This is a genomic window from Streptomyces sp. cg40 (assembly GCF_050320165.1).
Lineage (GTDB): Bacteria > Actinomycetota > Actinomycetes > Streptomycetales > Streptomycetaceae > Streptomyces > Streptomyces hokutonensis.
Window position 1 is genome coordinate 9,037,029 of sequence record NZ_CP190128.1, and the last position, 56,364, is coordinate 9,093,392.

53 protein-coding genes (2 of these 53 running past the window's edge) are annotated in these 56,364 nt (G+C 70.3%); 25 read left to right on the forward strand and 28 right to left on the reverse strand.

The window, feature by feature from the left end; genetic code table 11:
- From rocD to ACQHII_RS40780, 3 genes are all read right to left on the reverse strand, one after another.
- Positions 1–12: the start of an ornithine--oxo-acid transaminase gene (gene rocD / locus ACQHII_RS40770; protein ID WP_427923951.1), read on the reverse strand. It extends 1,215 nt beyond the left edge of the window; 12 of the gene's 1,227 nt are visible here — the first part of the coding sequence; the start codon lies at positions 10–12; the stop codon falls past the left edge of the window.
- A complete protein-coding gene (ddaH, locus tag ACQHII_RS40775) occupies positions 9–821 on the reverse strand; it encodes a dimethylargininase (protein WP_427923952.1) in 813 nt (270 codons plus the stop codon). Before ddaH ends, rocD begins: the two co-directional genes overlap by 4 nt.
- Before the next feature lie 123 nt (positions 822–944).
- Positions 945–1,448 (reverse strand): Lrp/AsnC family transcriptional regulator, encoded by a 504-nt coding sequence (locus tag ACQHII_RS40780; RefSeq protein WP_362983075.1) that lies wholly within the window; start codon positions 1,446–1,448, stop codon positions 945–947.
- Between the two features lie 77 nt (positions 1,449–1,525).
- On the opposite strand from ACQHII_RS40780, the gene ACQHII_RS40785 reads away from it, so the two are divergent.
- Genes ACQHII_RS40785 through ACQHII_RS40800 form a run of 4 tightly spaced genes read left to right on the forward strand, consistent with a single transcriptional unit; the run spans position 1,526 to position 5,592 of the window.
- On the forward strand, positions 1,526–2,275 hold the full coding sequence (locus ACQHII_RS40785; protein ID WP_019070929.1) for a LytR/AlgR family response regulator transcription factor: 750 nt from the start codon (positions 1,526–1,528) through the stop codon (positions 2,273–2,275).
- Between the two features lie 2 nt (positions 2,276–2,277).
- Positions 2,278–2,637 carry a hypothetical protein gene (locus ACQHII_RS40790; RefSeq protein WP_427923953.1) on the forward strand — a complete coding sequence of 120 codons (360 nt, stop codon included), beginning with the start codon at positions 2,278–2,280 and terminating at the stop codon, positions 2,635–2,637.
- Entirely contained in the window at positions 2,634–4,346 is a 1,713-nt protein-coding gene (locus ACQHII_RS40795; RefSeq protein WP_427923954.1) for a cation acetate symporter, read from the forward strand. The genes ACQHII_RS40790 and ACQHII_RS40795 overlap by 4 nt, the downstream gene beginning before the upstream one ends.
- A 28-nt stretch (positions 4,347–4,374) precedes the next feature.
- The gene (locus tag ACQHII_RS40800; RefSeq protein WP_427923955.1) at positions 4,375–5,592 is read left to right on the forward strand and encodes a histidine kinase; all 1,218 of its coding nucleotides are present in this window, start codon (positions 4,375–4,377) and stop codon (positions 5,590–5,592) included.
- Positions 5,593–5,599: 7 nt separating this feature from the next.
- Here the strand turns inward: ACQHII_RS40800 and ACQHII_RS40805 are convergent, their stop codons facing one another.
- From ACQHII_RS40805 to ACQHII_RS40835, 7 genes are all read right to left on the reverse strand, one after another.
- The gene (locus ACQHII_RS40805; RefSeq protein ID WP_019070924.1) at positions 5,600–5,758 is read right to left on the reverse strand and encodes a hypothetical protein; all 159 of its coding nucleotides are present in this window, start codon (positions 5,756–5,758) and stop codon (positions 5,600–5,602) included.
- A 13-nt stretch (positions 5,759–5,771) separates the two neighbouring features.
- Positions 5,772–7,634, reverse strand: coding sequence for a protein kinase domain-containing protein (locus tag ACQHII_RS40810; RefSeq protein WP_427923956.1), 1,863 nt, complete (start codon positions 7,632–7,634; stop codon positions 5,772–5,774).
- 25 nt (positions 7,635–7,659) lie between these two features.
- On the reverse strand, positions 7,660–8,967 hold the full coding sequence (locus ACQHII_RS40815; RefSeq protein WP_427923957.1) for a DUF6777 domain-containing protein: 1,308 nt from the start codon (positions 8,965–8,967) through the stop codon (positions 7,660–7,662).
- Positions 8,968–9,085: 118 nt separating this feature from the next.
- Positions 9,086–10,036, reverse strand: coding sequence for a cytochrome c oxidase assembly protein (locus ACQHII_RS40820; RefSeq protein WP_093623922.1), 951 nt, complete (start codon positions 10,034–10,036; stop codon positions 9,086–9,088).
- Between the two features lie 104 nt (positions 10,037–10,140).
- Entirely contained in the window at positions 10,141–11,166 is a 1,026-nt protein-coding gene (locus ACQHII_RS40825) for a 6-phosphofructokinase (protein WP_427923958.1), read from the reverse strand.
- A gap of 189 nt (positions 11,167–11,355) precedes the next feature.
- The gene (locus ACQHII_RS40830; RefSeq protein ID WP_427923959.1) at positions 11,356–12,084 is read right to left on the reverse strand and encodes a type 1 glutamine amidotransferase; all 729 of its coding nucleotides are present in this window, start codon (positions 12,082–12,084) and stop codon (positions 11,356–11,358) included.
- A gap of 18 nt (positions 12,085–12,102) precedes the next feature.
- A complete protein-coding gene (locus ACQHII_RS40835; RefSeq protein WP_427923960.1) occupies positions 12,103–13,341 on the reverse strand; it encodes a MurT ligase domain-containing protein in 1,239 nt (412 codons plus the stop codon).
- 154 nt (positions 13,342–13,495) lie between these two features.
- On the opposite strand from ACQHII_RS40835, the gene def reads away from it, so the two are divergent.
- Positions 13,496–14,035 carry a peptide deformylase gene (def, locus tag ACQHII_RS40840; RefSeq protein ID WP_427923961.1) on the forward strand — a complete coding sequence of 180 codons (540 nt, stop codon included), beginning with the start codon at positions 13,496–13,498 and terminating at the stop codon, positions 14,033–14,035.
- Positions 14,036–14,110: 75 nt separating this feature from the next.
- Here def and ACQHII_RS40845 read toward each other — a convergent pair whose 3' ends face one another.
- A complete protein-coding gene (locus tag ACQHII_RS40845; RefSeq protein ID WP_401943676.1) occupies positions 14,111–14,755 on the reverse strand; it encodes a TetR family transcriptional regulator in 645 nt (214 codons plus the stop codon).
- A 170-nt stretch (positions 14,756–14,925) separates the two neighbouring features.
- Between ACQHII_RS40845 and ACQHII_RS40850 the strand changes: the two genes are divergently transcribed.
- A complete protein-coding gene (locus tag ACQHII_RS40850; RefSeq protein WP_427923962.1) occupies positions 14,926–16,155 on the forward strand; it encodes an acyl-CoA dehydrogenase family protein in 1,230 nt (409 codons plus the stop codon).
- A 61-nt stretch (positions 16,156–16,216) separates the two neighbouring features.
- On the opposite strand, the gene ACQHII_RS40855 is transcribed toward ACQHII_RS40850, so the two are convergent.
- Genes ACQHII_RS40855 through ACQHII_RS40865 form a run of 3 tightly spaced genes read right to left on the reverse strand, consistent with a single transcriptional unit; the run spans position 16,217 to position 19,032 of the window.
- Positions 16,217–16,738, reverse strand: a complete 522-nt coding sequence (locus ACQHII_RS40855) for a cupin domain-containing protein (protein ID WP_019070914.1) — start codon at positions 16,736–16,738, stop codon at positions 16,217–16,219.
- Between the two features lie 7 nt (positions 16,739–16,745).
- Positions 16,746–17,960: a cytochrome P450 gene (locus ACQHII_RS40860; protein ID WP_427923963.1), complete on the reverse strand. Its 1,215-nt coding sequence runs from the start codon at positions 17,958–17,960 to the stop codon at positions 16,746–16,748.
- A 7-nt stretch (positions 17,961–17,967) separates the two neighbouring features.
- Entirely contained in the window at positions 17,968–19,032 is a 1,065-nt protein-coding gene (locus ACQHII_RS40865; RefSeq protein ID WP_381237042.1) for a type III polyketide synthase, read from the reverse strand.
- 182 nt (positions 19,033–19,214) lie between these two features.
- Here ACQHII_RS40865 and ACQHII_RS40870 point away from each other — a divergent pair, with 182 nt between their 5' ends.
- Positions 19,215–19,799, forward strand: a complete 585-nt coding sequence (locus ACQHII_RS40870; RefSeq protein WP_427923964.1) for a transcriptional regulator — start codon at positions 19,215–19,217, stop codon at positions 19,797–19,799.
- A 72-nt stretch (positions 19,800–19,871) separates the two neighbouring features.
- Here ACQHII_RS40870 and ACQHII_RS40875 read toward each other — a convergent pair whose 3' ends face one another.
- The 5 genes from ACQHII_RS40875 to ACQHII_RS40895 all read right to left on the reverse strand — a co-directional run bounded on the left by ACQHII_RS40875 (position 19,872) and on the right by ACQHII_RS40895 (position 24,546).
- Positions 19,872–20,108: a DUF6213 family protein gene (locus tag ACQHII_RS40875; RefSeq protein ID WP_019070910.1), complete on the reverse strand. Its 237-nt coding sequence runs from the start codon at positions 20,106–20,108 to the stop codon at positions 19,872–19,874.
- Between the two features lie 25 nt (positions 20,109–20,133).
- Positions 20,134–21,519 carry an NADP-dependent succinic semialdehyde dehydrogenase gene (locus tag ACQHII_RS40880; protein WP_427923965.1) on the reverse strand — a complete coding sequence of 462 codons (1,386 nt, stop codon included), beginning with the start codon at positions 21,517–21,519 and terminating at the stop codon, positions 20,134–20,136.
- Positions 21,520–21,593: 74 nt separating this feature from the next.
- A complete protein-coding gene (locus ACQHII_RS40885; RefSeq protein ID WP_427923966.1) occupies positions 21,594–22,058 on the reverse strand; it encodes an NUDIX domain-containing protein in 465 nt (154 codons plus the stop codon).
- Positions 22,055–23,593: an ATP-dependent DNA ligase gene (locus ACQHII_RS40890; protein ID WP_427923967.1), complete on the reverse strand. Its 1,539-nt coding sequence runs from the start codon at positions 23,591–23,593 to the stop codon at positions 22,055–22,057. The genes ACQHII_RS40885 and ACQHII_RS40890 overlap by 4 nt, the downstream gene beginning before the upstream one ends.
- Positions 23,594–23,622: 29 nt before the next feature.
- Positions 23,623–24,546: an NAD(P)/FAD-dependent oxidoreductase gene (locus tag ACQHII_RS40895; protein ID WP_427923968.1), complete on the reverse strand. Its 924-nt coding sequence runs from the start codon at positions 24,544–24,546 to the stop codon at positions 23,623–23,625.
- A gap of 79 nt (positions 24,547–24,625) precedes the next feature.
- On the opposite strand from ACQHII_RS40895, the gene ACQHII_RS40900 reads away from it, so the two are divergent.
- The 6 genes from ACQHII_RS40900 to ACQHII_RS40925 all read left to right on the forward strand — a co-directional run bounded on the left by ACQHII_RS40900 (position 24,626) and on the right by ACQHII_RS40925 (position 29,931).
- Positions 24,626–25,204 carry a helix-turn-helix domain-containing protein gene (locus ACQHII_RS40900; protein WP_427923969.1) on the forward strand — a complete coding sequence of 193 codons (579 nt, stop codon included), beginning with the start codon at positions 24,626–24,628 and terminating at the stop codon, positions 25,202–25,204.
- 105 nt (positions 25,205–25,309) lie between these two features.
- The gene (locus tag ACQHII_RS40905) at positions 25,310–26,287 is read left to right on the forward strand and encodes an NADPH:quinone oxidoreductase family protein (RefSeq protein ID WP_427923970.1); all 978 of its coding nucleotides are present in this window, start codon (positions 25,310–25,312) and stop codon (positions 26,285–26,287) included.
- The gene (locus ACQHII_RS40910) at positions 26,284–27,468 is read left to right on the forward strand and encodes an acyl-CoA dehydrogenase family protein (protein WP_427923971.1); all 1,185 of its coding nucleotides are present in this window, start codon (positions 26,284–26,286) and stop codon (positions 27,466–27,468) included. Before ACQHII_RS40905 ends, ACQHII_RS40910 begins: the two co-directional genes overlap by 4 nt.
- Positions 27,465–28,538, forward strand: coding sequence for an acyl-CoA dehydrogenase family protein (locus ACQHII_RS40915; protein WP_427923972.1), 1,074 nt, complete (start codon positions 27,465–27,467; stop codon positions 28,536–28,538). The genes ACQHII_RS40910 and ACQHII_RS40915 overlap by 4 nt, the downstream gene beginning before the upstream one ends.
- Positions 28,539–28,717: 179 nt before the next feature.
- Entirely contained in the window at positions 28,718–29,581 is an 864-nt protein-coding gene (locus ACQHII_RS40920; RefSeq protein ID WP_427923973.1) for a phosphatidylinositol-specific phospholipase C/glycerophosphodiester phosphodiesterase family protein, read from the forward strand.
- A 155-nt stretch (positions 29,582–29,736) separates the two neighbouring features.
- Positions 29,737–29,931: a hypothetical protein gene (locus ACQHII_RS40925; protein ID WP_026150825.1), complete on the forward strand. Its 195-nt coding sequence runs from the start codon at positions 29,737–29,739 to the stop codon at positions 29,929–29,931.
- Between the two features lie 22 nt (positions 29,932–29,953).
- Here the strand turns inward: ACQHII_RS40925 and ACQHII_RS40930 are convergent, their stop codons facing one another.
- The 4 genes from ACQHII_RS40930 to ACQHII_RS40945 all read right to left on the reverse strand — a co-directional run bounded on the left by ACQHII_RS40930 (position 29,954) and on the right by ACQHII_RS40945 (position 35,011).
- Positions 29,954–31,105 carry a phosphodiester glycosidase family protein gene (locus tag ACQHII_RS40930; RefSeq protein ID WP_427923974.1) on the reverse strand — a complete coding sequence of 384 codons (1,152 nt, stop codon included), beginning with the start codon at positions 31,103–31,105 and terminating at the stop codon, positions 29,954–29,956.
- A 207-nt stretch (positions 31,106–31,312) separates the two neighbouring features.
- Complete coding sequence (locus ACQHII_RS40935) at positions 31,313–31,672, reverse strand: DUF779 domain-containing protein (RefSeq protein WP_019070898.1); 360 nt, start codon at positions 31,670–31,672, stop codon at positions 31,313–31,315.
- A gap of 85 nt (positions 31,673–31,757) precedes the next feature.
- Complete coding sequence (locus tag ACQHII_RS40940; protein ID WP_427923975.1) at positions 31,758–34,271, reverse strand: ABC transporter permease; 2,514 nt, start codon at positions 34,269–34,271, stop codon at positions 31,758–31,760.
- Positions 34,268–35,011 carry an ABC transporter ATP-binding protein gene (locus tag ACQHII_RS40945; RefSeq protein ID WP_427923976.1) on the reverse strand — a complete coding sequence of 248 codons (744 nt, stop codon included), beginning with the start codon at positions 35,009–35,011 and terminating at the stop codon, positions 34,268–34,270. Before ACQHII_RS40945 ends, ACQHII_RS40940 begins: the two co-directional genes overlap by 4 nt.
- Positions 35,012–35,220: 209 nt before the next feature.
- Between ACQHII_RS40945 and ACQHII_RS40950 the strand changes: the two genes are divergently transcribed.
- Together ACQHII_RS40950 and ACQHII_RS40955 are read left to right on the forward strand one after the other, a co-directional pair.
- The gene (locus ACQHII_RS40950) at positions 35,221–36,492 is read left to right on the forward strand and encodes a sensor histidine kinase (RefSeq protein ID WP_427923977.1); all 1,272 of its coding nucleotides are present in this window, start codon (positions 35,221–35,223) and stop codon (positions 36,490–36,492) included.
- Positions 36,489–37,190: a response regulator gene (locus ACQHII_RS40955; RefSeq protein WP_427923978.1), complete on the forward strand. Its 702-nt coding sequence runs from the start codon at positions 36,489–36,491 to the stop codon at positions 37,188–37,190. The genes ACQHII_RS40950 and ACQHII_RS40955 overlap by 4 nt, the downstream gene beginning before the upstream one ends.
- Before the next feature lie 6 nt (positions 37,191–37,196).
- Here the strand turns inward: ACQHII_RS40955 and ACQHII_RS40960 are convergent, their stop codons facing one another.
- From ACQHII_RS40960 to ACQHII_RS40975, 4 genes are all read right to left on the reverse strand, one after another.
- Positions 37,197–38,198 (reverse strand): MerR family transcriptional regulator, encoded by a 1,002-nt coding sequence (locus ACQHII_RS40960; protein WP_427925518.1) that lies wholly within the window; start codon positions 38,196–38,198, stop codon positions 37,197–37,199.
- Positions 38,185–38,874, reverse strand: coding sequence for a HEAT repeat domain-containing protein (locus ACQHII_RS40965; RefSeq protein ID WP_427923979.1), 690 nt, complete (start codon positions 38,872–38,874; stop codon positions 38,185–38,187). The genes ACQHII_RS40960 and ACQHII_RS40965 overlap by 14 nt, the downstream gene beginning before the upstream one ends.
- A gap of 101 nt (positions 38,875–38,975) precedes the next feature.
- Positions 38,976–40,871 (reverse strand): ATP-binding cassette domain-containing protein, encoded by a 1,896-nt coding sequence (locus ACQHII_RS40970; protein WP_427923980.1) that lies wholly within the window; start codon positions 40,869–40,871, stop codon positions 38,976–38,978.
- 50 nt (positions 40,872–40,921) lie between these two features.
- The gene (locus ACQHII_RS40975; RefSeq protein WP_427923981.1) at positions 40,922–41,803 is read right to left on the reverse strand and encodes a phosphotransferase; all 882 of its coding nucleotides are present in this window, start codon (positions 41,801–41,803) and stop codon (positions 40,922–40,924) included.
- A gap of 606 nt (positions 41,804–42,409) precedes the next feature.
- Between ACQHII_RS40975 and ACQHII_RS40980 the strand changes: the two genes are divergently transcribed.
- The 3 genes from ACQHII_RS40980 (at position 42,410) to ACQHII_RS40990 (ending at position 45,297) form a co-directional block, all read left to right on the forward strand.
- A complete protein-coding gene (locus ACQHII_RS40980; protein WP_427923982.1) occupies positions 42,410–42,580 on the forward strand; it encodes a hypothetical protein in 171 nt (56 codons plus the stop codon).
- A gap of 206 nt (positions 42,581–42,786) precedes the next feature.
- Positions 42,787–44,454 (forward strand): choline dehydrogenase, encoded by a 1,668-nt coding sequence (betA, locus tag ACQHII_RS40985; RefSeq protein WP_427923983.1) that lies wholly within the window; start codon positions 42,787–42,789, stop codon positions 44,452–44,454.
- A gap of 6 nt (positions 44,455–44,460) precedes the next feature.
- On the forward strand, positions 44,461–45,297 hold the full coding sequence (locus ACQHII_RS40990; protein ID WP_427923984.1) for a 5,10-methylenetetrahydrofolate reductase: 837 nt from the start codon (positions 44,461–44,463) through the stop codon (positions 45,295–45,297).
- Between the two features lie 28 nt (positions 45,298–45,325).
- On the opposite strand, the gene purU is transcribed toward ACQHII_RS40990, so the two are convergent.
- Positions 45,326–46,198, reverse strand: a complete 873-nt coding sequence (gene purU, locus ACQHII_RS40995; protein WP_427923985.1) for a formyltetrahydrofolate deformylase — start codon at positions 46,196–46,198, stop codon at positions 45,326–45,328.
- 220 nt (positions 46,199–46,418) lie between these two features.
- Here purU and ACQHII_RS41000 point away from each other — a divergent pair, with 220 nt between their 5' ends.
- From ACQHII_RS41000 to glyA, 7 genes are all read left to right on the forward strand, one after another.
- Positions 46,419–47,888 carry an aldehyde dehydrogenase family protein gene (locus ACQHII_RS41000; protein ID WP_427923986.1) on the forward strand — a complete coding sequence of 490 codons (1,470 nt, stop codon included), beginning with the start codon at positions 46,419–46,421 and terminating at the stop codon, positions 47,886–47,888.
- Positions 47,889–47,908: 20 nt separating this feature from the next.
- The gene (locus tag ACQHII_RS41005; protein ID WP_427923987.1) at positions 47,909–48,997 is read left to right on the forward strand and encodes a quaternary amine ABC transporter ATP-binding protein; all 1,089 of its coding nucleotides are present in this window, start codon (positions 47,909–47,911) and stop codon (positions 48,995–48,997) included.
- On the forward strand, positions 48,997–51,003 hold the full coding sequence (locus ACQHII_RS41010; RefSeq protein ID WP_427923988.1) for an ABC transporter permease: 2,007 nt from the start codon (positions 48,997–48,999) through the stop codon (positions 51,001–51,003). Before ACQHII_RS41005 ends, ACQHII_RS41010 begins: the two co-directional genes overlap by 1 nt.
- 14 nt (positions 51,004–51,017) lie before the next feature.
- Positions 51,018–51,995 (forward strand): ABC transporter substrate-binding protein, encoded by a 978-nt coding sequence (locus tag ACQHII_RS41015; protein ID WP_427923989.1) that lies wholly within the window; start codon positions 51,018–51,020, stop codon positions 51,993–51,995.
- Positions 51,996–52,242: 247 nt separating this feature from the next.
- On the forward strand, positions 52,243–52,725 hold the full coding sequence (locus tag ACQHII_RS41020) for a hypothetical protein (RefSeq protein ID WP_427923990.1): 483 nt from the start codon (positions 52,243–52,245) through the stop codon (positions 52,723–52,725).
- 384 nt (positions 52,726–53,109) lie between these two features.
- The gene (locus ACQHII_RS41025) at positions 53,110–55,548 is read left to right on the forward strand and encodes a GcvT family protein (RefSeq protein ID WP_427923991.1); all 2,439 of its coding nucleotides are present in this window, start codon (positions 53,110–53,112) and stop codon (positions 55,546–55,548) included.
- Between the two features lie 243 nt (positions 55,549–55,791).
- Positions 55,792–56,364, forward strand: partial view of a serine hydroxymethyltransferase gene (gene glyA / locus ACQHII_RS41030; RefSeq protein ID WP_427923992.1) — the 5' portion only. Its footprint extends 711 nt past the window's final position; only the first 573 of its 1,284 coding nucleotides appear in the window; it begins with the start codon at positions 55,792–55,794; its stop codon lies beyond the right edge, outside the window.

Below are 56,364 nucleotides of genomic sequence, written 5' to 3' on the forward strand. Positions count from 1 at the left end.
GGGTGCGGTCATGAGCGGATCTCCTGGGTGCAGCACTTGATGCCGCCGCCGGCTTTGTGGAACTCCGACAGGTCGACGGGGACGGGGACGTAGCCGCGTTCGGCGAGGCGAGCGGCCAGTGCCTCGGCCTGCGGCGCGATGAAGACGTGCAGACCGTCCGAGACGGAGTTGAGGCCGAACGTCATCGCGTCCTCGCGGGTCGCGAGCACCGCGTCCGGGAACAGCCGCGCGAGCACCTCGCGGCTGCCCGGCGAGAACGCCTCCGGGTAGTAGCAGACGTTGTCCTCGTCGAGGACGAACAGCGCCGTGTCGAGGTGGTAGAAGTACGGGTCCACCAGCGTCAGGCTGATCACCGGGACGCCGAAGAACTCCTGCACCTCGCGATGGGCCTCGCGGGTCGTACGGAACCCGGTGCCGGCCAGCAGATAGCGGCCGGTCGGGATCAGGTCGCCCTCGCCCTCGCTGACCGACTCGGGGCGGTGGACGTCGTAGCCCGCCGCCTTGAACCACATGTCGTAGTGCTCGGACTCGGGCCGCCGCTCGGGCGCGTGGAAGAGGGAGCCGAAGACGCGGCCGTCGACGACGACCGCCGAGTTCGCGGCGAACACCATGTCCGGGAGGCCGGGGGCCGGGGGCACGGTGTCGACGGTGTGGCCGTGCTCGCGGTAGGTGTCGATCAGTGTTCGCCACTGCTCCTGGGCGAGATCGACGTCGACCTGGGCGTCGGGATGCATCCAGGGGTTGATCGCGTACTGCACGGCGAAGTGTCTGGGTTCGCAGACGAGAAAGCGCCGCCGGCGCCGCACACGGGTCTCGGGCACAGAGGGGTTCCTCCGCTTCCTGTGATGTCGACTGGGGTTGACACCAAGGTAGAAAGAGACCAATACGCGCGACAAGCGATGAAGGCTGCGTGTCCGCGCAGGAATGCTGCGTCTTGGGCGGGATCAGCGCAGGTCTGATGCGTCGCCCGGCGCGGGGTGGGTGGCGCCCGCTTCCGGGCTTTCCGGGAGGAGGTGGGACAGCACCATCACGCTGATCGTCTTCCGGATGAACGGCTCCTGCCGGATCCGCTCCAGCACCTCCTCGAAGTGGTCCACATCGGTGGCCCGCACATGCAGCAGCGCGTCCGCGCCGCCGGTCACCGTCATCGCCGCGGTGATCTCCGGATGGTTGCGCACCACCTCCGCGAGCCGCCTGGGGGGCGCGGCGCCCTCGCAGTACACCTCCACGTACGCCTCCGTGCGCCAGCCCAGCGCGGACGGCCGCACGGTCGCCGTGAACCCGGTGATCACACCCGTCTCCCGCAGCCGGTCCACCCGCCGCTTCACGGCCGTCGCGGACAGCCCGATCGCCGCCCCGATCTCGGCGAAGCTGGTCCTGGCGTTCGCCATCAGCGCGTTGATGATCTTCCGGTCCAGCTCGTCGAACGGAGTGGTCCTGCTGTTCATGTGGGCACTGTATCCAGCGCGAACGTCCACCCCCGGCACATGTCCAGGCGTACGAATTCCTCCTACACTCCACGTTCATGCTGCGCGCCCTCGCCGTCGACGACGAACGCCCCTCGCTGGAGGAGCTGCTCTATCTGCTCAACGCCGATCCACGCATCGGCAGCGCGGAGGGCGCGGGCGACGCGACCGAGGCGCTGCGCCGCATCAACCGCGCCCTGGAGTCGGGCCCGGGCGGACCCGAGGCCATCGACGTCGTGTTCCTCGACATCCAGATGCCCGGCCTCGACGGGCTCGACCTGGCACGGCTGTTGACGGGATTCGCGCAGCCGCCGCTCGTCGTGTTCGTCACCGCGCACGAGGACTTCGCCGTACAGGCCTTCGATCTCAAGGCAGTCGACTACGTCCTCAAGCCCGTCCGCAAGGAACGGCTCGCGGAGGCCGTGCGCCGGGCCGCCGAACTCGGCGGCGCCGCACCCCGGATACCCGTGCACGAACCCGACCCCGACCACATCGCCGTCGAACTCGGCGGTGTCACCCGCTTCGTGGCCGTCGACGACATCACCCACGTCGAGGCACAGGGCGATTACGCCCGGCTCCACACCGACCGGGGCAGCCACCTCGTCCGCATACCCGTCTCCACCCTCGAAGACCGCTGGCGCTCGCGCGGCTTCGTCCGCATCCACCGCCGCCATCTCGTCGCCCTGCGACACATCGGCGAACTCCGCCTGGACGCGGGGACGGTGAGCGTCCTGGTCGGCGGCGAGGAACTCCAGGTCAGCCGCCGCCACACCCGCGAACTGCGCGACCTGCTGATGCGGAGGTCCTGACGATGCCTCAGGAATCCAGTGACCGCAGGGTGGTTGTCACCGGCCCGCCGCGCCGCACCCGGCGCGCCTCCGGCTACTCCCGCCCCCGCACCGAGATCGACGAACAGACCACCCTCGGCCACACCTACGTCCGCTCCCTCATGCGCACCCAACTCCGCGCCGCCCTCACGGTGTTCGCGGTCCTCGTCCTCCTGGTCGGCCCGCTGCCCCTGGTGTTCGCGGCCACCCCGGACTCCCGCCGCCTCGAATGGCTGGTCCTCGGCTTCTGCCTCTACGCCCCGCTCGTCCTGCTCGCCCTCTGGTACGTGCGCCGCGCCGAACGCAACGAGCGTGACTTCGTGCGCCTCGTCGAGGACCGATGAACTCCAGTTATGCGGTATCGGCGGTCGCCCTCGTCGTCGTGGCGACGGTCCTCGTCGGCGCCTTCGGCCTGCGCATCTCCCGCACCACCTCCGACTTCTACGTCGCCTCCCGCACCGTCGGCCCTCGCCTCAACGCGGCCGCCATCAGCGGCGAATACCTCTCCGCCGCGTCCTTCCTGGGCATCGCGGGCCTGGTCCTCGTGCAGGGCCCCGACATGCTCTGGTACCCGGTCGGCTACACCGCCGGATACCTGGTCCTGCTGCTCTTCGTCGCCGCCCCGCTGCGCCGCTCCGGCGCCTACACCCTCCCCGACTTCGCCGAGGCCCGGCTCGCCTCGCACGGGGTACGACGACTCGCGGGAGCCTTCGTCGTAGGGGTCGGCTGGCTGTACCTGCTGCCCCAACTCCAGGGTGCCGGGCTGACGTTGACGGTTCTCACCGGGGCGCCCGATTCGCTCGGCGGCCTGATCGTGGCGGTCGTGGTCGTCGCGACCGTCGCCGCGGGCGGCATGCGCAGCATCACCTTCGTACAGGCCTTCCAGTACTGGCTGAAGCTCACCGCGCTGCTCGTCCCCGCCCTCTTCCTGATCCTCGCCTGGCAGAGCGACGGAGCACCCCGGCACGCCTTCGAGGAACCGGCCGCCTTCCGTGAACAGCGCGTCGTCCGCGTCGACGACACCCTCGACCTCAAACTCGACCACCCCCTGACCGTCACGGTGAACGGCACGGTCGACGGCCGGCGCCATCGCGCCGAACGGCTCCAACTCCCCACCGGCACCCACCACATCGCAGCCGGCACCCGCCTCACGTTCGCCAAGGGCGCCACCGTCCCGGTCGCCGACTGCGGCACCAACGGCGGCATGTCGACCTCGCTCGCCGCGAGCCGCGAGGAACGCCCGCTGTACGCCACGTACGGCCTCATCCTCGCCACCTTCCTCGGCACGATGGGCCTGCCGCACGTCGTCGTCCGCTTCTACACCAGCCCGCACGGCGTCGCCGCCCGCCGCACCACGGTCGCCGTCCTCGGCCTGATCGGCGCGTTCTACCTCCTCCCGCCCGTCTACGGCGCCCTCGGCCGCCTCTACACCCCCGAACTCACCATCACCGGCGACGCCGACGCGGCCGTACTCCTGCTGCCCGACCGCATGATCGGCGGCGTCGGCGGCGATCTGCTCGGCGCGCTGGTCGCGGGCGGCGCCTTCGCCGCGTTCCTGTCCACCGCGTCGGGACTGACCATGGCCGTCGCGGGCGTCCTCACCCAGGACGTCCTCCCGTCGCGCGGGGTACGGCACTTCAGGCTCGGCACGGTCCTCGCCATGGTCGTCCCGCTGGTGGCGAGCGTCCTGGTCGGCGGGCTGCCCGTCGCCGACGCGGTCGGTCTCGCGTTCGCCGTATCGGCCTCCTCCTTCTGCCCGTTACTGGTCCTGGGCATCTGGTGGACCCGGCTCACCCCGCCCGGCGCGGCGGCCGGAATGCTGGTCGGCGGAGGCTCGGCGTTCGTCGCCGTGGCCGCGACCATGGCGGGCTTCCCCGGCACCGGCCCCCTGCACGCCCTGCTCGCCTGGCCCGCCCTCTGGTCGGTACCGCTGGGCTTCCTCACGATGGTGCTGGTGTCCCTGGCCACCCCGGGCCGGGTCCCCACAGGCACGGCGGCGATCCTGGCGCGCTTCCACCTGCCGGAGGAACTGCGGGCGGAGGTGAAGGCGTGAGAGCACGCCACGTCATGGGAGTGGGCGCATGAGCGGATTCCTGGCCGGCCTCTGTGTCGCCGTACTCCCGCTGCTCGCCGCCGGGTTCTGGCTCGGGCGGCGGACCGCGCGGCCCGAGAGCCTCGGTGGGCTCGGGACCCCCGTCGAGCACGCCACCTTCCAGACCCTGCACACCGCCTCGCTCGCCGCACCGCCGCTGCGCGCCGGGCTCACCGGGGAGACGGCCCGCCGTTCGGCGCGCAGGCTGCGCACGCTGCTCGGTACCGACGCGCTCTGTCTGACCGACCAGAAGGAGGTCCTTGCCTGGGACGGTGTCGGTGACCATCATCGGGCCGAGATCATGGAACGGCTCGCGGGCCCGCTGGAGACCGGCCGGGGCGAGGCGTTCCGGCTCAACTGCGATGCCCCCGACTGCCCGTTGCGCTGGGCGGTGGTCGCCCCGCTCACCGTCGACGACCGGGTCCACGGCGCGCTGGTCGCCTGCGCGCCGCGCGAGTCCGCCGTCCTCGTGCGGGCCGCCGGAGAGGTCGCGCGCTGGGTCTCCGTCCAACTGGAGTTGGCGGATCTGGACCAGTCCCGCACCCGGCTGATCGAGGCCGAGATCAAGGCACTTCGGGCCCAGATCTCCCCGCACTTCATCTTCAACTCGCTCGCCGTGATCGCCTCGTTCGTGCGCACCGACCCCGAGCGCGCCCGCGAACTGCTCCTGGAATTCGCCGACTTCACCCGCTACTCGTTCCGCAGGCACGGCGACTTCACCACCCTCGCCGACGAACTCCACGCCATCGACCACTACTTGGCGCTCGTCCGGGCCCGCTTCGGCGAACGACTCTCGGTCACGCTCCAGATCGCCCCCGAGGTACTCCCGGTCGCGCTCCCGTTCCTTTGCCTGCAACCGCTCGTCGAGAACGCCGTCAAACACGGTCTCGAAGGCAAGGCTGTGAACGCCGCGGGCAAGAGCCGCATCAGCATCACCGCGCAGGACGCGGGCGCCGAGGCACTCGTCGTCATCGAGGACGACGGCGCCGGCATGGACCCCGACCTGCTGCGCCGCATCCTGGCGGGCGAGGTCAGCCCCTCGGGCGGCATCGGCCTGTCCAACGTCGACGACCGGCTCCGCCAGGTCTACGGCGACGACTACGGCCTCGTCATCGAGACCGCCGTAGGAGCGGGCATGAAGATCACCGCCCGGTTGCCGAAGTACCAGCCGGGCGTGCACTCGGCGAGCCGCCGCAGCGAGCAGTAGTGAGCCCTCAGGTGCTGCGCGTGGCCACCATCCCCAGGGTGATGAGTCCCAGCACGACCCAGCCGAACCACAGCCAGCCGTTGCTGCCGAGCGCCACCGTGTAGGCCGTCACCACCACCAGCCCGCCGACGGTGATCACCCCCATGGTCTTCGTGGAACCGGGCATCGCGACACCCTCCTCATGGTCCGTCCCCCTCCATGGTGCCTCCGTTCTGCTTCCGCACGGCGCACACGACGAAATGAGTGCCGGACTTCCACGGTCCCTCACTGGTCCAGGAGGCCGCCTGGTAGACCGACGGATCGAAGCCGTAGTCGGCCGGCGGGACGTCCCGCGCGCACGCGGCGTCCGACCGCGTGCGCGCCTGGGCCAGCGTGACGTCCGCGCCCAACCGGGTGAACCCGACCACCACCTGATCGTGCTTGCCCGCGCAGGAGACCAGGCTCGCCGCCCGGTTCGAGGGCACGTCCAGACAGTCCCGCTTCTGCATGGTCGACGTGTCCGCGAACGCCGAACCGAGGGTGCGGTGGCTGCCGAGCGGCCCGTAGACCGGCCCGTGCGCGCCCAGCACCAGACAGGCGGTGCGGTGTCCGGCCGCGTCGAAACCGGCATCCGTCGGTACGACGGCGTAGCCCCGCACGTCCGCGAGCTTCTCCCGCATCTCCTGCGTCCGCTGCGCGCACCGGTCGGCGCCGACCTTCCGCGCCTCTCCCGCGGACGCGGTGGACACGAACGCCATCACCTGCCCGTCCGGCACCGAGTTCCGGCAGCCGGCGTCCACGGCGAGCCGCGGCGTGCTCTGGAAGAGATGCCCGCCCGGCCAGTCGGCGGTGACACAGTCGCCGTCCTTGAGCGGCGCGGAGAGCCCGACGGCCGTGCCGTACGGCGGACTCTTCCTGCCGGTGTCCTTGCCGGGCGGCTGGTGCGCCATCGCGTACCAGACACCGCCCAGGGCGAGAGCGAGCCCGAGCAGCCCCGCCAGGACGGACTGCCGGAGCCGGGAGCGAGGCCGCCGACGCCGACCGGCGGGGGAGGGCCGGGGCGCCGGGACCCCGTATCCGTACGGCGGCGGGACCTGCGTCGGCACCGCCACCGGCACCGGCGCGGGCCGGCCCTCCCAGGGGGACTCCGACCCCAGGTCGGTCTGCGTCCGGGCGTACGCATCCGCCTCGGTCTGCGGCGTCACGATCCGCGACAGCGCCGCCTCCGCCTCCGCCGCCGGAATCCGCCGCAGCGGATCCTTCTCCAGCATCGCGTGCAGCACCGGTGCCAGCGCGCCCGCGCGGGCCGGTGGCAGCGGGTCTTCCATGACCACAGCCGTGACCTCCGCGAGCGGCGACTCGCGGGCGAAGGGGCCGTGGCCCTCGACGGCGTGGTACAGCGTGCAGCCCAGCGAGAACAGGTCGGCGGCGGCCGTCGGCGGCCCGCCCGTGGCCCGCTCCGGCGCCAGATAGCCCGCCGTCCCGACGAGCACGGACGTCAGCGTGTACCGCGTCTCCCCGGCGTCCGGCTGCACCGAGATGCCGTAGTCGGTGAGCAGGACCCGGGCGTACGGCGAACCGGTACGGTCCGGCGCGAGCAGGATGTTCGCCGGTTTCACGTCCCGGTGCATCACGCCCCGCTCGTGCCCGGCGGTCAGCGCGTCGAGCACGGCGAGCCCGACGCGGGCGCACTCCGCCGGGGCGAGCGGGCCCTGCCGGCCGACCCGGTCGCGCAGGTCGACGGCGTCCGCCACGTACTCCATGACGATCCACGGCAGCCCGTCGTGCTCCAGCACGTCATGCACGGTCACCACATGGGGGTGGCCGCGCAGCCCCGCCGCGTGCCGGGCCTCGGCCTGGGCGCGGGCGACCCGGGCCTCGCGCTCGGCGTCGGCGAAGGCCGGGTTGCTGAACACGATCTCCTTGAGCGCGACTTCACAGGCCAGCCGCTGGTCATGTGCGAGCCACACATGTCCCATACCGCCACTGCCCAGCCGGTTCAGCAGGAGATAACGGCCGGCGATGACCCGGCCCACGCCCGACGTCGGCGATCCCTGAGGCATCCGGAGTCCCCCTCCCGGTCCCGCGTCATGTCTCGGTCGTGGTGGGGGTGCCGGTCACGGGGTCTCTGCCGACCGGCTCACTGGTGACCGGCACGCTGCTCGTCACGGGGGCGCTGCTGGTCGCGGGCGCCGCGCTGGTGGTGACCGGTGCGCTCGTCACGGGCGAACTGGTCACCACCGAGGGCGAAGCGGTCGTAGGAGCGCTGCTCGGCGGCGAACTGCTCGGCGGCGGCTCGCTCTTGGGCGAGGACGGAGGCGGCGACGAGGGCGGCGGGACAGGCGGCGAGGAGGTCGTGGGCGGCGCCGTCGTGGACGTGGAAGGCGGTGCCGTGGACGTCGGCGGGCCCACCGTCGGCCCGGAGGTCGTCGGCGCCGGGGGAGTGGACGTGGTTCCAGTCGCTCCACCGCTCGTCCCGCCGGACACCGTCAGCGTCACGTACTGCCCGAACCGCAGCTCGGTCCCGGCCGGCGGATCGGACGCGGTGACCCGCGCGTCGTCGGACGGCGCCGCGCTCCCGCCGTACCCGACGGCCAGCCCACGGCTCACCAGCTGCTGCCGGGCCTCCCCGAACGTCACTCCGTCCAGGTTCGGCACCGCGTGCTGCCGCCGGGTGTCGAAGGTGCTGTCGTGCTGGCCCGTCGTACCGACCGGACGCGTGATGCCGACATCGGGATCGTCGACGTCCACGAGGGCGAGCCCTTCCATCTTCTGCGGCGCCGGACGCACGGCCACCACAGAGGACGGCTCATATCCGCTCCACTTCTTGTTGCCGTCCGCGAACTTGACGGAAATCCTCCCCGCGTCGCCCTTGAACGGGCGCAGCGGATTTCCGCACGAGCACTTCGCGGCCGGTTCCCCCTGCTCGTCGACCAGAATCGCGATTCCCGCCTGGAGAAGGGAGTTGTAGGGCGTGGCCTTTCCCTTTCTGTAGTCGTGGTTCTGTACGAGAGTGTCGTGACGCAGGAGTACGGGTGTGAGCCGGTCGAGATAGCCCGGGATCTCGTCCGTGGTGATACCGAGCACCGACGACCACGCGACCGCCTTCCGGTGGTTCGCGGGATCGGTCAGGAACCTCTTGAGCTTCGCCACGTCACAGATGGTCGGCTGCCTGGTGCCCCCGTACAGGCCGGGTGTGTCCCCCTGCTGCAAGGTGCCCCGCACCGGCGTCGAGCGGACCTGGGTGTCGTGGCCCAGTCCCTGTTTCTCGTCGAAGAAAGGCGCGAGCGACGGAACTCCCATCGCGACCGCCTTTACGACGAACGTATGTGCGCCCCCGCCGCAGCCACTCACGACCAGGACGCAGACGAGCAGCACGGCGATCCTGCGGATCACCGCAATTCCGGTCCTTTGCACAACCGCGCGAAATGTCATTACCGCTCCCCCCGGTCGCGGTTCCCCCATCGCGCTTTATGCTACTGAACGAATTTTCCGTTCAGTGAGCCGCGTGCGTTCAATTGCCTCGTGTGTTCAATGAGGCCAAATAGGCGTTGTACGCCTCGAGTTCCTTGTCGCCGTCCCGGTCGGCGGCCCGGTCCTGCCGCTTGGCCTGCCGCTGCTCCGAGCCGTACCACTGGAACAGCAGGGCGATCAGCACCAGGACGGAGGGGATCTCGCTGAACGCCCAGGCGATACCGCCGGCCGCGTTCTGGTCGGAGAGCGCGTCGATGCCGAGCGAGGCGGGCGGGTGCTTGAACGTCTCGACCATCGGCTCCGACGCCATCATCAGCGCGATACCGAAGAACGCGTGGAACGGCATCCCGGCGAACAGCTCCAGCATCCGCATCAGATAGCCGGGCCGGTTCGGCCCCGGGTCCACGCCCATGATCGGCCAGAAGAACACGACGCCCACGGCGAGGAAGTGCACCATCATCGCGATGTGCCCGGTCTTCGAGCCCATCAGGAAGTCGAAGATCGGCGTGAAGTACAGCGCGTACAGGCTCGCGATGAACAGCGGGATCGTGAACGCGGGATGCGTGATGATCTTCATGTACCGGCTGTGCAGGAACATCAGCAGCAGCTCGCGCGGCCCCTTGCGGCCCCTGGCCGCGGGCGGCAGTGCCCGCAGTGCGAGCGTGACCGGGGCGCCGAGCAGCAGCAGGATCGGCGACAGCATGCTGATGATCATGTGCTGCACCATGTGCACGCTGAACATGACCATGCCGTAGTCGTTCAGCTTGGTGCACATCACCAGCCCGACGGTCAGCACACCGATGACGTACGAGATCGTCCGCCCCACGGGCCACGAGTCCCCGCGCCGCCGCAACCGCACGACCCCCCAGCCGTACAGCCCCAGCCCCAGCAGGCAGGCGGTGAGGAAGAACGGGTCGGCCGACCATTCGAGCCCGCGCCCCAACGTGAACGGCGGCAGATCCATGGTCATGCCGTGCCCGCCGTGATCCATCGGACGGCTCCTGATTCGTGGGGGTTGTGCAAGTCTGTCCGCACACAGACTAGAACTGCCCCCGGTCAGGATCATGACCGGGGGCAGTTTCGTTCAGGTACGAGCTACAGCACGCACTCGGCCTCTTCATACCGATCAGCGGGAACGGTCTTCAACGTCTCCACCGCGTCAGCCAACGGCACCATCAGAATGTCGGTCCCCCGAAGCGCGGTCATCTTCCCGAACTCCCCCCGGTGCGCGGCCTCCACCGCGTGCCACCCGAACCGGGTGGCCAGGACGCGGTCGTACGCAGTCGGCGTACCCCCACGCTGCACATGCCCGAGGATCACCGGCCGCGCCTCCTTGCCGAGGCGCTCCTCCAGTTCGAGGGACAGCTGCCGCGCGATCCCCGCGAAGCGCTCATGGCCGTAGACGTCCTTCTTGCCCTCGTCGAAGTCCATGGACCCCGCACGCGGCTTGGCGCCCTCCGCGGCCACGACGATCGCGAAGCGCTTGCCCGCCTCGAAGCGTTCGCCGACGCGTGCGGCCAACTCCTCGATGTCGAAGGGGCGTTCAGGTACGACGATGGCGTGCGCGCCGGCCGCCATGCCCGAGTGGAGCGCGATCCAGCCGGTGTGCCGGCCCATGACCTCGACGACGAGGACCCGCTGGTGGGACTCGGCGGTGGTCTTGAGCCGGTCGAGCGCCTCGGTCGCGACACCGACGGCCGTGTCGAAGCCGAAGGTGACGTCCGTGACCGCGATGTCGTTGTCGATGGTCTTGGGGACGCCGACGATCGGGAGCCCGGCGTCGTACATCAGCTTGGCGGCCTTGAGGGTGCCCTCGCCGCCTATCGGGATGATCGCGTCGAGGCCGAGCTCCTCGACATGGCCCCGGGCCCGCTCCACACCGTCCCGCAGATGGGAGGGCTGGACGCGGGAAGAACCGAGGATGGTGCCGCCGCGGGCGAGGATGCCGCTCACCGCGTCGAGGTCGAGCTTGAGGTAGTCGCACTCCAGGAGGCCCTTCCAGCCGTCCCGGAAGCCGATGACCTCGTCGCCGTGGTCCACGACGGCGCGGTGCACGACGGACCGGATGACGGCGTTCAGGCCGGGGCAGTCGCCGCCGGACGTGAGCACACCAATGCGCATAGCCCGAAAGAACCTTCTCAACGTGGGCGGGACCGGACCACGTCGTCCGGCACGATCCCCGCCACCCTAACGGCAGGAGGGGGCGGGGCCGTAGCGTGCGTCCGCCTGCTGGACGACCCCGCTCACCTGCGCGGACGAGCCGTCAGACGGGCTGGTTGCCTGCGTCCGAAGCCGAGGTGTACGCGCCGCCTACGCGGGCTGCTGAGCTGCGGCGATGCGCTCGTTGCGGAGCGCCTCGTACCAGCGGTCGTCGATCGGCGGCAGCGCGTTCACGTCGAGGGCCAGCTTCAGCAGCAGGTCCGCGATCAGCGGGTTGCGGGCGAGGACGGGCCCGTGCATGTACGTACCGAACACCGTGTCGTTGTACGCGCCCTCGGTGCCGTCGCCCGTGCCGTTGCCCTTGCCGAGGCGGACGGTGGCGAAGGGGCGGGCGGTGGGGCCGAGATGGGTGACGCCCTGGTGGTTCTCGAACCCGGTCAGCGGGGGCAGGCCCAGGCGCGCGTCGATGTCGCCGAGGACGTCACCGACGCACCGCTCGCCCTCGCCGCGCACGGTCGTCACGTCCAGCAGGCCGAGGCCGGGCTCCCGCTGCCCCAGGTCGTTGATGAACTCGTGCCCGAGGATCTGGTAGCCGGCGCACACGGAGAACACGATCGCGCCGTTCTCCACGGCCCGGTACAGGTGCCCGTCGCGGCGCAGCCGCTCCGCCGCGAGCCGCTGCGGCCGGTCCTCGCCGCCGCCGATGAGGTAGATGTCGCCGGAGGTCGGGATCGGCTGGTCGCTGCGCACGTCGAGCCGGGCCACGTCCAGACCGCGCTGCCGGGCCCTCCGCTCCACGACGAGGGCGTTGCCCTGGTCGCCGTAGGTGCTGAGCAGGTCCGGGTAGATCCACACCAGCCGCAGTTGGTTGTCGCTCATGGTCATGGTCCTCTTCGATCAGTTGCCGACGCGACGGCGCAGGTCCTGGAACGCGGTGTAGTTCGCGATGACCTCGATCCGGCCGGGCGGGGCCTGCTGCACGGCCTGGTCGAGGTTGTCGCAGACCTGGAAGTGCTGGCCCGCCACTTCCAGTCGGACCGCGAGGTCCAGCTTGCGGTCGCCGATGACGAAGATGGGGTGGCCGGTCAGCCGCGTGTAGTCGACGTCCCACAGCCAGGAGGTGTCGGTGCCGTCGGCGCCGCGCGCGTTCACCGAGAGGATCACCGGGGTCGGCGGCGGATCGATCAGGCTGAACGTCTCGAGCCAGCCCGCCGGGTTCTTCGCCAGCAGCAGCCGCAGGTCGCGCTGCATGAACTGGACGACGTCATAGCGCCCCGCGACGGCCTGCACGCGGTACATGCGCTCCAGGGCGACCTGCGGCGGCACCCCGAACACGGCGGCGACGGCGGCGGAGGACGCGGCGTTGGCCTTGTTGGCGCGCCCCGGCAGCTGGAGGTGGATCGGCCAGGCGGACCCGTGCGGGTCGAGCACATGGTCCCCGGAGAGCGCCCAGCTCGGCGTAGGACGGCGGAACCCGCACTCGCCGCAGAACCAGTCGTCGCCGGGCCGCTGCATCACGCCACCGCACGAAGGGCACGACCAGGCGTCGTCCTTCCACATCTGCCCGGCGGCGACCCAGATCACGTTCGGGGAGGAGGAAGCGGCCCACACGACCAGCGGGTCGTCGGCGTTCGCGACGATGACGGCCTTCGAACCGGCAAGCCCCTCACGCCAGTTCTCCGCGAGCATGCGGGTCTCGGCCGCGCGGTCCAGCTGGTCGCGGGAGAGGTTGAGCAGCGCGATGCACTTGGGGTCGGTGTCGCGGGCGACGCCCGCGAGGTACTTCTCGTCGACCTCGATGACCCCGAACTTGGCGTCCGAGCCGCCGGCCAGCGCCGAGGTGATACCGGCGGGCATGTTGGCGCCGAGCGCGTTGGAGACGACCGGTCCGGCGGCCCCCAGAGCTTCGGCGATGAGCCGTGTCGTCGTCGTCTTCCCGTTGGTCGCGGAGACCAGGGTCACATCCAGACTCTGCGCGAGCCTGGCGAGGAGGTCGGGGTCGAGTTTGAGTGCCACCCGGCCGCCGATCACCGATCCGCTGCCCCGCCCCGCAGCACGCGATGCCGCCGCGACCGCCTTGCCCGCCGTCACGGCCAGCTTGGCCCGCGGCGTGAGCGGGTCCGAGTTGCCTGCCATCAGTTCTCGATCCTCCTTGCGTACGCGCCGCGCCTCTGCCTCCGGCAACGTGGTGTGGACCTCAGCCTATCGAGATCCTTATCAGTGCCCGAACCGCGGCACCGCGAACGCCTCGCGGCGGGCGTGCGCCGTAGAGAACCGTACCCTTGCGCCCATGCGATACGGCTCCATCCCGGGCGCCCGCGGGCGAGTCCGTCCCCTCACCCTGCTCGGCGACCCCCTCCTGCATGCCCCGTGCGAGGAGGTGACGAACTTCGGCCCCGAACTCGCCCGCCTCGTCGAGGACTTGTTCGCGACGATGTACGCGGCCCGGGGCGTGGGCCTCGCCGCGAACCAAGTCGGCGAATCCTTGCGGGTGTTCGTCTACGACTGCCCCGACGACGAGGAGACCCGCCACCTCGGCCATGTGGTGAACCCACGCCTGGTCGAGGCGGACGGTGTGGTGATGAGGGGTCCGGAGGGCTGTCTGTCCCTGCCGGGCCTGGAGGCGGGCACGGAGCGCTACGACCATGCCGTGGTCGAGGGCTTCACGGTGACCGGCGAGCCGGTCACCGTGCACGGGACGGGTTTCTTCGCGAGGTGCCTGCAGCACGAGTGCGACCACGTGGAGGGACGGGTCTACGCGGACCGCGTGACGGGCTGGCGCCACAAACGCTTGATGCGACAGGCAGCCCGAGCTTCTTGGCACCGGTAAGTGCAGGTTTTTTCTTTTAGGGGCGCGGGGAACTGCGCGACCAGCCCCCACCGGCGGTCAGCCGAATAACGACCCCTAAAACCCTGGCCCACCAACCTTGTCCCCGGCGGCAGCCAGTCGCCCCCACAGCAGGTCCGCAAGACTCCGCACCAACTCCGCCCGAGAACAAGGCCGTTCCCCCAGCCACCAGTCCCCGGCCGCATGCATCATCCCGACAATCCCATGCCCCCACACCCGAGCCAGCTGCTGACTGTTGGGCCCGAGATCCACCCGCTCCTCGATGACCTGAGCGAGTTCCTCCCCCATCCGCCGAAGCAGCGGAACGGAGTGATTCCCCGTGTCGAACCCCTGGTCCGCGGTCTGCCCACCCTCGACGGGATGCATCAGGAACCGGTACACCTGAGGCAGCGCCTCGATCGCGGCGAGGTACGTGTCGAGCGTGGCCTCGACCCGCTCCCGCCGCTCCGCGGGCGCGTCCAGCGCGGCCCGCAGGGAGGACAGCAGCGCGTCCGTGTGCCGCTTGGCGAGCGCCGCGTACAGTCCGCCCTTGTCACCGAAGTGCCGGTACAGGATCGGCTTGGTGATGCCTGCCTCGGCCGCGATCGCGTTCATCGAGGCCTGTGGGCCGTCACGCAGCACCACTCTGTCCGCAGCCTCCAACAGCTCGCGCCGTCGGCGGTCGGCGGACCGCTGCTGATCGGTCCGCTGTGTGGTGCTCATGGTCTCTCCCCGCCCGTGCTGAATCGGTAACGCCTGCGCAAACTAACACTCAACGTGCCACACACCTCGAACGGGCTGCCGAGAGGTCATTGGGAGTTGACTTTCCTACCCGTCGGTAACAGACTCTGTCGTTACCGCAAGTAACATGCTAGTGCGCTGCTGGAGGAGTCATGGCCGAGTTCACCATGGAACTCAACGACGAACAGAAGGAGGTGCGGGACTGGCTGCACGGCTTCGCCGCCGACGTCATCCGCCCCGCCGCCGCCGAATGGGACGAGCGTGAGGAGACTCCCTGGCCGGTCATCCAGGAGGCCGCGAAGGTCGGCATCTACTCCCTGGACTTCTACGCCCAGCAGTACTTCGACCCCACCGGCCTCGGCATCCCGATGGCCATGGAGGAACTGTTCTGGGGCGACGCGGGCATAGCCCTCTCCATAGTCGGCACCGGCCTGGCCGCCGTCGGCGTCCTCGCCAACGGCACCGAGGAGCAGATCGGCACCTGGATCCCCCAGATGTACGGCGACGCCAACGACGTGAAGGTCGCCGCCTTCTGCTCCTCCGAGCCGGACGCCGGTTCCGACGTGGCCTCCATGCGCACGCGTGCCGTGTACGACGAGGCCAAGGACGAGTGGATCCTCAACGGCACCAAGACCTGGGCGACCAACGGCGGTATCGCCAACGTCCACGTCGTCGTCGCGGTCGTCGACGCGGACCTCGGCTCCAAGGGCCACGCCTCCTTCATCGTCCCGGCCGGCACGCCGGGTCTGTCGCAGGGGCAGAAGTTCAAGAAGCACGGCATCCGCGCCTCGCACACCGCCGAGGTGGTCCTGGAGAACGCCCGTGTCCCCGGTTCCTGCCTCCTCGGCGGCAAGGAGAAGCTGGACGAGCGCCTCGCCCGCGCCCGTGAGCGCGCGAAGGCCGGCGGCGGCGAGCGGGTGAAGAACGCGGCGATGGCCACGTTCGAGGCGTCCCGCCCGGCGGTCGGCGCGATGGCCGTGGGCACGGCCCGCGCCGCCTACGAGGTCGCCCTCGACTACGCGAAGACCCGCGAGCAGTTCGGCCGGCCGATCATCGACAACCAGGGCGTCGCCTTCCAGATCGCCGACATGCGTACGTCCATCGACGCGGCCCGGCTGCTGGTGTGGCGCGCGTCCTGGATGGCGGTCAACGGCAAGCAGTTCACGGCGGCCGAGGGGTCGATGTCGAAGCTGTTCGCCAGCGAGACGGCGAAGAAGGTCACCGGGCAGGCGATCCAGATCCTCGGCGGGAACGGGTACACGCGTGAGTATCCGGTCGAGCGGATGCACCGTGACGCGGCTATCTACACGATCTTCGAGGGCACGAGTGAGATCCAACGTCTGGTGATTGCGCGGACGTTGGCGGGGATGCCGATTCGTTGAGTTTTGAGTGCGGCCCGGTGGGAACTGCGCGACCAGCCCCCACCGGCCGGTAGCCGAACAACTACCGGTGCTTCAAAGGCGTCAACTGCTCGATGTCATACCGCGCCCGCAGCTCCTCGATCGCCGCATGATCCGGCGGCCCCCCACCCCCGAGGATCTCCAGCAACTCCTCGAAATACCGCTCATGATCCGGCGGCGGAGACGCCTGGAAGAACATCTTCGCGGGCGTCTCCGTGGGGTTCGCGAACGCGTGCGGACAACCGGGCGGTACGACGATCACCGTGCCCGGTGTCGCCCGTACCACCCGGGTGCCCGAACTCGACTCCCAGCGCTGCCAGTTGTCCGGGGTCCGGATGCGCGGCTCGAAGGCGAGCACGTCCAGCTCGCCTTCGAGGACGTAGAACAACTCCTCGCTGCGCGTGTGCACATGGGCCCCGACGTCGAACCCCGGCGGTACGACCACCTCGAAGGTGGACGCCGTCCGCGAGTGCGAGCCGGTCACCTTGAACGTCACGTGCTGCGCGGGTGTCTGTACGATCCGGCCGTGCCCCGGCGGCACGAGCAGCCCCTCCGTCGCCGTCATCGGCACCTCACCACGTCACGGGCAGTGCCTCGGGACCACGGATCAACGCGCCCTTCTTGAACGGCACTTGATCGGCCGGCACCGCGAGCCGCAGCCCCGGCATCCGGTCGAGCAGCGCGTCCACCAGCAGCTCGGACTCCATCCGCGCCAGCATGTTGCCGGGACAGAAGTGCGGGCCGAAGCCGAAGGAGACGTGCGGGTTCGGGCTGCGCGAGAAGTCGATCCTCTCGGGGTCGGGGAAGACGTCCGGGTCGCGGTTGGCGGCCAGGTACGACACGTACACCGGGTCGCCCGCCCGCATCCGGACCCCGCGGATCTCCACGTCCTCCATGGCGATCCGGGACAGCCCGACCGCGTTGCGGTGCGGGATGTAGCGCAGCAGCTCGTCGATGGCCTGGGGCCTCGACCCGGGCTCGGCGCGCAGCCGTTCGACGAGATCGGGGCGGGTCAGCAGCAGATAGAACATCTGCCCGCTGTTGTTGGTGACCGCCTCGCCGCCGATCTGCAGCAGCACCGCGAGCCCGACCGCCTCCTCCAGCGTCATCTCCTCCCGGCCCACGGCGGCGCCGAGCAGCGAGGCGACGTCATCGCCGTCGCTGCCCTCCCGCAGACCGATGAGATCGCCGAAGTAGGCGCCCATCTCCTGCTTGGCCTGCTCACTGACCTCGGCACCGTGCGAGGAGGACAGGATGAGCTGGGTCCAGGTGTGCATGCCGTGCCGGTCGGCCGCCGGCACGCCCATCAGCTCGCAGATCACCGCGATCGGGAACGGACTCAGCACGGTCTCGGTGAGATCGGCCGGCGGTCCGTCCTGGAGCAGTTCGTCGACCAACTCGTCGAGCAGCAGCCGCGATTGCTCCCGCACCCGCTCCACCCCGCGCGTCGTGAACGCCGGAGCGACCGAGCGCCGCAGCCGGGTGTGGTCCGGCGGGTCGAGGAAGCCGACCGCGCCACGGGCCGGGATGAAGTGCGGGGCGAGCCGGGTCACCGGCTGGTCCATCACCGCCTCGCGGCTGAAGCGGGGGTCGTTGGTGACCATCCGCACGTCGTCGTGCCGGGTGACCAGCCACGCCCAGCCCTCGCCGTTGGGCAGCTTGATCCGGTTGACCGGACCCTCCCGCATCAGCTTGGCGAGGACCGGGTCGAAGTCCACCCCGGTCAGGTCGAGGGCCGGCCACGGCCTGACCGGGGGCAGGGTCTCGGTGAGCGTCTCTTCAGTCATCCCGTACTCAAGCCGTCTCTCGGTTGTCGTTGTGCCAGCGGCCCAGGGCCATCTCGGCGGTGATGCCGGGTCCGAACCCGGCGAGCAGTCCGCGCGCCCGGTGTTCGGCGCCGCCCTCGTCGAAGAGCCGGCGCAGCGCGTCCAGCACGACGGCGCTGGCGATGTTGCCGTACTCGGTGAGGGTGGCCCGGCTGAACCGGAACGCGTGCGGGTCGACCTGGAGGAACTTGCTGAGGTCGTCGAGTATTCGGGGCCCGCCCGCGTGGACTATGTAGAAGTCCAGGTCGGCCGCGTCCCAGCCGTGCAGTCCCGCGAGGTCCTGGAGCGCCGGGGCGAGGGGCTCCATGGTGGCCGGCACCCGCTTGTCCAGCAGGAAGTGGAACCCGGTGGCCCGCACGTCGTACATGATCCACTCTTCGGTCTTGGGGATCAGGTACGACCCGTTGCGCTCCAACTGGATGCCCGTGCCGCCCCGCCCGCGCACCACGGCCGCGGCGATCCCGTCGCCGAACAGCCCGTTGGAGAGCAGGGAGCCGATGCCGAGGTCGGTCGGCTGGTAGCACAGCGAGCAGAACTCGCAGGCCACGATGAGCGCGTTGGCGTCCGGGTACGCCGTGCAGAAGTCGTGCGCCCGGTTGATCGCCGCGCCGCCGGCCGCGCAGCCGAGCTGGGCGATCGGGATCTGCCGGGTGGTGGACTCGAAGGCCATCTCGTTGATCAGCCAGGCCGTGAGCGAGGGCATCATGAAGCCCGTGCACGAGACGTAGATGATCACGTCGATGTCGGTGGTGAGGAGCTCGGCCTCGTCGAGCGCCCGCTGTACGACCGCCGGGACCCGGGCCTTCGCCTCGGCCGTGTAGATCTTGTTGCGGTCCTCGAACCCGGGGTGCTTGAGGGTCTCCTCGATGGGCTGCACGATGTGCCGGGTGCGCACACCGGTGTTCTCGATCAGCCGGAGGGCCAGCGGCAGGTTGGGGTGGTCCGCGTGGCGGGAGCGCGCCAGCTCAAGCGTCTCCTCCATCGTGATCACGTGCTCCGGAACCGACACCGAGGGTTTGCACAAAGTCGCCATGAACCGTCCCTGCTTTCGCCTTCCGGAAGGCCTTCGCCCGCCGGTCAGAAGGTGGTTCACCTCAGAGGGTGGTGCACCCACGATCACCCTTGAGAGCGACGATCTCTCGGTGGACTACTCCAATTCAGGGACCCTGTGTAAAGGTCGGATCAGTATCCGGACCCCGCCCGAAGAAGGACGCGATGACCACGAACCCTCTGGTAGCCCGGATCGGGGCCGGCACGGCCCCCGTCGAAACCCTCGCAACCCTGGCCCTGGAGCAGCACCGCGTGATCCCCGCCGACCGCCGCGCCTTCCTGCATCTGGCGCAACGTGAGACGGCCACTCCGGAGGCGGCCGACTTCTTCGAGTTCCTGGCGGCGGGGGAGGCGATGGCGGGGGAACGGCTCATCGCTTTCGCGGAGGCGTGCGGTGTGGACGAGACACGGTTGCGTACGTACGAGCCGCTGGCGGGCTGTCAGGCCTATCCGGCATACGTCGCGTGGCTGGCCCTCAACGCGGAACCGACGGACGTAGTAAGCGCGTTGACATCCAACTTCGCGGAATGGGGCGGCTATTGCGCGACGATCGCGGGCGCGCTGCGCGAGCACTACGGCTTCACGGACGAGGCCTGCGGCTTCTTCGATTTCTTCGCGGAACCGTCGCCGGAATTGGATGAGAAGGCGTTGAGGGTGAGTGGGTCGAACAAGGGGTTTGTGAACACCTACAGCACCTTGCTCAGGCACTACGAGGGGATGTTCTGGACCACGCTAGGCGCAACTCCCTAGGGGCGCGGGGCTGTGTCTATTTGCGGCTCCGCCGCGTGGGCGCGCCCAGCCACAATGCACCCGCACCCGCCGTCAGCCAGAACCCCCACTGCTATGGGCGATGCAAGCCACGTCAATCCGATCAGCCAACTTCGCAAGCTCGATCGTCAGGGCAGCCACAGTGTCCTCGTCAAGCCCGTCTTCTCCAGCCTCGACAAGGTGCAGCCACCTCCCGCCCACGGTACGGAGAAGCTTGCTCACATCGGCGGCAGCCACCTGCAAGGTCCCGCGGTCGTCGACGATCAGAGGCAGAGTCACTTCGCGGTTCACACAGGGGATCGTAGCCGCGGAACGCTCACGCTCCGTGCCATACCGTGGTGATGTTGCAGAACTCCCGGATTCCGTGCCCCGACAGCTCCCGCCCGTACCCGGACCGCTTCACCCCGCCGAACGGGAACGCCGGATGGGACGCGGTCATCCCGTTGACGAACACCCCGCCGGCCTCCAGATCCCGTACGAACCGGTCGACCTCGGCCTCGTCCCGCGTCCACACGTTGGAACTCAGCCCGAACGGCGTGTCGTTGGCGAGGAGGACGGCCTCGTCGAGGTCGGCGACGCGGTACAGCGTGGCGACCGGCCCGAACGTCTCCTCGCGGTGGACGCGCATCTCGCGGGTGATGTCGGCGAGGACGGTCGGCGGGTAGTACCAGCCGGGCCCGTCGGGCCGCTCGCCGCCGCACAACACGGTCGCGCCGCTCTCCACGGCGTCGTCGACGAGTTCCTCCAGATCGCTGCGGCCCGCCTCGCTCGCGAGCGGTCCGACCTCGGTCTCCTCCGCCAGCGGATCACCGACGGTGAGCGCCTTCATGCCGGCCACGAACCGTTCGGCGAACGCGTCGAAGACGTCCGTGTGCACGATGAACCGCTTGGCGGCGATGCACGACTGCCCGTTGTTCTGCACCCGCGCCGTCACCGCGATCCGCGCGGCCCGGTCGATGTCGGCGGACGGCATGACGACGTACGGATCGCTGCCGCCCAGCTCCAGCACCGTCTTCTTGACCATGTCCCCGGCGACGGACGCGACCGCCCGCCCGGCGGGCTCGCTGCCGGTGAGGGTGGCCGCCTTCACGCGTTCGTCGCGCAGGATCTCCTCGACCGCGCCGGAGCCGATCAGGAGGGTCTGGAAGGCGCCCTCGGGGAAGCCCGCGCGGTGGAACAGGTCCTCCAGGTAGAGCGCGGTCTGCGGGACGTTCGAGGCGTGCTTGAGGAGGCCGACGTTGCCGGCCATCAGCGCGGGCGCGGCGAAGCGGATCACCTGCCAGAGCGGGAAGTTCCACGGCATCACCGCGAGGACCGGGCCGAGCGGCCGGTAGCGGACCAGCGCCCGGGAGGCGCCGGAGTCCTTGACGTCCGCCGCGTCGGGTTCCTCGTCGGCGAGGAGACCCTCGGCGTGGTCGGCGTACCAGCGCATCGACTTCGCGCACTTGGCGGCCTCCGCGCGGGCCTGCTTGACGGGCTTGCCCATCTCGGTGGTCATGATCCGGCCGATGTCCCGCTGGTCCTCGTCGAGCAGGTCGGCGGCCCGGTGCATGAGCCGGGCGCGCTCGGCGAAGGCGGACGTCCGGTAGGTGCGGAACGTGGCCTCCGCGAGCCGGAGCCGGCGTTCGATCTCCTCGTCACCCATGGCCTCGTACGTCTTGAGCGTCTCTCCGTTGGCCGGGTTGACCGTCGCGATGGGCATGGCTGACCTCCTGGAGCGGGCTGTGCTTCGACCTTCCCGCGTGGCGGGGACGGCCGCAACGCGTACGCGCCGGCTCAGTCCGAGTGCTCCGTCAGCCGGTCGAGAAACGTGGCCTGCGCCTGGACGATGACGCCCCGCGCCCGTTCGAGGCCCATCCACTCGACCCGGTCCAGCTCGGGGAACTCCTGGATCTGCCCGGACTTCGGCGGCCACTCCATCCGGAAGGTGCCGGGCACCATGGCCGCCGGATCGAGGTCGGCCTCGATGGCCCACGCGGTGACGACCTTCCCGTTGGTCTGCCGCACCTCGCCCAGCTCGATCGCCTCACCCTCGGGCGGCGCGAGCCCCAACTCCTCCTCGAACTCGCGCCGGGCCGCGTCCCAGGCGGTCTCGTCGGGCTCGTACTCGCCCTTCGGCACACTCCACGCCCCCGCGTCCCGTCGCGCGAAGAACGGGCCGCCCATATGCCCGAGCAACACCTCCAGACCGCGATCGGTGTGCCGGAACAACAGCAACCCGGCACTGCGCTTCCCACTCACGGCTTCACCTCCGGATGCGCGGCCAACAACGTCTCCACCGTGTCCGCCTCCTCCGCCCGCTTGTCCTCCCGATAGCGCACCACCCGCGCGAACCGAAGCGTGACACCGGCCGGGTACCGCGTGGACTTCTGGAGACCGTCGTACGCGATCTCTACGACGAGTTCGGGCCGTACGGTCACCACGTGGCCGTCGCTCTCCACGGCCAGCTCCTGGAGGCGCTCCGTCTGCCAGGTCAGCACGGCGTCGGTCATGCCCTTGAAAGTCTTGCCGAGCATCGCGAAGGAGCCGTCGGGGTTGCGGGCGCCGAGGTGGAGGTTGGAGAGCTTGCCGGTGCGGCGGCCGTGGCCCCACTCGGCGGCCAGCACGACCAGGTCGAGCGTGTGGACGGGCTTCACCTTCAGCCAGGAGGCGCCCCGGCGGCCCGCGCTGTAGGGGGCGTCGAGGCCCTTGACGACGACTCCCTCGTGGCCGCGCTCCAGGGTCTCGGCGAGGAAGGCCTCCGCCGCGGGGATGTCCTCCGGACCGGACACGAGCGTGCGGCGGACGCGCATCGGTTCCGGCACCAACCGGGCCAGTTCCGCGTGCCGTTCGGCGAAGGGGAGGTCCAGCAGGTCGCGGCCGTCGACGGACAGCGCGTCGAAGAACACGGGGGAGACGGGGACGGTCTCGGCGGCCGTGGCCACGTCCACCCGGGAGCCGACCCGGCCCGCCGTCTCCTGGAAGGAACGGGGCCGCCCGTCCTCGTCGAAGGAGATGACCTCGCCGTCCAGGATGAACCGCTCGCCTCTCAACTCCAGGGCCGCAGAGGTGAGTTCGGGCAGGCGGTCGGTGATGTCGTCGAGGGTGCGGGTGTAGAGCCGTACGGTCTCGCCGTCGCGGTGGACCTGGACGCGGATGCCGTCGAGCTTCTCCTCGACCGCGCACTCGCCCAGCTTCCCGACCGCCTCCGCGACCGAGGAGGCGGTGTGCGCGAGCATCGGCAGGACCGGGCGGCCCACGGTCAGCCGGAAGCGGTCGAGGGAGGCCGGGCCCTCGGTGAGCAGCGCCTCCGCCACGGTCTGGAGCGAGCCAGCCAGCATGACCGCCCGCCGTACGTCCGCCGCAGGGGTGCCGGTCGCCTCCGCCAGGCCCTCCACGGCGACCGCGTCCAGCGCGCCCTGCCGGACCTCGCCCGTGATCAGACCGAACAGGAAGCGCTGCTCGTCGGCGGTGGCCGCGCCCATCAACTCACCCACCAGACGCGCCCGTTCGGCCTGCGAACCGGCGCCCGACACCTTGCCGAGAGCGGTGAGGCGGGCGTCCACCTCGCGCACGGTGAGGGTGGGCTCCGGGGCCGGTGCGACCGGCCGGCTCAGCACCTTCCAGCCGACGCCGAGCCGCCCCTGTGGCAGGCGGCCCGCCAGATACGGGATGACGATCGGGACGTCGTCGGCCTCCGCGTCCCGGAAGAGCTCCGCGAGCAGAGCGGTCTTCCGGGACCGCGCCGAGGTGGCGGCGACCTCCTGGGACACATGCGCGAGCCGGGTCAGCAGCATGCAGCCATCGTGCAACGGAGGCGGGCGGTCTACACCCGGACGGCGGCGTCGAGGTCGGTCATGAGCAGCTCCCCGTTGATCGTCGCGCCCGCGCGGTAGCCGGCGGAGGCCGCGTTCACGACCTGCTCGCCGAAGCCCATCGCGTTGCCGACCGCCCACACCCCGGGCACGGTCGTCAGGCCCGTCGGGTCGACCACCGGGTACGCGCCGAACGGGGTCTCCTGCATTGCGGCTCCGAGCTTCTCCAAGAGGCCGGTCCCCGGGATCGGGCGGGGTGCGACGAACACGGCCTCGCGGGGGTGAGTGGTGCCGTCCGCCAGGCGGACACCGGTGAGCCTGTCGTCCTCGACGACGAGCTCCGCCACCTCGCCGGGGACCACGGCGACCCCGGCCGCCGCCAGCCTGCGCAGGTCGTCGTCCGTCAGCCCGGACTCGGCGACGGTGTGCAGGAACAGGGTCACGTCCTTGGACCACTGAGAGACCATCAGCGCCTGGTGCACGCTCATCGGTGTCGTCGCGAGTACGCCGAAGGCCTGGTCGCGGACCTCCCAGCCGTGGCAGTACGGGCAGTGGACCACATCCCGGCCGAAGCGCTCGGCGACTCCGGGGACGGCCGGCAGCTCGTCCTTGAGACCGGTCGCGATGACGAGCCGCCGGGCACGGACGGTCTCCCCGCCGGCCAGCGTGACCGCGAAGCCGCTGGTGACGTCCACGACCCGGTCCCGGACCAGCTCGACGCCGTAGCGCGCGATCTCCTCACGGCCCAGGGCCAGGAACTCGGCGGGGGACATGCCGTCCCGGGTCAGATAGCCCTGCATGTGCGCGGCTGGCGCGTTGCGCGGCTCGCCCGCGTCGACGACCAGCGTGCGGCGACGGGACCGGCCCAGGACCAGCGCGGCGGAGAGCCCTGCTGCTCCTCCGCCGATGACGACGACCTCGTATGTGTCGGTCATGGTGACCACCTCCACCCCCGAAGGTCGCCCCACCCCTGCCGCATTGACAAATGCGTTTGCCGAAACTGCAATATCGGCCATGAGTGACGACACGGACGAGGTCCTGGCGGAGGTCGGCCCACGACTGCGGCGCATCCGGAAAGAACGGGGCGCGACCCTCGCCGGACTCTCGGAGACGACCGGGATTTCGGTGAGTACCCTGTCCCGGCTCGAGTCGGGCCTGCGCAAACCCAGCTTGGAACTGCTGCTGCCAATCGCACGCGCCCATCAGGTGCCGTTGGACGAACTCGTCGGGACCCCGCCGGTGGGCGATCCCCGGGTGCGGTCCGAGCCGATCCAGCGGCACGGCCGCACCTACTGGCCGCTCACCCGCCAGCCGGGAGGACTCCAGGCCTTCAAGGTGCTGGTGCCCCAGCGGCAGGAGGAACCCGATCTGCGCACCCATGAGGGCTACGAGTGGCTGTACGTGATGTCCGGGCGGCTGCGGTTCGTGCTCGCCGAGCACGATGTCGTGCTGGCGACCGGGGAGGCCGTCGAGTTCGACACGCGGGTGCCGCACTGGTTCGGGTCTACGGGGGAGGGGCCCGCGGAGTTCCTGAGCCTGTTCGGGCCGCAGGGGGAGCGGATGCATGTGCGGGCGAGGCCGCGAAGGGCGTGAGGCATCGCTACGGTTCGTGACGCACGCGACTGTTCCCTGATCGGCAAGCGACCGCTTAGTATGCGACCGAGCCCGGTAAGACAGAGCAGTCCGTGGAGGCCCCGCATGCAGGCATGGCAAGTGCACCAGAACGGCGAGCCGAGTGAGGCGATGCGCCTGGAGGAGGTGCAGCAGCCGACACCCGGTGAGGGCCAGGTCCTGCTGAAGGTGCGTGCCGCGAACATCAACTTCCCGGACGTGCTGATGTGTCGCGGCCACTACCAGGTCAGGCCGCCGCTGCCGTTCACCCCGGGCGTGGAGATCTGCGGCGAGACCGAGGACGGCCGCCGCGTGATCGCCAACCCCGCGCTGCCGTACGGCGGTTTCGCCGAGTACGCCGTCGCGGACGCCGCCGGACTGCTGCCCGCGCCCGAGTCGCTGGACGACGCGGAGAGCGCCGCGCTGCACATCGGCTACCAGACGGGCTGGTTCGGCCTCCACCGGCGGGCCCGCCTGGAGGCCGGCGAGACGCTGCTCGTGCACGCCGCCGCCGGCGGGGTCGGCAGCGCCGCCGTACAGCTCGGCAAGGCCGCCGGTGCCACCGTCATCGGTGTCGTCGGCGGTGCCGACAAGGCCGCCGTGGCACGGGAGTTGGGCTGCGACGTCGTGATCGACCGGCGGACCGAGGACGTCGTCGCGGCCGTCAAGGAGGCCACCGGCGGACGCGGCGCCGACGTGATCTACGACCCGGTCGGCGGCGACGCCTACACCCAGTCCACGAAGGTCGTCGCCTTCGAGGGCCGGATCGTGGTCGTGGGCTTCGCGAGCGGCACCATCCCGAGCCCGTCGCTCAACCACGCCCTGGTGAAGAACTACGCGATCCTGGGCCTGCATTGGGGCCTGTACGCCACCAAGAACCCGAAGCTGATCCTCCACTGCCACGAGCAGCTCACCGACCTGGCCGCCCGGGGTGTCATCAAGCCCCTGGTGAGCGAACGCGTGCCGCTGAGCGGCGCCGCGGCCGCCGTGCAGCGGGTCGCCGACGGTGTCACGACCGGCCGGGTCACCATCCTGCCGTCGCTGGAGAACGGAGCCGCCGCATGACCATCGATGCGACTGAACTCAGGCGTCGTACGGCTGAGTTGCTGACCGCGCACCCACCCCTGGAGACCGACCGGCTGGACTTCCTCAAGGCCCGCTTCGACGCGGGACTCGCCTGGGTCCACTACCCCGAGGGCCTCGGCGGTCTCGGCGCCCCGCGCGCCCTCCAGGCCGTCGTGGACGCCGAGTTGGCGGCCGCGGGCGCCCCCGACAACGACCCGCGCCGGATCGGCATCGGCCTCGGCATGGCCGCCCCGACGATCCTCAAGTACGGCACGGAGGAGCAGAAGCAGCGGTTCCTACGGCCTCTCTGGGTCGGCGAGGAGGTCTGGTGCCAGCTGTTCAGCGAGCCGGGCGCCGGGTCCGACCTGGCCGCGCTCGGCACGCGGGCCGTCCGTGAGGGCGACGACTGGATCGTCAACGGGCAGAAGGTGTGGACGTCCAGCGCCCACCTCGCCCGCTGGGCCATCCTCATCGCGCGCACCGACCCGGACGTGCCCAAGCACGCGGGCATCACCTACTTCGTCTGCGACATGACCGATCCCGGCGTCGACGTCCGGCCGCTGCGCCAGATCACCGGCGAGGCCGAGTTCAACGAGGTCTTCCTCACCGACGTCCGCATCCCCGACGCCCACCGCCTCGGCGAGGTCGGCGACGGCTGGCGGGTCGCGCAGACCACGCTGATGAACGAGCGCGTCTCCATCGGCGGCATGCGCATCCCGCGCGAGGGCGGCATGATCGGCCCGATCAGCCAAACCTGGCGCGAGCGCCCCGAGTTGCGCACCCACGACCTCCACCAGCGCCTCCTCAAGCTCTGGGTGGAGGCCGAGGTCGCCCGGCTCTCCGGCGAGCGGCTGCGCCAGCAGCTCGTCGCGGGCCAGCCCGGTCACGAGGGCTCCGGCATGAAGCTCTCCTTCGCCCGCCTCAACCAGGAGATCAGCGGCCTGGAGGTCGAACTCCGGGGCGAGGAAGGCCTGTTGTACGACGACTGGACCATGCGCCGCCCGGAACTCGTGGACTTCACCGGCCGCGACGCCGGTTACCGCTACCTCCGCTCCAAGGGCAACAGCATCGAGGGCGGGACCAGCGAGGTCCTGCTGAACATCGTCGCCGAGCGTGTCCTGGGCCTCCCGGCCGAGCCGCGCACCGACAAGGACGTCGCCTGGAAGGACCTGGCCCGATGACAGACCTGCTCTACTCGGAGGAGGAAGAGGCGCTGCGCGCCGTCGTCCGGGACCTGCTCACCGACCACTGCGACGCGGCGGGCGTCATCGCCCGCACCGAGTCGGACGCTCCGCACGACCTGGCCCTGTGGAAGTCCCTCGCCGAAGGCATCGGCCTCGCCGGCCTCCTGGTGCCCGAGGCGCAGGGCGGCCAGGGCGCCACCCACCGCGAAGTCGCCGTCGTGCTGGAGGAGTTGGGCCGCGCGGTCGCGCCCGTCCCGTACCTCACGAGCGCGGTCGTCGCCACCGAAGCGCTGCTGGAGTGCGGGGCAGAGGACCTCCTCGCCGAGCTGGCGTCCGGGCGCAGGATCGGTGCCCTCGCCGTCTCCCTGAGCATCGCCCCGGGCGCCGACCACAAGGCCGTACGGATCGAAAACGGCACCCTGCGCGGCGAGTTGTCCGGGATCGCGGACGCGGGCGCCGCCGATGTGCTGCTGGTGCCGGGCGATGACGGCGGACTGTACGCCGTCGAGGCGGGCGCCGTGACCGTCGTACCGCAGGTGTCCCTGGACCTGACCCGGCCCCTGGCGCGCGTGGTGTTCGACGGGGCCGCGGGGCGCCGGATCGGTGACGCGGCGCCTGCCGTACGGCGTGCGCTGCGGGCCGGGGCCGGGCTGCTCGCGTCCGAGCAACTGGGCCTCGCCGACTGGACGTTGACGGAGACGGTCCGGTACCTCAAGGAGCGCAAGCAGTTCAACCGGCCGGTCGGCGGGTTCCAGGCGCTCAAGCACCGGCTCGCGCAGCTGTGGCTGGAGGTCGTCAGCCTGCGGGCCGCCGCACGGAACGCTGCCGACGCCCTCACGACCGGCGAGGACACCGACATCGCGGTCGCCGTCGCGCAGGCCTACGCGGCGCCCGTCGCCGTCCACGCGGCCGAGGAGGCCGTGCAGTTGCACGGAGGCATCGGCATGACGTGGGAGCACCCGGCCCACCTCTACCTGAAGCGGGCCAAGGCCGACTCGATCGCCTACGGCACGGCGGGCGCCCATCGCGAGGTACTGGCGGAACTGGTCGATCTGCGCGCCCCCTGACCGCCGGCCGACCATCCGGTGAAGCCCGTCCCACCTGGGGCGGGCTTTTCCGTGCGCCCCCGCCGAAGGAGTGAACAAGCAAGGACGGTCCGGCCAACTCCTGGCATGTACAGGTTCATTGGGGGCCGTACAGCCCCATACTCCCTGTGGTTCGAACCCGCCCCACAGGGAGGAACACCATGGCCCTCATCACCCGTCGCAGAGCCCTCACCGCGTTCGGCGCCACCCTCGCGGTCGTGCTCGCCCCGCCCGCCGGCAGCGCGTTCGCCGCCGAACGGGGGCACCGCCGCCGCCCGTTGTGGCGCGCCCACGCCCACAACGACTACGAACACCCCCGGCCCCTCTTCGACGCCCTCGACCACCGCTTCGGCAGTGTCGAGGCCGACATCTTCCTCGTCGGAGACCAACTCCTCATCGGACACGACGCGTCCGAACTCGACCCGAGCCGCACCCTCGAATCCCTCTACCTGGACCCGCTCTCGGCCCTGGTGAAGGCCAACCACGGTTCCGTGTACCGGGGTTGGCGGGGGCCGCTCCAGCTCCTGATCGACATCAAGACCGAGGGGTCCTCGACGTACCTCGAACTCGACCGCCATCTCCTGCGCTACAAGCACCTGTTCACCACCTACGTCCACGGACGCGTCCACCAGGGCGCGGTCACCAACGTCATCTCCGGCGACCGCGCGGCCCGTGTCCCCATGGAGGCGCAGACCGTGCGCCGCGCCTTCTACGACGGCCGGCTCACCGACCTCGGCACCTCGGCGCCCGCCTCCTTCATCTCGCTCATCAGCGACAACTGGCAGACCAACTTCACCTGGCTCGGCGACGGAGCCTTCCCCGACGCCGAGCGGCAGAAGCTGCGCGACATCGTGCGGCAGGCACACGCGGCCGGGCAGACCGTGCGGTTCTGGAACACCCCGGACCTGGCGGGCCCCGCCCGTGAAGCGCTGTGGGAGGAGCTGTACGCCGCCGGTGTGGACTTCCTCAACACCGACGACCTCGCCGGACTGGAAGCCTTCCTGGACGCCCACCGCACGGCGTGACACCACATGTGGCCATGAGACATGTGGTCACGTGACATGGGGTGACACCACACGTTCGGGGGACACGTCGGTAGCCCGGATGAACCCTCCGCTACGCCACACTTGCGGCCGAACGCCGCGAACCAGACACGTCGGCGTGGCGGAGGAGGGTGACGATGGCCATTTCCATCTCTGTGGTGCTGCTGCTCCTGATCCTTGCGGTGATCTTCATGCGCAGCGGCGGGCTGAAACTTTCCCATGCGCTGGTCTGCGCACTGCTCGGGTTCTTCATGGCCAGTACCAGCATGGCGCCCACGATCCACAGCGGCCTCACGGCCACCGCGGATCTGGTGAGCGGACTCCATCCCTGAGGTCTGCGGGTCATCCGTGAGGTCAGCGGGTCGAGAAGATCCCGACACCGTTCGGTACGGGCCGCTCGGCGCCGCCGCTGGGGTGGTTCCGTACCGTGACGGCGCTCGCGCCGGGTGCGCGGGCGACCAGGGTCGTCGAGCCGCCGCCGTCCAGACTGAAGGCGTCGGCCGAGCCCAGCTTCTTCATCTCGGCGGCTACTTCGGCGATCGTCAGACCGCTGCGGTACGCGACCGCGCCGTCCGTCGCGAACAGCAGCAGACGGTGGCCGTTCTGCGCGATCCCCACGGCGGTGCGCACGGCCGAGGTCGCGTTGTCGAGACTGGCCAGCGGCCGTCCGCCCCGCAGTACCGGGTAGCCGCCCAGGGCGAAGCGGTACGGAACCCCGGACCTCGACGCCACCAGCCGGTGCAGCACCTGCACCCGCTCGCCGACGGACAGCTTCCGCAACTGCCGCGCGCCCGCCTCGCGGCCGACGAGGACGGTGGTGCCCGCGGCGATGGCACCACTGCCGGGAGTGTTGGACCTGGACACGACCCGTGCGTGCCGAATGGTGACTTCATATGTGTCCGTGCTGCACGCGGCGGCCCGGTTCGTGTCCGTGCCACATGTGGCACGCACCCGGGAGACGCTGCCCCACTGTGTGGTGAACGCACCGATGGAGTTCACCGGCAGCGCGTACTGATTGAACCCGCCGAGCGGCATCCGGCCCTCCGGGGTACCGACCGTCCCCTTGAGGGTGAGGCTGTCCAGCCGGGCCACGCGGTCGATACCCACGCCGAGCACGTTCCGTGTGTTCGTGCCGGGCGGCAGCGCGGGCCCGAAACGCTGGCCGTCCGGCACCGACCCCTTGAGCGCGACACCGCTCGCGATGGCCGGTCCGTCGGTGGAACCGGTGGCCGCGACACCCGGATGCTGGGTCTCGGTGATGTTGAAGAAGTCGCCGTTGACGCCCGCGACGGCACCCGCCGAGTCGGCCAGCTCGGAGACGGGCTCCCGGGCCGCCACCGCGCCCGGGTACAGCAGGTTGACGCGCACATGGGTGTTCCGCAGGTCCACCACGACCACATGGGCGTGGGTCACACCCCTGGCGGCCGTGATGTCGAACTGCCGGTACGTGACGCCCGGCGCGAGCCGAGTGGTGCCCGGCACGGCGCCGGCCGGTGCCGCCCCCACCAGGGCCGCACCGGCCAGCGCACCGAATGCCGCGAGAAACGCGACTGCCGACTTGCCTGTTCTTAAACGTTCGGCTCTGAAACGCTCGACTCTGAAACGTGCCGCTCCGGAACGCTCTTGACGGTGCGTCACAGTGCCCCCTGATGTCTCGTCAACTCATCCAGGACTCAGGGGAAGTGCAGCAGAAGACGGTGACCGGCGGGGCTCCTAGGCGCCGACTACACGGGAACGGGTGAGAAAACGCACCCCCTCGGGTGCTTCCAGCGAGAAACCGCTGCCGCGACCCGCTACGACGTCCACGATCAGCCGCGTGTGGCTCCACACCTCGTACTGGCTGCGCGAGATCCAGAACGTCACGGGCTCCGGAACGCCCTCGACCGCCAGCTCGGCGAGGAGCACGTCCGAGCCGCCCGTACGGAACTCGCCCTCCGGGTAGCACATCGGCGCACTGCCGTCGCAGCAACCGCCGGACTGGTGGAACATCAGCGGGCCGTGCTGGGCGTGCAGTTGACGGAGCAGGTCCTCCGCGGCGGGGGTGAGTTCGACGCGCGGGGTGTTGTCGTCCATGTCTGCCGTCCCCAGCTAGCCGGATGCGATGACCCATCGCAGCACACGCGAGGTTGCGAGAAGGTTGCGTGTCCATTCGGTTCGGCTACTCGGCCCGGAGTGCGGTCGCCGTGCGGATGCGTGCCGCCCAGCCGGCCGGCAGCAGTGAGCCGAGGACGGCGACGGCGACTCCGGCGAACCCGAGCAGGACCAGGTCCCCCGCGCCGTAGACGTCGACGACGAAGTCGGGCAGCCGCAGTCCCGCCGCCCGGCCCATCGCGGGGAGCACCGCGTGGTGCACGGCCAGGCCCAGCGGTACGCCGAGGGCGCCGCCGGCCAGTCCCGGCAGGACGACCGAGGCGACGACCATCGTGACGGTCTGGCGGGGTGTCATGCCGAGCGCTTTGTGGATGCCCAGGTCGCGGACACGCTCGTGGGTGTCGAGCACCACCCCGCCCAGCACACCGAGCCCGGCGACACAGACCAGCAGCACGGTGAGCAGTGCGGTGAGCGAGTCGATGACGGTCGCGGTGTCGCTGCCGTTCGCGTACTTGGCGCTCGTCGCGCTCACCCCGAGGGGCTTCAACTCGGCGTTGAGCGCGGTCACATACGCGTCCGTGTCGGTGCCGGGTTTCAGATCGACGTACTCGGTCGTGGACTTGAGGCCGGGTACGGCGGTCCTGAGCGTGGCGGCGTCGGTGAAGACCCGGCGCCCGTCGTTGCCGGTGTCGAACACCTCGCCCACGATCCGGACCACAACCGGCTTGCCCCGCACGGTGATGGTGATGGTGTCGCCGACCTTCGTTCCGGTGGCGGTCAGGATCGTGCTCGGCACCACGACCTCGCCCGCCCCGCTGAACCACCGTCCGCCGACCATCGTGAAGCCGCCCCAGGAGGCATCACCGTCGAACGCGGTCACCGTGACGGTTCCGCTCATCCCCGACACGGCCGCGTCGAGGGCGGCGCTGCCGTAGTACGCCCGGGTGCCGGGTTGGGCCGCGATGGCGGCTGCGACGGAAGGGGAGAGCGCGGCCGGACCGGAGGCGGCGCCCGTCGGCTGCCCTCGCCGAACCACCTTGCCGGACCCGGCAGTTCCGGCCGGTGCACCGACCGTGACGTCCGCCGCGTTGTGGTTCTTGGCCGCGATCACCTCGCCCAGCGAAGCGGACAGCCCGGTGGCGAAGGTGACGGCAGCGGCGCCGAACAACACCGCCACGACCATCGCGACCGTCCGGGCGGGCCGCGCGAACGGCCGCGCCAGCCCGAGCCCGACCGGCCGCGACAGCGGAAGACGGGCAGCCGTCCTGGCCGCCCACTGGCCGAGGCCCGCTGCGGGGAGCTGGGCGGTTGTCCCGGCGGCCCGCCGGTCATGGCGCGCTGCGGAGGGCTGGGCGGTCGTCTCCGCCGGCCGCTGGCTTCGACCCGCCACCAGAATTCGGGCCCCCGCTCCGCCCGCCCACCGACCCCGCCCCGCCACCGGAGTGCGCCCGACTGCCAGCGCGTCGACCGTCCGCAACCGCCCGGCCCGCCAGGCGCTGGCGCACGCGGTGCCGGCGACGATGCCCAACACCCCGCCGATCACCGCGACATCGACCCACATCTCGATGCCGAGTCCGGCCGTGCCGTAGGCGTCCGCGGTGTCGGAGAGGACGGGTGTCGCGAGGAGATGGCCGGCGACCGTGCCGAGGGCCGCGCCCACCGCGGCAGGGATCAGGGCCTGGCCGGCGCAGGCCCGGACGATCTGTCCGGGTGTGCAGCCGACGGCCTTGAGGACACCGATCCGGCGTGTTCCCGTGGCCACCGCGCCCGCGACGACATTGCCCACGATCAGTACCGACATGACGAGCCCCAGTACGCCGAAGGCGACCAGGAACGGTACAAAGAGTGCCGTGTCACGGGTGGAGATCTTCTTCACGCCCAGCCAGGACTGGGCGCCGGTCAGCGACTTCGCGGGCAGCGTGGCAGTCAACGTGGCGCGGTCGTGCGCCAGTTGGGCGGAGGTGCGGGCGTGTGCGAAGCGGTACAGCATCTGGTAGCCGCCGACCCGGCCGGACGGTGTCAACTTCACGATCTGTGACGGCAGTACCCAGGCGTCGGCGGTACGGCTGACCGAGCGGGCGACACCGACCACGGTCAGGGTCGGGCTGCCTGGCAGATCGGGGAAGTCCAGCGTCTGGCCGAGCCGTACCTCGGGCCCGGTGTCCGCCGATACGACGATCTCGCCGGGCTTCTCGACCCAACGGCCCCTGAGGACCGCCACCTTGTCGACCTCACCGCCCGATGTCGCCCGGCCCGCCAGCGCGAGTGGGGCGCCGTCGTGCCCGCCGAAGCCCGGCGTGACGGTCGCGGTCGGGAACGGGCCGGCCGCCGCCGTGACCCCCGACGCCCGCGCGGAGACGGCGAGTTGGGCGGCCGTGGCCCTGCTCGCGTCGAACTGCGCGGTCAACTGCGCCCCGTTCTGCCGCTCGAAGGCCTTCTCGAACGGCGCCTCGGACGACACGAGCAGCGCACCGCCGAGCACGGCCGCCGCCACGGCCAGCGACGTGGCCAGCCCGATCACCAGCGTCTGCACCCGGCGCCGCGCCATGCCCGAGCCGATCACCCGCCCCAGCACACTCATCGGACCGACCCCGGCTCCGTAGCGGCGCCGGACGTGCCGGCGGGAACGGGTCCGCCGTCCTCCGTGCTCGTGTCGGACGTGATGCGGCCGTCGGTGAGCCGGACGGTGCGCCGGGTGCAGGACTCGGCCAGCGCCAGGTCGTGCGTGACCACGAGGATCGTCTGACCGTCGGCGTTCAACTCCCGCAGCAGGCGGCTTACTTCCTCCCCGGACGCGGAGTCCAGCGCACCGGTCGGTTCGTCGGCCAGGAGCAGTGCGGGACGGTTCATCAACGCCCGTGCCACCGCGACGCGTTGACGCTCACCACCGGACAACCGGCCGGGGAACGCCCCGGCGTGCCGGGCGATGCCGAGCGACTCCAGCAACTCGGCCGCCCTGCTCAGCGATTCGCGCCGCCCGAGGCCCGTCAGCCGGGCGGGCAGGGCCACGTTGTCGGCGACCGACAGCTCGTCCAGCAGATTGAAGAACTGGAACACCATCCCGATCCGCGCCCGCCGGTAACGGGCCGCCCCGGCCTCGCCCAGCCGGTCGACACGCACACCGTCCACCGTGACCGTCCCGGAGTCGGGCCGGTCCAGACCGGCGACGAGATTCAGCAGCGTCGACTTGCCGCTGCCCGAAGGCCCGAGAACCGCGACGGCCTCACCGGCCCGCACACTCAGTGACGCGTCCTCCAGCGCGGGCGGCCCGCTGCCGTAGCGGCGGCTCACATCGAGGAGTTCGATGAGCGGTGTCGTCATGGTGGCCTTCTCCAGGGTGAGTCGCTCGGTTCGGACGCCACCGACGCTAGGAACACCACCGGCGGGGGCGCGCCGGTCGCCCGGGGTAATTGCCGTACCGCGCTGGGCCGATGGCCCCGGATCTCATCCCCGAGAGGTAGCCGACGGATGTAGTCGGCCCGTCCGTCGGAGGGATTCCGGGCGGTGCCGGCACCCGGGACAATGGGCCGGTGACGGTGGGAGAGGAAGTTCCGGCCCGGCTGCGCCGGGCGGCTCGGGCGCTGCTGCGTCCCGGCGGCCTGCTGCCGCGCCCCACGGGGCAACAGCGGCTCGTCGACGCCGCGTTGGCGCTCGTCCTCACCTTCGTGGCGATGCAGTACGCGTGGGGCGACGGCTACGACGAGGCGCACCGCCACCGTATGACCGACCTGGTGCTCGTCGTGTTCCTGGCCTCGGCCGCGCTGGCGTGGCGGCGCCGCTACCCGCTCGCCGTGCTGTGGATCGTGACGGTCGCGATGGCACTGACCCCGGACGACGTGGCCCGCCTCACCTTCTACTCCTGCGTCATCGCCGCCTACAGCGCGGCGGCCTACAGTCCCCACCGGCTGCCCACGCTGGCGAGTCTCACCGTGACGATCGTCCTCATCAGCAGGTCGGGCGCCACGGGTCCGCACAACCCGTACGCCTACGTCGCACCCACCGTGCCCACCCAGTACGTCGCCCTCTTCATCTCGGCGCCGCTCGTCGTGGCCGCCATCGGCCTCAGGACCTGGAAACTGCGGGCGGCCGAGACCCACACCCGGCTGACGGCGGTGGAGAACGCCAGGACCGAGGAGCTCCACCGGGCCGTGGAGCACGAACGCGCGCGTATCGCCCGGGAGTTGCACGACGTCGTCACCCACAACGTCAGCGTGATGGTCATCCAGGCCGGCGCCGCCCGCAAGATCATGGACAAGTCCCCCGACCGGGCGCGCGAGGCACTGCTCGCGGTCGAGGCGGGCGGCCGGGCGGCGATGGGGGAGCTGCGCGATGTGATGGGCCTGCTCACGATGGACCTGCGCACCGAGACGGACGCGGGTGCAGAGCCGGAGAGCCTCGCCCCGCAACCGGGCCTGGACCGGCTGGACGCGCTGGTCGGCCGGATACGCGGCGCCGGAGTGCCGGTCGAACTGACCGTCTCCGGAACCCCGCGCCCCCTGTCCCCGGGCGTCGAACTGGCCGCCTACCGCGTGGTCCAGGAGGCCCTGACCAACACCGTGAAGCACGCCTGTGGAGCCGACGCGAGGGTCCAGGTGTCGTACGGCGAGGACGAACTCCACGTCGAGGTCACGGACACCGGCGGCAGACCCGGCCCCGCCGCGGCCACCGGCAACGGCCGCGGACTGATCGGCCTGCGCGAACGCCTCGCCGTCTACGGCGGCACCCTGCGCACCGGCCCCCGCCTCCTCGGCGGCTACCGCGTACAGGCCCGGATCCCGCTGCATCCCCTGGGGGACCTGTGAACGGCCCACCGCGCGTCGTGGTCGCGGACGACCAGGCTCTCGTACGCACCGGCTTCCGGCTGATCCTCGACGCCGACGGGATCGAGGTCGTCGCCGAGGCGACCGACGGCGCCGAAGCCGTCGAGGCGGTCCGGCGCACCCGGCCCGACGTGGTGCTGATGGACATCCGGATGCCCGACATGGACGGCCTGGAGGCGACCCGGCGCATTCTCGGCGGCGCTGCGGACGCACCGCGCGTGGTCATGCTCACCACGTTCGACCTCGACCACTACGTCTACGCGGCGCTCGCCGCCGGAGCCAGCGGCTTCCTCCTCAAGGACGTCACGCCGGAACACCTTGTGGCCGCCGTCCGCACGGTCCGGGCCGGCGACGCGCTGCTCGCCCCCGCCATCACCCGCCGCCTGGTCGAGCGATTCGCCCGCCGTAGTGCGGAACGACCGTCCCTGCACCGAGACTTGGCCGCCCTCACACCCCGCGAACTGGACGTCCTGCGCCTCCTCGCCCAGGGCCTGAGCAACGCCGAACTGGCCACCGGACTCCACCTGTCCGAGGCCACGGTGAAGACCCACGTCTCCCACATCCTCGGCAAACTCACCCTCCGCGACCGCGCCCAGGCAGTCGTCGTCGCATACGAGACGGGCCTCGTCAGCCCCGGGTCGTACGACACGGGCGAGGGCACGGAGGCGCGCCGGGCGTAGGCCCTGTCACCGCGCGTCGCGGAGCCCAAGAAGGTACCTGGCGGTCAGAGCGACGGCGCGGTCCCCGTCCCGCGCCAGTTCCACGAGGGCGCGTGAGGCCGTCGGCCCCGGAATGTCCGCGAGTGCCTGGGTCAGCCGCCCGCGTGCGGGTGCCCCGGTGGTGTCGTCGGCGAGGCGGTCGACGAGCCTGGTCGCGATCCGGTCCGCTGTCGCGGTGTCGCTCGCCAGCACGCTCAGCGCATCGGCCGCGTCGGTGTCGTTCCTTCCCGCCACGACCATGTCGACGAGCGCCGGGACCGCGTCGGCCACACCACGTGCGCCGAGCGCCAGGGCCGCGTGCCCGCGGACCACCGCGTCGGCGCTCGCGAGGGCGTCCCGCAGCTGCGCGGCGGCCACGTCGCCGGGCAGCTCGACAAGGGCTTGAACGGCACGTTCCCGCACCGCGGCCATTGGCGAGGAGAGGCCCTCCGCCAACAGAACCCGGACTCCGTCGTCCTCCGACCGCGCGAGGGCCCAGCGCAGGGCCCCCGCGACGTTCGGCTCCGTCTCGCCGAGTGCCGCCTCGACCAGCGCCTCCACCGGCACCTCGTCGCCGGAGGAGAGGACCGCGCGCTGACGCGCGTCGGCGCTCTTCGAGCCCAGCGCCTGGAGGAGCGCGACGATCTGGAGCACGTCCTCCCAGCCGCCGGGGTCCGCGGCACGGATCCGGCCGAGCCGCGTGAGCAGTTCGGTCTCGGCCGCGATACGGTCGCGCGTCTGCCGGACGAGGTCGCCGACGAGCGCGGAGGGCGTGAAGCCGGGGTCGTCGAGCGCCCGCCCGATGTCCCGCAGCGACAGGCCCAGCGACCGTAGGCTCTCGATGTGGAAGATCCGCCGGATGTCGTCCGCGGAGTACTCCCGATAGCCGGATCCCGTACGACCCGAAGGCCGCACCAGGCCGAGCGATTCGTAGTGCCGGAGCATGCGGGCACTGACCCCGGACCGTCGCGACACCTCACCGATCAGCACGGTTCTCATCGTCCGTCCTGGGCGCCCCGGTGAGGGCCACGACGCGCTTGGCCTCCTCGACCGCCGACTCGAACCCGGCGTCCGGGTCGCGCAGCAGCAGTTGTGTCGCGAGCGCGTGCGCCCGCACACGCGGGTCGGGGACCGTCGTCGCAGCGTCCAGAGCCGGCACGATCACCTCACCCAGCGCGACCAGCGCCTGGCTCAGACTCAGCTGCGTCTCCCGCTCACCGCGCCCGAGTTGGGTCGCCAGCACCGTGGCCAACGCGGACTCCTCGCCGCCCGGCACCAGCACTGCCGCGGCCCGCCAGGCACTCCTCGCCACCTCGTCGTCGGCGTCGGAGAGCAGCTCCCGGGTGATCGCCGGCCACGCCTGCCGGTCCCCGATCTTGGACAGCGTGTGCAGCGCCTGACCGCGCGCCTGCGCACGCTCCGAGCGCACTTCGCGGAACAGCGCGGGGAGCGTCAGGGGCACCGGATGACGGGTGAGCGCCCAGGTCAGCATGTCGCGAACGAAGAACTCGGGCTCGACCGCGCACCGCTCGACCAGCTTGCCGACGAAGCACGGGTCAGGCACCGTCCCGACCGCCAGCGCCGCCCGCAGCCGCACGGACGAACTCGTGTCCTCCAGCGCCTTCAGCGCCCGTACGGCATCCGTGTCCTGCCTCGCCATGGTCATCGGGACCACCTCCTCGGCCAGCAGTGAAGACCCTGCCACCGTGTCAAGGTCAAACGGCCTCCGTGCCTCGACGCTGGACCGCGGCCACGGCGGCAGGTGGGTCAGCGGTCGGTGGACAGGGCGAGGAGGTCGGCGAACAGGCCTCCTCCGGCGGCGAGTTGGTCGTAGGGGCCCTGTTCGGTGATTCGGCCGTGGTCCAGGACGAGGATTCGGTCGGCGATCTTGGTGTTGACGAGTTGGTGGGTCACCACGATCGTGATGCAGTCGCCGGAGAGTGCCTTGATCTTTCCGAGGATGGTGTGTTCGCCTCGGGCGTCCATCTCCGAGGTCGGCTCGTCCAGGATGAGGAGTCCTGCCCTGCGGTAGAGGGCGCGTGCGCAGGCCAGGCGCTGCCACTGGCCGCCGGAGAACTCGCTGCCGCCCCAGACGTCCCGGGCCAGCAACGTGTCCAGTCCGGACGGGAGTTGGTGGACGGCCTCGGTCAGGCCGACCGCGTCGATCGCCTCCCGGACCAGGGCGTCGCCGTCCTCGCGGGGCTGGCCGAGGGTGACGTTGTCCCGTACCGACAGCGGCCACTGCGCGAAGGACTGCGGCACCAGACCGGACCGGACCCACAGGCTGTCGGGGTCGAGGCGGGTGACGTCCTCGCCGTTCCAGGAGACCGTGCCCTTGTCGGCCAGGAAGATGCCGGCGAGCAGCCGGACCAGGGTGGACTTCCCGGACCCGTTCTCACCGACAAGGGCGAGGATCTCGCCCCGGCGCACGGTCAGCGACACTCCGGCGACAGCCGGGGTCTCCTTGCCCGGATACCGGTACGAGGCCTCCTCGACCCGGATCTCCGTGATCGGCCCGGTCACCGTCGACTTGCCGCGCTTGGGGGCGTGTTGGTCGGCGTAGTCGAGGAAGGAGTCCATGTCGGCGAGGTAGAGCGAGGTGTGGAACATGGCCGCGCCGTAGACGACGACCTGGGAGAGCGCGCCGAGGGTGGTCTGGACGGCGACGACCGCGGTCCCGGCGATGGCCGGCTCGATCCTCCCGGTGCTCACCAGCCACGCCAGCGCCGCCCAGGTCGCGACGAGGAAGATCCCGCCGATCGCCGAGCTGGACAGCACGATCCTCAGCATCCGCGGAGCGGCGGTCAGCGTGCGCGCGTCGATGCGTTCGGAGATCGTCCGGTACCAGAAGTTGAGATAGCCGGTCATCGTGTTGGCGCGGATCTCGTCGGTGAACTTCGCGCTGGTGGCCCAACCCCGCAGGTTCTGGCGGACGTTGCGGTCGCCGACGTTTGCGTAGTGCGTCTCGTAGGTGACCCGGGCGTGCAGCACGGCGCCGACGCCGGCCGGGACCACGGCGAGCAGCAGCAGGGGCAGCAGGAGCGGGTGCAGAACCGTCAGCACCCCGCTCGCGGTGACCATCCGGATGACGGCGGCGGTGAGGCGGGTGGCGTCCTGGACCATGACGTGGCTGCGGACCACACCCATCTCCGCGGCCTCCTGCCGGTCCGCGCACCCGTCCTCGGCGCGCGCGGCGGCCTCGATCCGGCACACCGCCGCCACCAGCGAACTGTCCGCCTCCGTGGTCAGCACCGGTGTGATCCGGCCGTCGGCGTACGACGACAGCGCGGTCGCCGTCCTGCCGATGACCGCGGCCACGGTGATGACGAGGAGGGCGGGCAGCGCCTGGTGCAGGCGGTCGGGCACCGGGCCGGTGCCAAAGACCGCGCGCATCGCGTGCGCGGTGGCCGTCAGCTGGACCGCGGCACCGGCGCCGACCGCCAACTGGCAGCCGACGAGCAGCAGTACGGCCCGCCGGTCGATCGCCCAGGCCATCCGCGCGGTCCGCGACAGCACCGACGGCAGCCGCCGCACCATCGCCGCGAACGCGGCCTCCTCCAAGGGGTTCTTGCTGTATTTGCCGCCATAGCGCAGCTCGGCGGGCGGCGGCGGAGCGACCCGCCCCGCCCCCACGGGCCCGGTCGGCCGGGACGCGGCGCTCACCGAGCCTCCGCCCGTACCTCGGCCGGACGGGACGGCGTTCGGGTCGGGCCTCACGCGCCCACCTCGCTCTTGAGCCGGTCCAGTACCGTGCGGGCCGCCGCCCGGTCTCCGTACGTCGAACCTTCCGCGAGCGACCGCACCGCGTGCAGCCCCGTCAGACAGCGCAGGGCCTGCTGCTCCTCGGCGCCCAGCGCGCGGCCGTAACCGTCGAAGAACGCGCCGCGCACGAGCGGCCGTTCGGCCCACGGACCGTAGGCGAGGTGGACGAAGTCGACCACGACCGGGGCGAAACGCGCGCGGTCGAAGTCCTGGAGCGCCGGCCGCGCGACACCGGACCAACGGAGGCCGGCTTCGATGCCGCCACCGTGGACGAAGCCCAGGGGCAGCCGGTCCAGGACACGCAGACGGTCGGCGAGCGCGATGACGAACTGCCGTTCCGCCGGCGACAGTTGGTCACCGGCCGCGTCGGCATGGCGTGCGGCCGCGTCGGCGAGACGGGACAGGAACGCGGATGCCTCGTGGCGCGCCGTGGGGGTGGGGCGTCCGGCCTGGTGCAGTTCGGCGACGAGCGTTCCGGCCCGCCAGTGGACCGTTTGAAGCGCGGTCTCCGACAGCCGCGCCTGCGACAGGGGTGTGCCGGGCAGGGCGGTCAGGATCATGGCCAGGTGCCGGGCCGAAGTGGCCACCAGGCGTGGCGCGTTGCCGGGGCCGAGGGCGGGCACGGCGTGCCGGTAGGCGAACGTCTCCCGGGTGAACGCCCCCGGCGACGGCGCGGTCTTGAGATGGAAACGGGCGTTGTCCGACCCGCGGACCACATGCCACACGGCCGCGGGCGACGAGCCGGGCGGGAGGCGGCGTACGGCGGTGATCGGGCCCAGGGTCTTCTCGGCCCACGAACGGAGCGGGGACGCAAGGGAGTTCGGGTCGGTCATGCCCCCCACCTCGGTGTCGGGCGTGACGTATCCGAGAGGGGCGACACGGCGGCACCGGCACCGGCACCGAACGTCGTACGGGGACCGGCAGCCGCCCGAGTCGCCTCGGGCCGTCCGGGGACGGGATGGGCGCAGACAACGGGGTTGGGGTTGGGGTTCATGGTTCCTCCAGCGGTCGGTCAGGTGGGCGAACGAAGCGTGGACCGGTGCCGGTGTGTAGGGCGGCCACCGGAACGCATCACCAACAGGGCGGCGTACAGGCCGGGTTGGGGACGACTGATGATGACCGGGACAACGCGCCCGCCGCTGGTTTCGAACACGCGTGTTTGAGTCGCTTCCGCGCCGCGTGATTGCGGGGTGCCTCGGTCGGCCGCCCCTGAATTGCGGGGCGAGCGGGGGTACCGGTCGTGGCCGAATCGCCGTGGGCGACGGCCGGAGGACGAGCCGATCTGGACGGCGCTGCGGCACGCCCTGGAGCCCGCCGTTCGGCAGGGCAAGGACAGTGGCGCCGCGCTTCGGACGGCCCGGGCGATCGTCCGGTCGCCGTCGGTGCGCAGTCGCTGCCAGGAGCGCTGTCTATAGCTGCGGGAGCTGCTGCGCCCCGAGGTGGTCCGCCGGACCGGCGCGACGGCCGACCCGGGCGGGTCCGCTCTCATCGCCGGCGCCCTCGGCTGCCTCGACGCGGCCATCGAGACCTGGGTCGAGCGCGACGGCACGGTGCCGCTGCCGCGGCTTCTCGACCAGGCCATGGGCGCGGTCCACCCGCTCGCCCCGTAGCCCCGCCCCCCCCGGGCCCCATTCTGCCGCGCGCCCCGATACCCGGGGCTCCCGAGTGCTGCCCGCCCCCGCCCCGACGTGCTCGATCAGCGGTAACAACCCGGAAACCTGGACCTTGCAAGTTGCGTTGCTCGCAACCTGGTGCGTATGGCGATACCCGTATTAGCATGCCTCGCGTATCTACGGCGCGAGCGAGACGAGAGATCATGGCTCCCCTGCAATACGACTTCGTCATCGTCGGCGGTGGATCCGCCGGCAGCGCACTGGCGAACCGGCTCTCCGCGGACCCGGGCAACAAGGTGCTCGTCCTGGAGGCGGGCCGGCCCGACTACCCGTGGGACGTCTTCATCCACATGCCCGCCGCGCTGACCTATCCGATCGGCAGCCGGTTCTACGACTGGAAGTACGAGTCGGAACCCGAACCGCACATGGGCGACCGGCGCGTCTACCACGCGCGCGGCAAGGTGCTGGGCGGTTCCAGCAGCATCAACGGCATGATCTTCCAGCGCGGCAACCCCATGGACTACGAGCGCTGGGCCGCCGACGCCGGTATGGAGAGCTGGGACTACGCGCACTGTCTGCCGTACTTCAAGCGGATGGAGAACTGCCTCGCGGCCGAGCCCGAAGACGAGTTCCGCGGCCACGACGGCCCGCTCGTCCTCGAACGGGGCCCCGCCGCCAACCCGTTGTTCGGCGCCTTCCTCAACGCCGTTCAGGAAGCGGGCTATCCGCGCACCGACGACGTCAACGGCTACCAGCAGGAGGGCTTCGCGCCCTTCGACCGCAACGTCAGCCGGGGCCGACGGCTCTCCGCCTCGAAGGCCTACCTGAAGCCGATCCGTAAGCGGCCCAACCTCACCGTCACCACCCGCGCGATGGTCAACCGCGTCCTCTTCGAGGGCAAGAAGGCCGTCGGCGTCGAGTACAGGCACCGCGGCAAGATCCACCAGGTGCACGCCCGCGAGGTCATCCTCTGCGGCGGCGCCATCAACTCCCCGCAGCTGCTTCAGCTTTCGGGCGTCGGCAACGCGGAGGAGCTGAGCGCGCTCGGCATCGACGTCGTCCACGACCTGCCGGGCGTCGGCGAGAACATGCAGGACCACCTGGAGGTGTACATCCAGTACGCCTGCAAGCAACCCGTCTCCATGCAGCCGTACATGGCGAAGTGGCGCGCCCCCTTCATCGGCCTCCAGTGGCTCTTCCGCAAGGGCCCGGCCGCCACGAACCACTTCGAGGCCGGCGGCTTCGCCCGCAGCAACGAGGACGTCGACTACCCCAACCTGATGTTCCACTTCCTGCCGATCGCGGTCCGCTACGACGGTTCCTCGCCGGCCGGCGGCCACGGCTACCAGGTGCACGTCGGGCCCATGTACTCCGACGCCATCGGCTCGGTGAAGATCAAGAGCAAGGACCCGCTGGAGCACCCGGCGCTGCGCTTCAACTACCTGTCCACGGAACAGGACCGGCGCGAGTGGGTCGAGTCGATCCGGGTCGCCCGCAAGCTCCTCAACCAGCCCGCGCTGGCCCCGTACAACGACGGGGAGATCTCGCCGGGCCCGTCCGTCGAGACCGACGAGGAGATCCTCGCCTGGGTCGCCAAGGAGGGCGAGACCGCACTGCACCCCTCCTGCACCTGCAAGATGGGCACCGACGAGATGTCCGTCGTGGACCCGACCAGCATGAGGGTGCACGGAGTCGAGGGACTGCGGGTCGTCGACGCGTCGGTGATGCCGTACGTCACCAACGGCAACATCTATGCGCCCGTCATGATGATCGCCGAGAAGGCGGCCGACCTGATCCTGGGGAAGGAGCCGCTGGCTCCCTCCAAGGCCGTGTACTACCGCCATCGGGACGCCCAGAAGCAGGCCGGGTAGGCCGGGTTGGGCGGCGACGGTCTCAAGGCGCTGCTGTCGAGCGTCCGTTACGAGGTGCTGCCCGCGAAGGCGACCGAGGAGAGGGTCCTCGCCCATGTACCGCGCGATGTCGTCGTCACCGTGACGGCGTCGCCGGTCAAGGGCCTGGAGCCGACCCTCGACCTCGTCGGACGGCTCGCGGCACACGGCTACCGCGTGGTCCCGCACGTCCCCGCGCGCCTGCTGCGCGACGACGCGCACCTCAAGGATGTCGTCGACCGGCTGCGACAGGCCGGTGTCGACGACGTGTTCGTCCCGGCCGGCGACGCCGATCCGCCGGCCGGGGGCTACGACGGGGCGCTGCCGGTGCTGCGCAGGCTCGGTGAGCTGGGCGGACCGTTCGCCCGCGTCGGCATCACCGGGTATCCCGAGAGCCACCCCCTCATCCACGACGACCTCACCATCCAGGCCATGTGGGACAAGCGCGCGCACGCCACGTACATCGTGAGCAACCTGTGCTTCGACGCGCGCGTCCTGGGGGAGTGGGTCGGCCGGATCCGGCGCCGTGACGTCACCCTGCCCCTGTATGTGGGCGTCGCGGGACCGGTCCAGCGCGCGAAGCTGCTGGCCATGGCGACGAAGATCGGGGTGGGGGAGTCGACGCGCTTCCTCACGAAGCACGCGTCCTGGTTCCTGCGGTTCGCGGCGCCCGGTGGTTACTCGCCGGACCGGCTGCTGGCGCGCGGCGCGGAGGCGCTGACCGCCCCCGCGGCGGGGGTGGCGGGGCTGCACGTCTTCACGTTCAACCAGCTCGCGGAAACCGAGCGCTGGCGTCGCGCGACGCTGGACCGGCTGGGTGGCTAGCCCAGCCGGGCCCGTATACGACCCTCGCTCACCGGAACACCACCGTCCGATTCCCGTCCACCATCACCCTGCTCTCGCTGTGCCACTTCACCGCGTGCGCCAGCACCTGCGCCTCTACGTCCCGCCCGACCGTCACCAGCTCCTCCGCGTCGAGCGAGTGGTCGACGCGGACCACGTCCTGGTCGATGATCTGGCCCTCGTCCAGTTCCGGCGTGACGTAGTGCGCGGTCGCGCCCACGAGCTTCACCCCTCGGTCGTACGCCTGCTGGTAGGGGCGGGCGCCCTTGAAACTGGGGAGGAAGGAGTGGTGGATGTTGATGGCGCGACCCTCCAGCTCCTTGCACAGGTCGTCGGAGAGCACCTGCATGTAGCGGGCCAGCACCACCAGGTCGATGTCCAGGTCGCGTACCAGCTCCAGGAGGCGCGCCTCGGCCTCGGCCTTCGTGTCCCTCGTGACCGGGATGTGGTGGAAGGGAATGCCGTACGTGTCCGCGAGGCCCTCGAAGTCCCGGTGGTTGGAGACGATCGCCGGGATCTCGATGTTGAGGGCGCCGGTGCGCTTGCGGAAGAGCAGGTCGTTCAGGCAGTGGCCGAATTTGGACACCATGATCAGGGTCCGGGTCGGCGTCGAGGCGTCCCGCAGGGTCCAGGAGATGCGATACGCCTCGGCGACCGGACCGAATCGGTAACGCAGTGTTTTCAGGTCGGCGTTTGGATCGGAAACGTCGAAGTGGACCCTCATGAAGAAGCGGCCCTTGAGCCGATCATCGAATTGCCGGCTCTCCAGGATGTTGCCGGAGTTCCGGACGAGGAAGCCGCTCACGGCGTGGACCAGTCCGGTGGTGTCCGGGCACGAGAGGGTGAGGACGAATTCGCGGCCAGGGTGCGGTCGAGGGGACATGAACGGCCTCCGTTGGTGCGTGTTGCGCAACATGGTGAGCGATACGCAACATGGTTGGGCCGGGCGCCGCTCGCGGTCAAGAGGTGGCCGGGCAATGGGCCGCATGGCGAAATCGTCATCTGCCAACCCCTTGACGTATGTCTGCACATTCGCCAGGGTGTTCCACCACAAGCAATACGGTGCACAATGCGCAACGGAATTCGCTCGAAGGGCTCCACACGTGGCAGACCTGTATGTGGACGGAGAATGGCGCGACGCGGTGGCCGGCGGTCACCGTGAGATCCGCTGTCCCGCCGACGGCACGCTCACCGCGACCGTGTCCGAGGGAACACGTCCCGACACCGAGGCCGCGATAGCCGCCGCCCGCCGCGCCTTCGACGAGGGCCCCTGGCCGCGCACCCCCGAGCGGGAACGCGCCGCCCTGCTGCTGCGCACCGCCGACATCCTCGAACGCGACGCCAAGGAGTTCGCCCGCGCCGAGTCGCTGGACTCCGGCAAGCGGCTGGTGGAGAGCGAGTACGACATCGCCGACGTCGTCTCCTGCTTTCGCTACTACGGCGGGATCGGCGGCACCGACGCCGGACGGGTCATCGACACCGGACGCGACGACGCCGTGAGCCGGGTCGTCTATGAGCCCGTCGGGGTGTGCGGACTCATCACCCCCTGGAACTACCCGCTGCTGCAAGCCAGTTGGAAGGTCGCCCCGGCGCTCCTCGCGGGCAACACGATCGTCCTCAAGCCCAGTGAGCTCACCCCCTCCACCTCCATCCTGCTGATGAAGGCGCTGGAGGAGGCCGGGCTGCCGGCCGGGGCCGCCAACCTCGTCCTCGGCACCGGGCCCGAGGTGGGGGCGCCGCTCTCCGAGGACCCGGCCGTCGACATGGTCTCCTTCACCGGGGGCCTGGAGACCGGCAAACGCATCATGGCCACCGCCGCCGCGACCGTGAAGAAGGTCGCGCTGGAGCTGGGCGGCAAGAACCCCAACGTCGTCTTCGCCGACGCCGACTTCGAGACGGCCGTGGACTTCGCGCTCACGGCCGTCTTCCTGCACTCGGGCCAAGTCTGCTCGGCCGGCGCCCGGTTGATCGTCGAGGACTCGCTGCACGACCGCTTCGTGGACGAAGTGGTGCGCCGCGCCCGGCAGATCAGGCTCGGCGGCCCCTTCGACCCCGAGGCCGAGACCGGCGCGCTGATCTCCGCCCAGCACCGCGACAAGGTCGAGGCGTACGTCGCGGCCGGCATCGCCGAGGGTGCCGTACTGCGCTGCGGTGGTGAACGGCCGACCGAACCCGCCCTCGCCGACGGGCACTTCTACCCGCCGACCGTGCTCGACGGCTGCACGCAGGACATGCGGGTGGTGCACGAGGAGTCCTTTGGACCGGTCCTGACCGTCGAGCGCTTCACCGACGAGGACGACGCCGTACGCATCGCCAACGACACCGAGTACGGACTCGCCGGCGCCGTCTGGACCCAGGACGCGGGCAAGGCCCAGCGGGTCGCCCGGCGGCTGCGGCACGGCACGGTGTGGATCAACGACTACCACCCCTATGTGCCGCAGGCGGAATGGGGTGGCTTCGGACACTCGGGCGTAGGCCGGGAGTTGGGACCGACCGGCCTGAACGAGTACCGAGAGCCCAAGCACATCTGGCAGAACATCCAACCCCGGCCGCAGCACTGGTTCCGCGGCTGAACGCCGAAAAGAGGTCGATCGTGACCCCAGCACAGACCGAGGTGCCGCAGCGGCGCGGCACGCCCCAGGACTCGGGCCCCACCCCGGTCATCTCCGTGCGCAAGCTGTGGAAGGTGTTCGGGCCGAAGGCGGACCAGGTACCCGACTCAGAGGAACTGTGCGGGTTGACCCGCCGTGAGCTGATGGACCGCACCGGCTGCACCGCCGCCGTACGCGATGTGAACTTCGAGGTCTCGCCCGGCGAGGTCTTCGTCGTCATGGGCCTGTCCGGCTCCGGGAAGTCCACCCTGGTGCGATGTCTGACCCGGCTGATCGAACCCACCGCGGGGGAGATCGTCTTCGAGGGCGAGGACATCCGGGACGCGGACGCCAAGCGGCTGCGCGAGCTGCGGCGCCGTAAGTTCTCCATGGTCTTCCAGCACTTCGGCCTGCTGCCGCACCGCAGGGTCGTCGACAACGTGTCGTTCGGCCTGGAGATCCGCGGTATGAGCAAGGCCGAGCGCACCAAACGGGCCCTGGAAGTCGTGGAGTTGGTGGGGCTCTCCGGGTACGAGAACTCCTACCCCGACCAGCTCTCCGGCGGTATGCAGCAACGCGTCGGTCTCGCACGGGCGTTGGCCGGCGACCCGGACGTCCTCCTCTTCGACGAACCGTTCTCCGCGCTCGACCCGCTGATCCGCCGTGACATGCAGAACGAGGTCATCCGGCTGCACCACGAGGTCGGCAAGACCATGGTGTTCATCACCCACGACCTCTCCGAGGCCCTCAAGTTGGGCGACCGCATCCTCATCATGCGCGACGGCAAGATGGTGCAGTGCGGGACGGGCGACGAGTTGGTCGGCGCGCCCGCAGACGACTACGTACGCGAGTTCGTGAAGGACGTACCGCGCGGGGACGTCCTCACCCTGCGCTGGATCATGCGCCCGGCCGTGGACGAAGACCCCCTGGACGGACCGGAGTTGGGCCCCGACGTCGTCGTACGCGAGGCCACCCGTGCCGTCCTCGCGGCCGACAGGCCGGTCAAGGTCGTCGAGAACGGCAAACTGCTCGGCATCGTCGGCGACGAGGAGATCCTCGCGATCGTCGCCGGACGGGAAGGCGACGCCTGATGACCGTCGCCGTGGAGAAACCGGAGCCCGCAGCCCAAGTCGCGGACGCCGTACCGGACTTGAAGGGCCCGCGCCGCAAGGTGACCCGGTCCATGATGGTCGGCGCGATCCTCGTCGTGTGGCTGGTGCTGTTCGCCGTGCTGCGCGGGAAGCAGACGCTGACGCTCGCGGCGGCCGATCTCACCGGGCTGCACCGGTGGTTCAACGACCTGAACGACTCGGTCGGCGCCAACCGCAACTCCAACCCGCTCTTCCTCTACTTCTTCAACGAGATCCGCCTGGTCATCGACAACCTGGTGACCTTCGTCCAGGACCTGATCTCCCAGCCGAGCGGCGACCGGCCGGTCCCGCAGATCGGCTGGCTCGGAGTCGTCGGCATCACCGGCTTCGTGTCCTGGGCCGTCGGCAACTGGCGGGTCGCGCTCCTCGCCATGGCCGGCTTCGCCTTCTTCGGGCTCCAGGGCCTGTGGCAGGAAAGCATGGACACCCTGGCGCTCACCCTCTCCGCCGTGCTCGTGGCGCTGGTGTTCGCGATCCCGCTGGGAGTGTGGGCGGGGCTGTCCGACCGGTTCAACCGGATCATCACGCCCTTCCTCGACTTCATGCAGACGATGCCGACCTTCGTCTACCTCGCCCCCCTCACCCTGATCTTCCTCATCGGCCCGGCCTCCGCCGTGATCGCCACGGTGATCTACGCGGCGCCGCCCGCGATCCGCATCACCGCGCACGGCATCCGCAACGTGCCCGAGACGACCGTGGAAGCGGCCGACTCGATGGGCTCGACCCGTTGGCAGTCGCTGCTCAAGGTGCTGCTGCCGATGGCCAAGCGGACCGTGGTGATGGGCGTCAACCAGACCATCATGGCCGCCCTCGCGATGGTGACCATCGCGGCCCTGATCGACGCGCCCGGCCTCGGCAAGACCGTCATGCAGGCCCTGGAATCGCTCGACGTCGGTACGGCGTTCAACGCCGGTCTGGCCATCGTGATCATGGCCATCGTCCTCGACCGGGTTACGACCGCGTCGAGCACGCGCACGGAGGAGGCTCGCAACTCCACCGGCCGGTTCCTGAAGTTGCGCCGGCCGCTGCTCGGGGCGGGCGCGGTGGGCGTCTTGGTGCTCGTGTACCTCTCGCACACCTACCTGTGGGCGGCGCAGTTCCCGGGCCGGGGCACCGCCGGCACTCACATCGCGAGCGCGGCGGACAGCGTGACGACCTGGGCGCAGGACAACCTCTCGGGCATCACGAACGGCTTTCGCGACGTGCTCACCAACGGCTTGCTCAACCCGTTCCAGTCGTTGCTCACCGACTCCCCGTGGTGGCTCGTCGGGGCGGCCCTGATCGGGATCGGTGTGGTGCTCGGCGGCTGGCGCGCCGGGATCACCACGGCTGTGTGTGTGGGCCTCCTGGTGGGCACGGGCGTGTGGTCGGACAGCATGACGACGCTCGCCTCGACCGTTGTGGCGACGGTGCTGGTGATGGTGTTCGGCATCACCTTCGGCGTGTGGATGGGGCGCAGCACGCTGGTGGACCGGCTGCTGCGGCCCACTCTGGACGCTGCGCAGGTCATGCCGCCGTTCGTCTATCTTGTGCCGTTCCTCGCGCTGTTCGGCCCGACCCGCTTCACGGCCATCGTCGCCGCGGTTGTCTACGCGGCGCCGGTCGCCATGAAGATCATCGCGGACGGGGTGCGGGATGTGTCCGAGACCACCGTCGAAGCGGCCACCGCTGCCGGGTGCAACACCTGGCAGATCATCACCAAGGTTCAACTCCCGATGGCACGCAGCGCCCTGACTCTTGCGACCAACCAGGGCCTGATCTACGTGCTGTCGATGGTTGTTGTGGGCGGTCTGGTGGGAGCCGGCGCCCTCGGCTACGACGTTGTGGCCGGATTCGAGCAGGGACAGCTGGTCGGCAAGGGGCTGGCGGCGGGGCTCGCGATCGTACTGCTCGGAGTCATGTTCGACCGGATCACTCAGGCGGCCGCGCGCCGAACCAGCGCTTAAAGGAGCACAACACCATGGCAAGACACTGGCGAACCGGCGCGGCCGGCCTGGCCGTTCTCGGCCTCACCCTCACCGCCTGCAGCGGGGCGAAGGTCGGCGACACGTCCTCCGGCTCGGGTTCGGGCAGCAGCTCGGGCAGCTCGGCCAAGTGCGGGACCTTCAACCTGGCGGTCAACCCGTGGGTGGGCTACGAGGCGGACGCGGCGGTCGTCGCGTACGTCGCGCAGCACGAACTCGGCTGTACGGTCAACAAGAAGGACCTGAAGGAACAGATCGCCTGGCAGGGCTTCGGCACGGGCGAGGTCGACGCGGTCCTGGAGAACTGGGGCCACGACGACCTGAAGAAGAAGTACATCACCCAGCAGAAAACCGCCGTGGAGGCCGGTCAGACCGGCAACAAGGGCATCATCGGCTGGTACGTGCCGCCGTGGCTGGCCAAGGCACACCCCGACATCCTGAACTACAAGAACCTCAACAAGTACGCGTCGAAGTTCAAGACCTCCGAGTCCGGCGGCAAGGGCCAACTCCTTGACGGCGATCCGTCGTACGTCACCAACGACGCCGCGCTGGTGACGAATCTGAAGCTGGACTTCAAGGTGGTGTACGCGGGCAGCGAGACCGCGCTCATCCAGGCCTTCCGGACCGCCGAGAAGAACAAGCAGTGGGTCATCGGCTACTTCTACGAGCCGCAGTGGTTCCTGTCCGAGGTGGCGTTGAAGAAGGTCGCGTTGCCGACGTACACGACGGGGTGTGACGCCGTCGCCACGAAGGTCGCTTGCGACTATCCCGTGTACGACCTGGACAAGATTGTCAGCGCGAAGTTCGCCAAGTCTGGCAGCCCCGCCTACAACCTGGTGAAGAACTTCAACTGGACGAACGACGACCAGAACACCGTGGCCAAGTACATCGCTCAGGACAAGCTGTCCGACGATGCCGCGGCGAAGAAGTGGGTTGACGCCAATCCGGACAAGGTCAAAGCCTGGCTCAAGTAGTGCCGGCGGTGCTTGCGGCGAGTGAGTGATCCCCGGGGCCCGACCATGTGACGCGTCGTCACGCGGCCGGGCCACCCGGAATGCGTCGGGGAACTCGTGGATGCTGCCGCGGTTTGATGAATGGTCAAGTTGCAGCAAAAGGATTTTCGGAGCGCGCGATGAGCGTGCCCCAAAGGTAGGATCTTGCCTCGAATGGAGTGCGGCAGGACCAAACTCGAATCCATTCATCCACGGGGAGGACTGCGTCATGGTGCGCATTTTCAGAATCAGTTCCCGATCCGCCCGCAAGGTGGCCGTCTGCGCTGCTGCGGCCGCGATTGCCTTGGGTGCGGCCAGCCCCGCCAATGCGGCGGCAAGCAACCGTCTGGTCAATGGCAGCAAGCTGAAGCCGGGACACTGCATCACGGATGGCCCGTCGTCCAGAAAGGCCAAGTTCTGCGTCGGGAATTACTACAACATCTACATGACCTACAAGTCTCTGACTTGCACGGTGTACGCGGCCAACGGGCACCTCAGCGGCCCGTCCGCATATGTGCAGGTCGCGAAGAACGGTGACGTGAAGTTCTATCAGTATTCCGGCGGCCGACTTCTGTGGCACTCCAAGACCACGCAATTCAAGGGCGCGGACCTCGTGATCGGCAGTTCGCGGCCCGGTGACCAGGCGAAGCTCGGTGTGGATCAGCCCGGAAAGGCATTCTTCATCATCAAGGACTGCCCTTTCCATGACTGAAACAGGGTTCACCGCGCGATGATCGGCGTGTGAACGGGAGAATGGCAGAAGGCGCCTGCCGGCCGGCGGCGAACGGGAGCTTCCACGCTTCCGGCAGTCGCGCCCGGCGAGGCGCCTTTTGTGTGAGATTTTTCCGGCCGTGCTGGGCGTGCTCCTCCCGTACGTCACTCCCTTCGATCCCTCCGGGAAACCGGCCCCGGCCACGTGACCACGCGCTACGCGCCACGCGGCCGGGCATTCCTGTGTTCTGGGCGTGTTTCGGGCCGTTTTCCGACGTCACGAGCCTCTTGACACCCCCTTCCCGCGCCGGGCACATTGAGTTGCGCAACCTGAAGCATGTTGCGCAGACAGCAACCGGATTGCTTTCTAGCCGGAGGTGCGGCGATGGCGGGACCCCGAGTGGTCATCATCGGAGCGGGCGTCGTGGGGGCGGCGCTCGCGGACGAGATCTCCGCGCGAGGCTGGACCGAAGTGACCGTGGTCGACCAGGGCCCGCTGCCCGCCACCGGGGGCTCGTCCTCGCACGCGCCGGGGCTGGTCTTCCAGACCAACTCCTCAAAGACCATGACCGAGTTGGCCCGCTACACCGTCGAGAAGTTCTGTTCCCTCGACGTCGACGGCAAGCCCTGCTTCCTCCAGGTCGGCGGCCTCGAAGTCGCCACCACCCCCGAGCGCGTCGCCGAGCTCCACCGCCGCCACGGCTGGATCACCGCCTGGGGCATCGAGGCCCGCCTGCTCACCCCCGAGGAGTGCCTCGCACAGCACCCACTCCTCAACCCCGACAAGGTCCTCGGCGGCCTCCTGGTCCCCACCGACGGCCTCGCGAAGGCCGTCCTCGCCGTGGAGGCCCAGATCCGCCGCGCCACGGACCGCGGCGTGACCTTCCTGGCCCGCCACGAGGTCCTGGACGTCCAGCGGGCCGACGGCCGCGTCACCGGCGTCCTCACCGACCAGGGCGAGATCCCGGCCGACATCGTCGTGTGCTGCGCGGGCATCTGGGGCCCCAAGATCGCCCGCATGGTCGGCATGAACCTCCCGCTCACCCCGCTCGGCCACCAGCTCGCCTGGACCGGTCCAGTACCGGCCCTCGCCGGCCAGACCGAGGAGGCGGTCCGCCCGATCCTGCGCCACCAGGATGCCGACCTCTACTACCGCGACCGCTTCGACGCCATCGGCATCGGCTACTACGGCCACCGCCCGATGCCGATCTCGGCCGACGAGATCCTCTCGGTCGACGAGGCGGCCGACATGCCGTCGGTCTTGAAATTCACCGAGGACGACTTCGCGCCCGCCTGGACCGAGACCCAGTACCTGCTCCCCGCGACGAAGGACGCGAAGGTCGAGGAGGGCATCAACGGCCTCTTCTCCTTCACCACCGACAACTTCCCGCTCCTCGGCGAGTCCCCGGACGTCAAGGGCTTCTGGGTCGCCGAGGCGGTCTGGGTCACGCACTCGGCGGGCGTCGGCCGCGCGATGGCCGAGTGGCTGGTCGACGGTTACTGCTCGTCCTTCGACCTCCACGAGTGCGACGTCAACCGCTTCGAGCAGCACCAACTCGCCCCGGAATACGTCCTGGCCCGCGACTGCCAGAACTTCGTCGAGGTCTACGACATCCTCCACCCCCTCCAGCCCTCCGGTAAGCCGCGCCCGATCCGCACCAGCCCCTTCCACACCCGCCAGCAGGAACACGGCGCGTTCTTCCTGGAGGCGAACGGCTGGGAGCGCCCGCAGTGGTACGAGGCCAACTCGGCCTTGGTGGAAGGCCGTTCGATCCCGACCCCGAACGACTGGGCGGCCCAGTACTGGTCCCCGATCGTCGGTGCCGAGGCCCAGGCCACCCGCGAGACGGTCGCGATGTACGACATGACGGCCCTGAAGCGACTCGAAGTGACCGGTCCAGGCGCCGCCGACTTCCTGGAGGGCCTGGTCACCGGCAAGGTCGCCAAGTCGGTCGGCTCGGTGACATACACCCTCCTGCTGGACGAGGACGGAGGTATCCGCAGCGACATCACCGTCGCCCGCCTCGCCCGCGACCAGTTCCAGGTCGGTGCCAACGGCAACCTCGACCTCGACTGGTTCACCCGCCACCTCCCCTCCGATGGAACGGTCCAGGTCCGAGACATCACCCCCGGCACCTCCTGCATCGGCCTGTGGGGCCCCCTGGCCCGCAAGGTCCTCCAGCCTCTGACGGACGAGGACTTCACGAACGAGGGCCTCAAATACTTCCGCGCCAAGCGGGCCTACATCGGAACGGTCCCGGTCACCGCCATGCGCCTCTCCTACGTCGGCGAACTCGGCTGGGAGCTCTACACCACCGCCGACCAGGGCCAGAAACTCTGGGACACCCTGTGGCAGGCCGCCCAACCCCTCGGCGGTGTCATCGCGGGCCGCGGCGCCTTCAACAGCCTCCGACTGGAGAAGGGCTACCGCTCCTTCGGCACCGACATGACCTACGAGCACGACCCCTACGAGGCCGGCGTCGGCTTCGCCGTCAAACTCGACAAGGGCGACTTCATCGGCAAGGCGGCCCTGGAACGCCGAAAGACTGACGTGCGACGGCAGTTGACCTGCCTCACCATCGACGACCCCAGCTCCGTCGTCATGGGCAAGGAGCCGGTCTACGACGGCGAGCGCGCCGTCGGCTACGTCACCAGCGCCGCCTACGGCTACACGATCGGCAAGGGCATCGCCTACGCCTGGCTCCCGACCGAACTCACCACCCCCGGCACCCAGTTGCACATCGGCTACTTCGACGAGCGCGTCGAGGCGGTCGTAGCGCAGGAGCCGTTGTTCGACCCGACGATGTCCCGCCTCCGTGGGTAGGGCCTGTCCGGCGGACCATGCCGCAGACGCGGGGCGTGGCACGCACATCTGCGGCGTTGTCGTCGGTTGCCGACTCCCCCACGCTCGAACAACCTCGCGCGGGGGGACCCCCATCGCGTCGCCGCCCTCCTCCGCCTTGCAGCTGCACGCATCACGCCCCGCTCACCGGCGTCGATCAGGCGCCGTGGGTTTCCTGCGACCTGCTCCGCCGGACAGGCCCAGCCGGAAGGACGAGAACGCCGAATGAACGCCCTGAACACGCCCCTCGCCGAACTGGACCCCGAGGTCCACGCCGCGCTCCGCGCCGAACTCCACCGCCAGCAGTCCACGTTGGAGATGATCGCCTCCGAGAACTTCGCGCCCTCCGCAGTACTGGAGGCGCAGGGCTCGGTCCTCACCAACAAGTACGCGGAGGGCTACCCCGGCCGCCGCTACTACGGCGGCTGCGAACACGTCGACGTCACCGAGCGGTTGGCGATCGAGCGGATCAAGTCCCTCTTCGGCGCGGGCTTCGCCAACGTCCAGCCGCACTCGGGAGCCCAGGCCAACACGGCGGTGTTCTTCGCCCTGTTGAAGCCCGGCGACACGATCCTCGGCCTCGACCTCGCGCACGGCGGCCACCTCACCCACGGCATGCGCCTCAACTACAGCGGCAAGATGCTGAACGTGGTGCCGTACCACGTCTCCGAGACCGACAACCTGGTCGACATGGACGAGGTGGAGCGCCTCGCCAAGGAACACGGCCCCAAGATGATCATCGCGGGTTGGTCGGCGTATCCACGGCAGTTGGACTTCGCGGCCTTCCGGCGGATCGCC

Bases quoted from the DNA above. Each gene is read 5' to 3' on its own strand.
- ACQHII_RS40780 (WP_362983075.1), bottom strand. From the start codon at position 1,448: ATGAACAGCAGGACCACTCCGTTCGACGAGCTGGACCGGAAGATCATC.
- ACQHII_RS40785 (WP_019070929.1), top strand. From the start codon at position 1,526: ATGCTGCGCGCCCTCGCCGTCGACGACGAACGCCCCTCGCTGGAGGAG.
- ACQHII_RS40790 (WP_427923953.1), top strand. From the start codon at position 2,278: ATGCCTCAGGAATCCAGTGACCGCAGGGTGGTTGTCACCGGCCCGCCG.
- ACQHII_RS40795 (WP_427923954.1), top strand. From the start codon at position 2,634: ATGAACTCCAGTTATGCGGTATCGGCGGTCGCCCTCGTCGTCGTGGCG.
- ACQHII_RS40800 (WP_427923955.1), top strand. From the start codon at position 4,375: ATGAGCGGATTCCTGGCCGGCCTCTGTGTCGCCGTACTCCCGCTGCTC.
- ACQHII_RS40805 (WP_019070924.1), bottom strand. From the start codon at position 5,758: ATGCCCGGTTCCACGAAGACCATGGGGGTGATCACCGTCGGCGGGCTG.
- ACQHII_RS40810 (WP_427923956.1), bottom strand. From the start codon at position 7,634: ATGCCTCAGGGATCGCCGACGTCGGGCGTGGGCCGGGTCATCGCCGGC.
- ACQHII_RS40820 (WP_093623922.1), bottom strand. From the start codon at position 10,036: ATGGATCACGGCGGGCACGGCATGACCATGGATCTGCCGCCGTTCACG.
- ACQHII_RS40825 (WP_427923958.1), bottom strand. From the start codon at position 11,166: ATGCGCATTGGTGTGCTCACGTCCGGCGGCGACTGCCCCGGCCTGAAC.
- ACQHII_RS40830 (WP_427923959.1), bottom strand. From the start codon at position 12,084: ATGAGCGACAACCAACTGCGGCTGGTGTGGATCTACCCGGACCTGCTC.
- ACQHII_RS40835 (WP_427923960.1), bottom strand. From the start codon at position 13,341: ATGGCAGGCAACTCGGACCCGCTCACGCCGCGGGCCAAGCTGGCCGTG.
- def (WP_427923961.1), top strand. From the start codon at position 13,496: ATGCGATACGGCTCCATCCCGGGCGCCCGCGGGCGAGTCCGTCCCCTC.
- ACQHII_RS40845 (WP_401943676.1), bottom strand. From the start codon at position 14,755: ATGAGCACCACACAGCGGACCGATCAGCAGCGGTCCGCCGACCGCCGA.
- ACQHII_RS40850 (WP_427923962.1), top strand. From the start codon at position 14,926: ATGGCCGAGTTCACCATGGAACTCAACGACGAACAGAAGGAGGTGCGG.
- ACQHII_RS40855 (WP_019070914.1), bottom strand. From the start codon at position 16,738: ATGACGGCGACGGAGGGGCTGCTCGTGCCGCCGGGGCACGGCCGGATC.
- ACQHII_RS40860 (WP_427923963.1), bottom strand. From the start codon at position 17,960: ATGACTGAAGAGACGCTCACCGAGACCCTGCCCCCGGTCAGGCCGTGG.
- ACQHII_RS40865 (WP_381237042.1), bottom strand. From the start codon at position 19,032: ATGGCGACTTTGTGCAAACCCTCGGTGTCGGTTCCGGAGCACGTGATC.
- ACQHII_RS40870 (WP_427923964.1), top strand. From the start codon at position 19,215: ATGACCACGAACCCTCTGGTAGCCCGGATCGGGGCCGGCACGGCCCCC.
- ACQHII_RS40880 (WP_427923965.1), bottom strand. From the start codon at position 21,519: ATGCCCATCGCGACGGTCAACCCGGCCAACGGAGAGACGCTCAAGACG.
- ACQHII_RS40890 (WP_427923967.1), bottom strand. From the start codon at position 23,593: ATGCTGCTGACCCGGCTCGCGCATGTGTCCCAGGAGGTCGCCGCCACC.
- ACQHII_RS40895 (WP_427923968.1), bottom strand. From the start codon at position 24,546: ATGACCGACACATACGAGGTCGTCGTCATCGGCGGAGGAGCAGCAGGG.
- ACQHII_RS40900 (WP_427923969.1), top strand. From the start codon at position 24,626: ATGAGTGACGACACGGACGAGGTCCTGGCGGAGGTCGGCCCACGACTG.
- ACQHII_RS40905 (WP_427923970.1), top strand. From the start codon at position 25,310: ATGCAGGCATGGCAAGTGCACCAGAACGGCGAGCCGAGTGAGGCGATG.
- ACQHII_RS40910 (WP_427923971.1), top strand. From the start codon at position 26,284: ATGACCATCGATGCGACTGAACTCAGGCGTCGTACGGCTGAGTTGCTG.
- ACQHII_RS40915 (WP_427923972.1), top strand. From the start codon at position 27,465: ATGACAGACCTGCTCTACTCGGAGGAGGAAGAGGCGCTGCGCGCCGTC.
- ACQHII_RS40920 (WP_427923973.1), top strand. From the start codon at position 28,718: ATGGCCCTCATCACCCGTCGCAGAGCCCTCACCGCGTTCGGCGCCACC.
- ACQHII_RS40925 (WP_026150825.1), top strand. From the start codon at position 29,737: ATGGCCATTTCCATCTCTGTGGTGCTGCTGCTCCTGATCCTTGCGGTG.
- ACQHII_RS40935 (WP_019070898.1), bottom strand. From the start codon at position 31,672: ATGGACGACAACACCCCGCGCGTCGAACTCACCCCCGCCGCGGAGGAC.
- ACQHII_RS40940 (WP_427923975.1), bottom strand. From the start codon at position 34,271: ATGAGTGTGCTGGGGCGGGTGATCGGCTCGGGCATGGCGCGGCGCCGG.
- ACQHII_RS40945 (WP_427923976.1), bottom strand. From the start codon at position 35,011: ATGACGACACCGCTCATCGAACTCCTCGATGTGAGCCGCCGCTACGGC.
- ACQHII_RS40965 (WP_427923979.1), bottom strand. From the start codon at position 38,874: ATGACCATGGCGAGGCAGGACACGGATGCCGTACGGGCGCTGAAGGCG.
- ACQHII_RS40975 (WP_427923981.1), bottom strand. From the start codon at position 41,803: ATGACCGACCCGAACTCCCTTGCGTCCCCGCTCCGTTCGTGGGCCGAG.
- betA (WP_427923983.1), top strand. From the start codon at position 42,787: ATGGCTCCCCTGCAATACGACTTCGTCATCGTCGGCGGTGGATCCGCC.
- purU (WP_427923985.1), bottom strand. From the start codon at position 46,198: ATGTCCCCTCGACCGCACCCTGGCCGCGAATTCGTCCTCACCCTCTCG.
- ACQHII_RS41010 (WP_427923988.1), top strand. From the start codon at position 48,997: ATGACCGTCGCCGTGGAGAAACCGGAGCCCGCAGCCCAAGTCGCGGAC.
- ACQHII_RS41015 (WP_427923989.1), top strand. From the start codon at position 51,018: ATGGCAAGACACTGGCGAACCGGCGCGGCCGGCCTGGCCGTTCTCGGC.
- ACQHII_RS41020 (WP_427923990.1), top strand. From the start codon at position 52,243: ATGGTGCGCATTTTCAGAATCAGTTCCCGATCCGCCCGCAAGGTGGCC.
- ACQHII_RS41025 (WP_427923991.1), top strand. From the start codon at position 53,110: ATGGCGGGACCCCGAGTGGTCATCATCGGAGCGGGCGTCGTGGGGGCG.